Origin of the sequence: Pseudogulbenkiania ferrooxidans 2002, assembly GCF_000174355.1 — a bacterium.
In the GTDB taxonomy this organism is placed as follows: Bacteria; Pseudomonadota; Gammaproteobacteria; order Burkholderiales; family Chromobacteriaceae; genus Pseudogulbenkiania; species Pseudogulbenkiania ferrooxidans.
In genome coordinates, this window is sequence record NZ_ACIS01000004.1 from 241,762 (window position 1) to 294,753 (window position 52,992).

Genomic DNA, 52,992 nt, shown 5'->3' on the forward strand with positions numbered 1-52,992 from the left:
TATGCTGAATTTGCCAAGCGTGCCGCCGCCGCCGGGGTGGACGGTATGTTGACGGTCGATTGCCCGCCGGAAGAGGCGGAGGAACTGGCTACGGCGCTGCAACAGGAAAGTATTGACCCGATCTTCCTGTTGGCGCCGACCACACCGCTCCAGCGAGTGGCCGAGATCGCTCGTCATGCGCGCGGCTATGTTTACTATGTGTCACTGAAAGGCGTGACCGGTGCTGGAAATCTGGACATTGACGACGTAGCGCGTAAAATTGCCGCCCTTAGACAATACATTCATGTGCCTATTGGTGTCGGCTTCGGTATTCGCGACGGTGCAACCGCGCGTGCCATTGCCGTCACGGCCGATGCTGTCGTGGTGGGAAGCCGTCTGGTCCAGGAAATCGAGGCGGCAACGCCCGAGACCGCTCGCGAGCGGTTGACGCCCTTGGTCGCCGAACTGAAGGCCGCCATTAGTTAGTACATGTCCCCGCGGTTTCGTGCCGCGGGGCAATCATGCTTCGGCCAACCTGTTGTTGCCGGAGCGAATGAGCAAGGAGTCAGCATGAGCTGGTTGAATAAACTCCTGCCGCCGAAGATCAAGCGCGAGAATCGCGCCGAAAAGTCCTCGGCGGTACCGGAGGGGCTGTGGAGCAAGTGCCCGGCCTGTGAAGCGGTGCTGTATTACACCGACTTGGAAAGCAATCTGCAGGTTTGCCCGAAGTGTAACCATCATCACGCGGTCTCTGCACGGGATCGCCTGGGCATGTTGCTGGATGCCGAAGGCCGCCGCGAGATCGGTGCCGAAGTCAAACCGGTTGATATCCTGAAGTTCAAGGACGGCAAGCGTTACCCCGATCGTCTGGTGGCGGCGCAGAACGCCACCGGCGAAGACGACGCCCTGGTGGTCATGCAGGGCAGCATCCTGACGCTGCCGGCCGTGGTGGCATCGTTCGAATTCAAGTTCATCGGTGGTTCGATGGGCTCGGTAGTGGGGGAGCGTTTCGTGCGCGGCGTACAAGCTGCGGTGGAAGCCAAGGCGCCGTTCATCTGCGTTTCCGCCTCGGGTGGCGCGCGCATGCAGGAAGGCCTGAACTCGCTGATGCAGATGGCCAAGACCAGTGCCGCGCTGCAATTGCTGACCGATCACAAGCTGCCGTTCATCTCGATCCTGACCGACCCGACCATGGGCGGGGTTTCGGCTTCGTTCGCCTTCCTCGGCGACGTGGTGATCGGTGAGCCGGGTGCGCTGATCGGTTTTGCCGGTCCGCGTGTCATCGAGCAGACCGTGCGTGAGACCCTGCCGGAAGGCTTCCAGCGTTCCGAGTTTCTGCTGGAGAAGGGCGCCATCGACATGATCGTCGATCGCCGCGAGCTCAAGGCCAAGGTGGCCTCGCTGATCTCGATCCTGATGAAGGAACCCGCGGTCGCCTGATCCTTTCGCGCGGTTGTCCGCTCGAACTAAAAACCCCGCCGTTTGGCGGGGTTTTGCTTTTTTCGGGGGGCTTTGGCGGAGGAGTGCTTAGTACAGCACGCGGCAGCGCAGGGTGCCCTCAATGCGCTGCAGCGTTTCGAGCGCGGTCTGGCTGGCGGCGCTGTCGATCTCGATCACCACGTAGCCGATCTCCTCGTTGGTCTGCAGGTACTGGCCGGCGATGTTTATGCCGGCGCGCGAAAACTCGTCGTTGATGCGTGCCAGCACGCCGGGCTGGTTCTTGTGGATGTGCAGCAGCCGGCATTTGCCGCGATGCTCGGGCAGCGAGACCTCGGGGAAGTTCACCGCGGTCAGCGTCGAGCCGTTGTTGGAGTACTTGATCAGCTTGGCGGCCACTTCGCCGCCGATGTTGGCCTGCGCCTCCAGCGTGCTGCCGCCGATGTGCGGCGTTAGGATCACGTTGTCGAACTCGCATAGCGGCGAGCTGAACGCCTCGCCGTTGCCCTCGGGCTCGACAGGAAAGACGTCGATAGCGGCGCCGTGCAGGTGCTTGCGGCGCAGCGCTTCGGCCAACGCTGCAATGTCCACCACGGTGCCGCGCGAGGCGTTGAGCAGGTGGGCGCCGGGTTTCATCGCCGAAAGCTCGGCGGCACCGATCATGTCCTGGGTGTCAGGCGTTTCCGGCACGTGCAGCGTGACCACATCGGCCTGGCCGAGTAGTTCCTTGAGCGTTGCGACTTGGTGGGCGTTCCCTAGTGGCAGCTTGTTTTCGGTATCGTAGAACGCCACCTTCATGCCGAGGGATTCGGCAAGAATGCCGACCTGGGTGCCGATGTGGCCATAGCCGACGATGCCCAGCGTCTTGCCGCGTACCTCGTAACTGTTGTTGGCCGATTTCAACCAGCCGCCGCGATGGGCCAGGGTGCTTTTCTCCGGGATGCCGCGCATCAGCATGATCGCCTCGGCGATAACCAGTTCGGCGACGGAACGGGTATTGGAGAACGGCGCGTTGAATACCGGGATGCCGTGGCGGGCGGCGGCCTTGAGGTCGACCTGGTTGGTGCCGATGCAGAAGCAGCCGACCGCCATCAGCTTGTTGGCGGCGGCGAAGACCTCGTCGGTCAGCTGGCTGCGCGAGCGGATGCCGATGATATGGGCGTCGGCGATGCGTTCGAGCAGTTCTTCCGGGGCCAGTGCCTTCTTGTGATAGTCGATCTGGCTGTAACCGTCCTGACGGAAGCTGTCGACTGCCGTCTGGTGGATTCCCTCCAGAAGCAGTATCTTGATCTTGTCCTTGGCGAGCGAAAGGTTTTGCATGCCGGGTTCCGTTGTTGACCAAAAAACTCAAGTATTATTCATTATTACTCCGGATTTTCCGTCTTGACCAGAGAGTTGCCGATGATCGCTCCCCGCCTGCTTGCCGAGCTGCATGCCATGTTCAGTGCCGACCGCGTTGCCACCGATGCCGATTCTCTGGCCCGCTACGGGCTGGACTGGACCCGCTACTACCAGCCCGCGCCGTCCGCCGTGGTGTTCCCGCAAACCGTGGACGAGGTCGTTGCCGTCGTGCAGTGGGCCAACCGTGAGCAGGTGGCGCTGGTGCCGTCCGGCGGCCGTACCGGATTGTCTGGCGGGGCCGTGGCGCGGCAGGGCGAGGTGGTGGTGTCGTTCGACCGCATGAAGGCCATCAGCGACTTTGATCCGGTCGCGCGCACCGTGCGCTGCCAGGCCGGCGTCATCACCGAGGCGTTGCAGCAGTTCGCCGCCGAAAATGGGCTCTACTACCCGGTGGACTTCGCCTCGCGCGGATCGAGTCAGATCGGCGGCAACATCGCCACCAACGCCGGCGGTATCAAGGTGGTGCGCTACGGGATGACGCGCGAGTGGGTGGCGGGGCTGACCGTGGTCACCGGCAAAGGTGAAGTGCTGCGGCTGAATAATGGGCTCGCCAAGAACAATACCGGCTACGACCTGCGCCACCTCTTCGTCGGCTCGGAAGGGACGCTCGGCTTTATCGTCGATGCCACCCTGAAGCTGGCTCGTCAGCCGGCCGAGCTGGGGGTAATGGTGTTGGCGGTGCCGCAGTTGACCGACATCATGAAGCTGTTCCACGCCTTCCGCGAACGGCTCGATCTCAACGCCTTCGAGTTTTTCTCGGAAAAAGCGATGCGCCACGTCCTGGCGCGCGGCCACGTCAAGCGGCCGTTCGAGGGCGAAGCCGACTACTACGTGCTGCTAGAGTTCGAGAAACTGGCCGCCGATACCGAGGAGGTGGCCCTGGCCGTGTTTGAGGCGTGCGCCGAACAGGGCTGGCTGGTGGACGGGGTGCTGTCTCAGTCCGAGCAGCAGGCGAAGGACCTGTGGCGGCTGCGCGAGGACATCAGCGAGTCGATCACCCCCTACAAGCCTTACAAGAACGACATCGCGGTAACGGTGAGCCGGGTGCCGGCCTTCGTCGAACGGCTCGATGCCATCCTGTCGCGCGAATACCCTGATTTCGAGGTGCTGTGGTATGGCCATATCGGCGACGGCAACTTGCACATCAATATCCTGAAGCCCGACGCGCTGGAACTGGACGACTTCCGCCGCGCCTGCGAGCAGGTCAACGAACACGTTTTCTCCCTGGTGGGGGAATTCGGCGGCAGCATGTCGGCCGAACACGGCGTCGGCCTCTTGAAGCGCGATTATCTGGATGTGACGCGCAGTGTCGAGGAGATCGCGCTGATGCGTGCCATCAAGGCAGTGTTCGACCCGAACGGGGTGATGAACCCGGGTAAACTGCTGTAAAACCTTGCCGAAGAGGGTGCGTATGTCACGAGGGATTTCATTGGTGTAACACGCTTTTGCCTATTTTTTAACCGGCTTGATTTTTCTCTTTTGTAACAAGCTCTTGTTGCTGTTTTCCACAGACTGTCCACGGTACTATTCAGCCGGGTTGTGAGTTTGTGGGGAAATCTTGCAGGATTTTGACGGTTTTTTGGGCGGTAACGGCAAGTGGCTAACCCGAAAAGGGTTTTTCGGGTTATTCATGGCTTATCCACAGGGTTATTCAGCGATGGCTGTGGATAGCTTGATGAGGCTTTCGTATGGCCTTACTGTAGCTTCGCGGTCGTTTTGGCAAAATTTTGCAAGCGTTTTGACATAGACCGCCACCACACTAAAACCCCGATTTTGCGGGATTTTTGGCATACAACCCCGACCCTGAGCGGGACTATACGCCTAGCTTAGAACAGCCCGCCCAACATGTCAGGCCGCCAGTTCATGATCACCAGCTCCCGGCTGGTGTCGGGGGCACCTTGGGCGTTGGCCACGCTGTACTTGATCCCCAGTTCCTCCATGTGGAAACCATCAAATACCGCCCGAATATCGGGATGGTCGTTGATGCTGACCATGACCTTTCCCTTGCACGTCCGCATCGCCTCAGCCAGTTGTTCGTACTGGTTAAACTCGAACGGCACGCCGTAGCCCTCGGTCTGCCAGTACGGTGGGTCGGCGTAGAAGAAGGTGTGCGGCCGGTCGTAGCGCTTCAGGCAGTCCTGCCACGGCAGGTGCTCGACGTAGGTGCCGGACAGCCGTAGGTGCGCGGCGCTGAGGTTCTCCTCGATGCGGCACAGATTGATCGCCGGGCCGGTGGTCGCGGTGCCGAAAGTCTGGCCGGTCACCTTGCCCGCGAACGCATGGTGCTGCAGGTAGTAGAAGCGCGCCGCGCGCTGGATGTCGGTCAGCGTCTCCGGGCGGGTCAGCTGCTGCCACTTGAACACCTCGCGGCTACTGATCGCCCACTTGAACTGGCGCACGAACTCCTCCAGATGGTGCTGGACCACCCGGTAGAGGTTGACGAGTTCGCCATTCACATCGTTTAGCACCTCGACTGGGGCAGGGACGTGACGCAGGAAGTAGAGCGCCGCCCCGCCACAGAACAGCTCCACGTAGCACTCGTGCGGCGGGAACAAGGGCATCAGTTTGTCAGCTAGGCGTCGCTTGCCGCCCAGCCAAGGGATGATAGGACTGGTGTCCATCGGTTTCTCCTGGTCGGGGCGCTCGCTGGCGCTCGGGGGTGAGGCTCTCGGCCTTCAGGTGATTGATGGCCCGGCAGCGCGGGCACTTGATGGTCAATTCGAGGTAACGGCCTTCGGCCAGTTTGCGGTCGCACTGACCGCATCGGATGTCGTTGGTGTTGTTCATCTGCAAGCGTTTTGCCAAAAAACCCGCTAAACTTGCCGCGCTTTTGACGTCGAAAGCGGCAGCCTTGGGGTGACTTGCAGGTATGGACTGCGGGTCAGCTGGCCGGCCGGGTGTTCGTAGCACCCGACCGGTCGCTGTCTCTCGTTCAATACGGTGTTACCTATTTTCTACATCGTCACATCTCCGCCAAAGCCTTGCGGCCCGAGCCGGGCCACAGCACTGGCGTACAGCCACACCCGCCACGGCGGAGCCCCGGCCAGCTGCAGCAGCTCGGCGAACACCCGCACCGTGGCGCGCTGGCGGATCGGAATCTCGCGCTTCCACTGACACAAGGCGTCATGCACCAGGCTGGCGTGGTATGACAGTGGACGCCCGTCAACGCCGAGCGGCCCGTCCGGCGTGCCGAGCCACAGCCCACCTGGCAAGCGCCAGGCGGGGCTGCAGCCGTCCCATGCATAGCCGGGCTGGATCAGGATCGTGCCGTGGGGGCGGATGTCGATCCAGTCGTTCCGGTACTCCACGCCGACCAGGTGCGGCGAGGTGTGGAGATAGGGGTGGTCGAGCCGGTAGCGCCAAGCCATCACGCCACCATTCCGCCAGGCCATCCTGCCTGAACATCGATCGCGTCCAGCCCGGCTTGGTCGACGGCGGCTTCAGCCTCCGCTTTGAGCGTGCGGGCATGGGTATGCAGAGCCGCCGCATGCTGGGCCAGTGCTACCGGCATGCCGATCACGCCGACAGCGTCGAGTGTCAGTGTGCTGTTGTCGGCGCAGGTCCAGTCGAGAGTGAACGTCTGGCCAGCCGCCAGCGCGGCCTGGGCTGCGAGCGCGGCGGCGGTGATGCGCTGGACGCTGCGCGGTGTGGAGTCCAGTACTTTGCCTAGATAGGGGAACCCTGCCGCTTCGAGTCGGTTGCGTTCGGCGTTGATGGCGTCCAGCAGCTCAGTGCGGCGGTACGTCAACTGTTGCTCGATCAGCATGGGGTCCGGCACCCAGCTCGTCCCATCCCACACTGTCGCCGGGTCGGCCCGCTCGATGTCGGTCGCACCGATCTCGTCTGGCGCCACGCCGGGTCGGAGTATCGTCACCGGCTGACCAGTGGCGGTATCCCACAGCGGGAGTCCTCGCCAGTCAGGCTGAACCTGCCAGCTGCCGTCGGTGTGGCTGGCCGGGACGCCGCCGCCGGCATCCAGATAGCACACACACTCTCGAGCGCTGGTGGGTGGCGGAGCGGCTGGCGTGGCGAACGCCGGCACCAGATATTCGCCCGGTTCGCGCGGCGATTCGTTGGCCGGCACCTTGCCGATGCACTCGCCGGTGTCGTGATGGTAGTTGTAGACGAACATGCTCAGGCTCCAATGGTGATGATGGGCAGGTAGATGCGGCGCTTGACGTTGTTTTCCGGGCCGCCGGTTGCGGTGATACCTCCCACCGCCGCGTCCTGAGTCGAACCACTGGCCATAGAGTTGTCGTTGGTACTAGCAGAACCCGAGCGATAGCGAGTATGCGTGTGACTCTTGATCTCGTCATCGCCCTCTGCGCCGACCTGCCGCCCGGTGACTGTCAGCGCTCTAGCGGTAGCGGTCGCTGTAGAGTTGGCCGAAATCTTGACTGTCGTAGAGCTGGGAATCTCGGTGATGGTGGAGTTTGTCGGTATGCCGGTGCCCGCTACCGGCATACCGACAAAAAGCCCGCGCGTCGACGAGATACCGGACAGCACGTTACTTGCGTTGGTGGTGTTGGCGGTCAGCGTGGATTGTTCGTAACCACGCCCGGAATCGTAGGCACGGATATGCAGGCCGCGATCATCGGGTACGCCGAACGTCGTCGCGCCGCCGCCCGAACCGTAGCCGAACGGGAACAGCGTCAGCGTCTGTATGACGCTGACGGTCGCATTGACCGACACGGTGATGGAGGTCAGGCCGGTAATGCTGGCCACCGTAGCCCCTGCAGGTAGGCCTGCGCACTCGACGGGCTCGCCCACCCACATGTCGAGCGTGGTCGACAGGCCGGTGACGGTGGTCTGCCCATTGGTCAGCGTGCCGCTGCGCGTCGGGCAACGCGCTGCGAACAGCGAGGCATAGCTGGCGCGGTTCAGGGCCGAGCCGTCGCGCACCACCGCCCACGATGGCGGGGTGATCCCGGGCCAGTCGAGCGGGATGCCGGCGGGCATGCCGGAACGCTTGGCAATGGCCTGCGCCACCTTCAAAGACGTCATCTGGTAGGTATCGTCTAGGCCCGCTTCCGCCTCGACCTGGCTGGCCACGCGGCGATTGAGGTTGCCCCACGACAAAGACTTGATGGCCTTCAGCAGTTGGTCGAATGCGGCGGCGTCGGGCGCAATTGCAGCGGCAGTCAATACCGCCAACAGCTCCTTGTTCCAGCTCTCGAAGTCGGCCGCATCCAGCTGGGTGCCATCCTGGTAGTTGTTTTCGGGCGTCCCGTTCGTCCATTCCTTAAGTGGAATCATGACTATCCCTCGTAGTAGAAAAGGCAGCGGGTATCTGCCGGTTTCAGATCGTTAAACAGCGTTTCGATGATCGGGTCGGACACCATGGTTAGCCGCTCACCGCACCGAGAACTGCCGCAGCGGGCATGCCAGATGCGCACTGGCGGCCCGCCGACGTGCACCGTCCACACCCATAGGGTGTCTGGGTGGCGCAAGCGCATGCCGCACCAGGTCTGGCCCAACACGCGGGCACCTTGCTCCTCGATGTCGATCTGGTAGCCCAGGCCAGCCGCAATACGGGTGAAGTAGGGGAGGGACAGCCCGCCGGTTTCACGCAGCCGCGACAGAATGCGGGCCACGCGTGAGGCATACGGCGCGCCATATTCCGGTTCGATGGCGAGGTTTCGCTCCCACAGCGACAGCAGGTCATTGGCACTCACCGGTGACAGTGCGCTCACCAGGGCACGGTAGTTGTCGTCCAGATCGTCCAGCACCGTGCCGGCAGCCTGGGCGCGCAGGCCAACGTGAAGGCCGTTGGGGTCGTACGCTACCGGCGGCAGCAGGCGCAGCAGCAGCTGCGCGTGACGGCTGGTCGTCATGGCATCAACTCGACGAGGACTGCCCCCAGGGTGAGCCACTCGACCACATTGGCATCAACCGTGGCGGTCACGTTGGCCGGCGGGGTCAGCACCTCGCGGTCGGCCACGCCGGCCAGCGTGGAGATGATGGTTTCGATGCTGCTCCGGATGGCGGTTTCCCCCGGTATCAGTCGGGAAAAATAGTCCTGCAGGGCCGAAGCGATGGCAGCTGAAACCTGTTCGCGGGTGTAACCCGCCAACAGCTTGATACGCACATGGATATCCACCGGGTGCAGGGTGGGGGCCAATACCAGGTAGTTCTTGCCGGTGACGTTGCGCTGTTCGGCCAGGTACAGGTGGACCGCTTCGATCAGCTCCGCCGAAGGCAGGGCGCCCTTGGCAGCCAGAATTACCACGTCGACCGTGCCCAGCCCGCGCCGGGTCGGGAAGCACCAGGCTTGCTCCACGCCGGGCACTTCCTTGGCCCAGCGGGGCCAGTCGTATTTGTTGCCGCCGGCCGGCGGGCGCCGGATCAATTCCAGGTAGCGGGCACGCAGCGCGGAGATGCTTTCCTGTGGCTGGCCGCCATCCATGTCCTCCAACGTGCCCTTGGGCTGGAAGCCCTCCGGTGCGATCTGCAGCGTGATGCTGGTGCCGTCAGCGGCATTGCCATCGGTGCCGGCAACGATGGCGATGGCGGGTGGCCGGGCGAGGCCGTTGGCGTCCGCCACCGCCTCAGCCGTGGTGCGGTAGCTGGAGCCGTCACTGCGCAAGGCGACGGTACCGACGGGCACAGACAGACCGGCCGTCCCCTGCAGTACCAGCGTGCCTTGTGCATAGGTGGCCGGCTTCAGGTTCAAACCGCGATCCCGTGCGTAGAGCAGCAGGATGTCGTCGTCACAGTCCTCGGCCGACAGCTGACGCTTCAGCCACGCTTGGTGGGCATAGGCGCCTTCCACCACGCTGCCCACCGCACTGGCATGCTGGTAGTTGTCCGAGTCCGGCGCGGTGTGTTGGCTGCTGTCGTTGCTCGACAACTCGCGCAAGTAGTCGTCACGGATGTCGGGAAGAGTCTTGGTGGCGAAGGTCATGACACGGGCACCCATGCATTGAGCGGCACGGCATTGCCGTTGGCGTCGGTCAGCTGGGCATAGACGGCGATGAAGCCGCGTTCCAGGCGAATGCCGAAGACCTCCAGCGATAACGCGCGGCCATCGTCCAGCAGCGGCTGCAGCGCCTCGCGCACGTACTCCTCGCCAAGGCGACGCACACGGGCGACGTCCTTTTCGCGAGCCAGCAGGTGCAGACGCGAACCGAGCGTAGGGTCATGCCACAGGCTGCCGCGCGGCGTGGTCAGGCGCAGGTAGACGGCGTTTTCCAGGCTGGTGACCTGGGTTCCGTCGTAGTCGCGGGTTTGGGGGGAGATGAAAGCGTCCATGCCCGGAATTGTCCGGGCATGGAGTGCGGGGAGTGGATATGCTGAATGTCAGTGGGTCAGGGTAGGTTTGAATTGACGCTGTTTCAATGGCTCGTCATAATGTGACAACGCTCTTGGCAGGAGCGCTCCGTCCGGCGATAGCAAAGCTGCATCAGCACTGCCTTCTGTGCTTCAGTTTCCATGTGATTTTCTTGTGCCATATACATTGGTAGCCGGATGACTTTGTGCGTGGCATGGAGAATTTACATGGCACCTCAGCAGGAATCGCCCTTTGCCCATCATCTTCAATGCGAGGCTAGAAAGCTCCGCAAGAAAGATGCCTCTCTTACCCGACTCCAAGCACTTGATCAGGCTGCGCGCTTAAATGGCTTTGAGAACTGGCGCCATTTCACCAATTCGTATCAAAGTCCCACCGTTTTTTATCCAGGCGTAATTGAAACCTCTTGGAGAGAAACTCCGCGTCAGTATTGGTTGGAGCGAATTGACCTAAAGTTACAATCAAATCTAATTGAGCTATTTCCACCAGTAAATCTAAGACACGATTTTTGGCAAGGGGCTTGGTTTGATAAAGAACAAGGGAAAATTCGAGTTCCTACCCGGTTCAATGGTTCGGAAATGGATAAAAATAATCCACAGTCGCGAGCAAGAGAGACGATTGCATGCATAGCCCGCCACCTTGTTTTTCTTGATGCCACCGGGCTCAAACCATCTTTTGCTTGGCAAACAGCATTGGTTGGCATTCCCCAAGCTGCACGGGGTCTTCTCTGCTTTGACCATCAAAAAGTTTGGCGAGACAAGGATGGTCGCTACCTGATCACTACTGAGCCCTATCCTGAGAATCTTCGGGACAATCTGGAGGAGTTCAAAACCATTGCGGGCAAATACAACTATGAAGTAGTTGAGTCCAGGTGGCCCGGCATGCATAACCCTTCTGAATTTGGAACTCGGCTAGTTCTGATGGCCCATAAGAAGAGAGGGGCCAACCTGAGAGCTATATTGGCTAAATTGGATCACCTTCCAGCGTCTTATCTTCCTGATCAGCTTTGGCAGGGAAAAACAACACCGATGTAACAAGCAACTTTGACGAATATTCGGGCCGGACTCATACCGGCCCACTCGTCACCCCACCCGAATCCCCGTTGTGCTTGTGCCCATGCAAGCTTGTCCCGCTGGCCACCACATCCCCGTTAGTTGTGTAGTTGCCGCCAGTCTGATTAACGTCGCCCTCAAACGTCGCACCATCGCCGCCCTTGATCGCCATGCCGCCATTACCGTTCAGCTGGCCTTGGGCAGTGACCTCTTGGGTGGCTTCCAGATTGGGCGTGTCGAAGCGAGCGCCGTCGCTGGCGCTGACACTGTAGCTTTTGCAGGTCACCTCGTAGCGGTCGCAGTCCACCGCCACCACGCGGCCTTGTTTGATATGGACGTGGGCGCCTTCGGACGAATACAGGGCGGTCTCGCCAGACTTCAGGTTCTTCATGCGCAGGCTGCCGTTCTCGGTGGCGATCACGATGGAGTGCGCGGTCTTGCCACCGATGGGGACGGCCACCGCCATGGTGCCGGGTGGTGGGCAGCTGGTCAGGCCGAAGTGCTGGAACAGCTCGATGCCGTCCTGGCCTTCGGTGCTCAATCCCTTCAGTTGCACCAGCATCACCGGGCCGTCGGTGCTGGCCAGGGTGATGACGCCCCGGTACACCTGGCGCACTCGCGCCATCGCTCCGGCGATGCGGCGGTCAATATCCTTCCACATTGATGATCTCTCCCGGTCCTGTGTCTTTCTTCTTGCGACCTTTGCGCTTGCCGCCGCGCTTGTCCTGGGGGATGGCGAATACCTGCCACACGCCATCCTCTTTCAGAGTCAACACGGTGCGCTTGGCCTGGCCACGGCCACCGACTAGCTTGCGCTGCACCAGGAAGAACACGGCATTGACGCCCTTGCTCTCCCACCACAACACCACGCGCTGGCCGGGCTTCCACAGCTGGCCGCTCTCGGTGCGGTGCCCTGGCACTTCCACCTGCAGCGTCAGCCCGTTGAGCCGGCTGTCGGCCTGCAGCTTGTGCGCGTAGCTATTGGCCACGTCGGCATCGTCGGCATCGGCACAGGTCACGATACTCGGCCGGTACAGGCTCACGCCCCGGTCGCGCACCGTGGTCTTGATGGCGTGCTTGCCCTCGGCCTGGTCGGTACCGTGCCCCTGGGCCAGCACGGTGATCTCGCTGGCGCGGTCGGCCATGCTGCGGGTGCGGGTAATGCGGATCACGTTGTTCTTCTCCGGCTGGCTGCGCGACAGGATCAGCGTGGCCACGGGTGCCTGGGTGTAGTCCGGGCCGCCCACCACCAGTGTGCCGTCCGGCTCCAGCCAGGGCCACAGTCCGGCCACCTCGGCGGCCTCGCGCACCGCATCCCACGCGGTCATGCCGGGGTCGATGGCCAAGCGGTCGTGACGACGCATGCGTTCGGCCTCGATGCGGTAGCGCTTGATGCCCAAGGGGAGGGCGGCCTGCTTGATGATGTTTTCCAGAGTGATCTGGTTGGCGGCAAAGATCGGCGCCGAACAGTCCAGCAGCTGGCCGACCAGGTCGCGTCCGGTGAGGCTGACGGCCAGGTTCTCGCGGTTGTCGGTTTCCACGATGTCGTCGATGTAACCCACCATCACCCGTTCCTGGCCGACGCGCACTTCCATGGGCGCACCCTCGTAGACCGAAGCCGGCAACGCCTCACCCCCGGTGAACAGGTCGAATGACCAGCCGTCAGCGGCTTTCATCAGGTCGGAGTCGATCTCGTAGCGGCTCCAGTTGCTGTGGAACTTGCCGCCCACCACCAGCGACACGGCATCGTTGTCAGCGTGCGTAGGCATTCAGCACCTCTCCGGCGGCGATGAAGTTGGGGTTGCGTACCTGGGGATTGAGCCGAGCCAATTCCGCCGCACGGCTGCTGTCGCCATACCACCAGTGGGCGATCAGGTGCAGGTTGCCGGACGCTTCCACTTCGCGGGCAATCAGTGGCGGGCGGCTGTTGATGACCGCGATGGCGGCCACCAGCAGGTTATGTGCCGTGGCCTTGAGTGCTTCCACGGCTGGCACCGACTCCTCCAGCGGGTACAGCTCCCGGTAAGCGTCGATGGTCGCCCGCAGTTCCTCACGCACGCCGTTGACCATGATTTCGATCTGCGGCGGCGAGAGAGTGGCGGTTTCGGCTTCGTCCTGCAGCACGCCGGCCGTGACCGTCGCCAGCTCGGTGACGGTCAGCGCCTGCATCACGGCGGTGGTCTTGGCCACATCGGCCGGATAGGGGCGGTTGATCAGATCGGCGGCGGCGCCGGTGTCGTTACTCTTGGCCGGCAGCTTGACGATCTCTTTGAAGCTGTTGCGCAGGGCGCTGAACTCGCCGGTGCTGCCCTTCGTCCAGCGCAGGTTCACCAGCCCGTCCAACAACCCGGCTAGATCGACGGTGAAGTCCTGGGGAGCGCTGATCATCTGGCTTGCGGTATGGGTGGTCATACCGACCAGCGAGCGTGCATCCGTCATCACCGACAACAGGGTGTTTTTCCAGGCGTTGCTGCGAGCAAAACTGCCCCGCAGATTGAGGATGAGGTTGAACGCATCGGCGAAATTCAGCACCGCCAGCCCGCGTGCCGTGTCGGCCAGATTGGCCGCGCCGGCCGCTTTGGCTGCCGGCAGCTCGCGTTCGAACAGCGACTGCCGCGCCCCGCCCAGCACCAGCGTCAGGCGCAGCATGCAGCCGTCGACCAGGTCGGTGTTGTGATCCTCGCTCCAGTCCTGGACATGGCACTCGACCAGGGGGCCGTAGATGGGGTGGATAAACTCGCCTGGGCCGCCGGCATCCACGACGTCGAGGAACGCTTTCAGGCGGGCCTCGTAGTCGTCGCCCCAAAAGATGGCATTGACCGTGAAGGTTTTGCTGCGGCCGCCGGTATCGGTGATCTGCTCCCCGTTCTGGTAGGGAAGGCCGACCCGCGCCAGATCGCGGCCACCGCTGGCGGAAACCGCCTGAATGTCGAAGCGGACGCCCTTGTAACTGGCGTCCAGCAGGGTATCTTCCCAGGCCATCAGCCGCGCCTCCCGGTGGTGGTGTTATGGGTGTTGACGGTCTCGGTCAGCGTGCGGCCGTCGATCTGCAGGACGGTTCGGGACTCCAGCTTGATGGGCTGCTTGGCCAGATCGGAGAGCGCGCTGGTCTGCTTGTTCAGCCCCTCCAGCAGACCCTTTTCCTTGTCGCCGTTGAGCTTCTCGTACAGCCAGGTGCCCAGCGACATGTCTTTGCCGCCGTTGGCTTTGGTGAGCGAGCCCGTGATTTTGCCGTTCAACCAGCCACCAAACTCCCAGCCGGCCGCCCCAGCGCCGACCACCAGACCGGCCCCCCCTGTGACGGCGCGGCCAAGCATGGCGCCACCGCCGCGTACCAGCGCACCGGAACGGCCCAGTACCGAACCGGCCAGCTTGCTCCCGGCGCCGCCGGTCAGCAGGTTGCCGGCACCGGCAGCCACCGAGGCGGCCGCCAGCACGTTCATGGCCGTGGTGGTGGTGACGATGGCCTGGGTCAGGCCGGGGTAGGCTTGGGCGTAGTCGGCCAGCTTGGAGGCGATGTCGCCGACCGCTTCGGATGCCTTGGAAAAGCTGTCGACTTCGGCGAAGTCCTTTTCGTTGAGCGCTTTCTGTACCTTGGCGCCGGCTCCTTCCGCGATGAAAGCGTAGTCTTCCTCACCGGTGCCCTTGGCGTTCTGCAACTGGCCACGGATGTCCTTCACGTAGCCGCGGCTGTTCATGTAGCCGACCAGGGCCATCAGCGCCTGGCGATCCTGCACCAGTTTGCCGACGGCGCTGCCCTGCAGCAGGTTGCCGATGGACTCCAGCATCGCCCTGCGCTCGTCGCCCTTGGCCGCCTCCAGCTTCTTCTGCAGCTTCTGGTAATCGGCGTTCTTGCCGACCACCTTGTCGACGATGCCGACAAAGGCATCCAGCCCGTTGATGCCGCGTTCCCTGGCTTTGGCCAGAGTGCCAGTCAGGTTGATGTTGAGTTTCTTGGCATCGTTGGCCGTGTCCTGGCTGTTGATCTTGGCCAGCAGGTTGACCAGGTTGTTGCCGGCCTCATCCTTGGTGCCGGCGGTGATGGCCGATGCCTGGTTGGCCGCCAGCAAGGTGTCCAGCCCGGTCATACCGGACATGCCGGCCTGCTTGGCCGTCGCCATCTGTTGTGGCAGCCACTTGGCCATGTCCTTCAATTCGAAGCCGCCGGCCTTGCCCGCCTTGATCGCCTTGTCTAGGGCGAGCGGGATCTGATCGTCGCTCAGGCCAAAGGTCTGCTTGGCGCGGATGGCGATGGCGGCCAAGTCCTGGGCGCCGGCACCGCTGGCCGTAGAATACTTCTGCAGCGCCGGCAGCAGGGTGGTCGCGCTCTTCTGCGACATGGCGCCGGAAGCCAGCAGGGCATCCAGTGTTTCGGCCGCGCCTTCCTTGGTGCCGCCTCCTTCCCGTACCGCCTTCCGGATCGAGGCGTCCAGCTCCTGCTTTCCGGCACGGCGGCCGGCGCGGTTCTGATCGCCATAGGCCGTGTTAGCCATGTAGCGCAGACGGGTGTCGTAATCCATCACCCGCTTGATCGGCTGCGCGGCCACATAGCCGGCACCCAGCACCGCGCCGCCCGCCGTGGCCCAGGCGTTCACCACACTGCCGCCCAGCTGCATGGCGCGCTGGGCACGGCCGACGCCGTCCATCTCGCGGCGCAAGGCCACCACCTTGCTGCGCATGGCCTCCAGTGCCCGTGACTGTTCGGCGGACGAGGCGAAGCCGGTGCGGGCCAGGCGGTTGTAGGCCGCCTCGGTCTGCTGGATTTCGCGCCGGATGGCGGCCTGGGATCGTACCTCCAGCAGCTCGCGGGCACGGGCGGCGCTGCCCATGCGGCGCGAGGCGTCCTCTACCGCCCGAGCGCCTGTACGGGACTCTTGCTCGACGGTGCGGAAGGCACTTTGCACCACCTGGCTGAGCAGGTTCTTGGCGCGCAGGGTAAGGGAAAGGTCTAGGTTGCGACTGCTCATGCGGGTGACCTGGGTTGGCGACGGGAGATGAAGGTTTCGCTAATGACGCGCTGGTCGCGTTTCGCGGACGTTTTGGCACCCAGCGCGGTCAGCCAAGCGTCGATCTCCGGCCCGGTCATGGCCGCCACCTGGGGGGCGGTCAGACCGAGCGGGGCGAGGGCTACGCAGAGGGCGCGGTAGCCGCGTTGGCGGTGCGCCGCTCCCTGCGCTTTTTTTTGAGCCGGTCCTGTGCCTCGGCGATTTGGATGTAGTCGTCGGGCTCGATCTCGCTGGCCAAGAACGTCCCGGTCAGTACCTCGGTCAGCTCCTCGGCCGGGATGTCGCCCAGGCGCACAATGGCCTTGGCCATCAGGTCCACCTTGCGGAAGCCCTCGCCCTGATCCAGATCGATCTCGTCCTGCAGGGTGTTCAGGCGCACCTCGCCCTGGTAGTGCAGCACGCCCTGGCACTCCACGCCGTAGTCCAGTTCAAACGGTTCGGTCTTCATCACTCTTCTACCTTGCGCAGGGCGCCCATGCTGATATCGCGGCGCAGTTCGTTGTCGACGCTGTACGATTCGCCCACCTCGATGCTGAAGCAGCCCAGGTAGCTCGTGCGTTTCTTGCCGGGCATGTCCGGCGTGATGGTGATACGGCTGTCGGTGATGTTGTCCCAATCCGGCTCATCACCTTCCGGCACCGCCACGGTGACCTTCAGGTCGTACTCGGCAATACCCTTGCTGTAGCCCTTGGCCCGGCCGGTGCGGTTCATGGTCTTCACCAGCTTGCGGCCGGTGCGGGTGGTGGCATTGAGTGACACCACTTCGACTTCCTGGCCGTCCAGGTCCAGGAAGATGTTGCTGACGTAGGCAGTCATGCGTAGCCCCTTATTCCAGGATCAAGTCCATGCGCACGGCGAAGATGTGCGCCCCAGGCACCACCGAGGACGGGATGCGAATGTTGAAGCGCGTCACGTCCTGGCCATCGCCTTGCACCACTAGCTCGGCCTTGTGCTGCTCCACGTTCTGGTAAATCTCCAGCTCTTCCAGGCTGAGACATACGTCGAAGCAGGCCGACCACACCTTTTCCTGGGTGCGCTGGCTCTTCTTCTCGCGCGGGAACTCGCGGTTCAGCTTCTGCAGCACCGCCTTGGCACCGTAGATCAGCGAGCGCGGCGTGGTGATGTCCAGCATGGTCGGGTCGGCGGTACCGTCCACCGTCTTGGTGTAGGTGGTGATGGCGCGGCTGATCACTACACGGTTGCCTTCGCCCACCGTCAGAGGGGTGATGCCGTTCCACAGCGCGTTCTCCACCTCGGTGTTGGAGGCTTGCTGGGTCACGTCCACCACGTCCAGGCCCACCAGTTCCAGTGTGTTCAACGGCCGGGCCGGGTCTTCCTCGCTGGCGACCACGGCGGCATAGGCGGCCGCGATCTCAGCCGGTAGGCGCTTGGCGCCGCGATACCAGGGCAGCGAGATCCACTCGCTGTTGATTGCAGCCTGCAGCCCCATGGCGCTGGCCAGCGTGCCGGTATGGGCCAGCGTCCCGAGTGCCCAGCGTTTCTCGCGTGGGCCGCCGACGTATTCCAGGTGCTCGCGCAGTTCCAGGGCGGCGGCACTGGTGGCGAACGGGCAGACCACCAGGTCGTGGCCGGCCGCCTGGATGGCATCCAGCGCCGACTGTAGGCTGGCGTCGTTGGCGCCGCCCGCCATGGCGGTCACGGCCGCTGTCATGCTGTCGGCGGTCAGGCTGGCCGCGAGCTTGATGTCGTTGCCAACGGCGGCCTTGTGCTTGGCGGTGAAGGTCACCTCGCCACCGGCGGCGGCAGCGGTCACCGGCAGCGCCGGCTGCGCCGCGACGGCCGCCACTACCTTGGCGGCGGCTGCCGCAGGCGTGGTGCCGGCATCGACGGCCAGGCGCAGGGTCTCGGCGCCGATGCTGACGATCAGCGTGCCGCTGGTGGTCGCGCTAGTGGCCAGCGTGATCTTGCCGCTAGCGGCCAGACCGGCAGCATCATCGCCCAGCAGCACCAGGGACAGTGCGCCATAGGGGTTGGCCCGGATGAAGGCGCGTGCCATCAGGTGACCCACCGAGCCATAGCCGCAGTAGGCGGCCGCTTCCTCGTCGCTGTACACGTCGATCACCGGGCTGGCGTTGCTGGTCAGCACATTGGTCAGCTTCGGCGCCACCAGCACGGTGCGTTGACGGTTGGCCGGCAGGCTCTTCAGGGCGGCACGAGTATAGAACTCGATGTACTTGCCCGGCGTGCGGATGGACGACGGAATCTTGTCGAAGGTGATGTTCATGCCTTGTCCTCGGCCTTCGGTTTACGGGGGGCCGCCTTGTCCGCCACTTCCACCAGGCTGCCTTCGCGGATCAGGCTGCGGTAATAGGCGGTGGACGGTACGTCCACCGGCTCGGCGTCGGTGATGTGCTCGCGCGGGTTGAATTCCTTGGGCACCAGTCCACCCGGTGCCGCCTGGACGTTCAGGGTTTTTGTCACGATGGGCTCTCCTCGTTGACGTGGGTTTCGAAGTTGATGGACGGGGTATCCTTGCCGGGCTGATACAGGCCTACGTTGAAGCCACCCAGCCAGGGCAATGGTGCTTCGGTCTTACCGCCCAGGAGGGGGAAGAGGGCGTCGGGATGCTCCGGGCCTTCCGGGGCGGGCCAGCTGCCGTCCGGCAGCGCGGTTTCCTCCCAGGTGCTCTTGAACTCCACCGACATCACTCCCCAGCTGTTGCTGGCGATCTGGGTATTGACCAGGGTTTTCACCTTGCCTGGTTCCAAACGGCTGATCGGCAGCCCCAGCTTCTGGCCTGCCAGCAGCCGGCGCACCGCCCACACCAGGCGATTGACGCCGATGTCGGCGGTGGCCGGGCCGGCACCGACGCGCAGCCCTTGCGAGCGCCGCACCAGGCGGTCGCCGACCACCACCACGAAGGTGCCGGTTTCCTTCCAGTCCGGTTTGCCCATGCGGCGGTGGTCTCCCTCGGCCATGCCACCGAAGGCGACATAGGCGGCCGGGAACGCCTTGACGGCGTTTTCCAGGTCGTCGATCTCCCCGGCGTAGTAGTCGCAGGTACGCACGGCCTTGCCGAGGCCGGTCTCCAGGCGCTGCACTATGGCCGCCTGGATACGGGTGAGCAGGGGTTCCGTTACCATCCTCCGGACCTCCCGAAGACACGACCGCCGGATTCCATCACCACGGTGTCTTCCGTGGCCACCTCTTCACCGGTCGCATCGCGGCCGAGGGAGACCTTGCCCTCGGCCACCTTCTCCAGGTAGCGAATGGCGTCGCGGTAGCGCTCGCGCATGTTTTCCGACACCACCACGTCGCCATCGCGCCCGAGGTGATAGCGGGCGATGTCGCAGGTGTAGGCCGTGAGCACCAGCGGTGGGTTGGGAAACGGCAGCGGGTAGCGGCCCGCCAGGTAGGAGTCCACCTCGGCCTCGGCCGTGGCCAGGGCGCCGGCCAACACACTGTCGTTGATGGCGCCGGTCTGTTCGCGGTCGGTCAGCTCGATCAGCTCGCGCTCACCGATGGTGGTCACCATGTCCTGGCGGGTCGCGTAGCTCACGGTTTACGCCCCCGCATTGGCAGCCTTGCGGCCACCGCTGGTCTTGGTGGTCGCGGCGGATTTGTCACCCGTCTCGTCCTGAGCGCTTTCGCTAGTTCCCTCGCTGGAGGTAGCCGGCGGCTCGGCATCGTTGTCGCCGTTCTCCTTCACCGGCTCTTCCGGTGCCCGCTCCACCTTGAGGTTGGCTTCCTTCATCAGGCGCTCCCATTGCTCGTCGGTGTACTCGTTGGCATCCACCACCGTGCCCTCAGCGGGCCACTTCACGCCCAGCCGGCAGAAGCCGGCCTCGCGCAAGGATTTAACGATCAGCTTCATGGATGCTTTTCCTTACAGCCACGGCGAGACCATCAGGCCCACCTTCTTGTAGTTGATGTTGGTCGCGCCGCCGTCCTTGTGGCTGGCTTCGATCAGGGTCTCGGCTGCGGCGCGCAGATCGGTCGGCACCACCAGCAGATCGGGCACGAGGCCGAGCTTGCGACCGCCATCGGCGACGAACTTCTCCATGTCGCCGAATGCCTTGCGGAAGTTCGCTTCGTTCAACGGCTGGTTGGAGCAGTAGGCGAACTGCCAGAAGCCGTAACCGGCATTGCAGCGATAGCGCACACCGAACTGGAACGCGTCGCTACGGAACACCACCTCGTCAGAGGTGCCGGTCAGGGCGGTCAGCTCCGGCTGGGTACGTTCCTGGAAGATCAGCGGCTTCAAGGCGCGAGAGGTGCAGAGCAGGTACCACTTCGGGCCGGCGCCGGCGCCGGCATCGTCGAAGTTGGAAACGGTGGTCGGCACGCCGGTACCGTCTACGTTCGGGTAAACCGGGTGATCGCTATCGAAGAAGTTCTGGCCGTCGTAGCAGAGCGTGCTGGTGCCGCTGGCCAAGAGTGGGAAGACCAGCTCGTCGGGGTGGGTCTTGGTGGCGCGGCCCATCTCGTCGAACAACGGCAGGAAGATGCCTTCCTGGTCGTCTTCGATTTGTGTGCGTTCAACTCCCACCGTACCTTCAAAGGTTTTATTGGTGATGCTGTAGCCATCGGCCGCCATTTGTTTTACTTGGCGGTCGCCAATCCACTCGCGCAGTTTCGGGAACTGGCCCAGCCAGGAGTACAGGTTGGCTCCGGTAGCGGACGGCACCTTGGTGGCGATGCGCTCGTATTGGCTGTCCGCCGTGCCCAAGCCTTTCTTGAACTCGGCGCGGTAGCCAACGAACAGCGCATCCAGCACTGCTTTGGTAATGATCTTCATGGGGTCATTCCTGTGTTACGCCGCCTTCGCAGGGTCACCCTCCAGCGGCGTGGGGTTTACTGGCTCGCCTTTTCCTTGGCGAAGGCTTCCGGGGTCATGCCCAACTGCTTGCACACCGCCAACTCGTCGGCGCTCAAACCATGGCTGCCATCGGTCGGCGCCTTGCCGTCGGTCTGGCCGTCTTTCAGGCCGGCCATGGCCGGAGCGGTGTCCAGGAAGGAACGCAACGCCGCCAGATCGCGTTTGCCGAGGTCACGCGCCCACGGCTCCAGAGCCGGGGTGATCTTGCAAGCCGCCTTGCCTTCCTGGACCAGGGCTTCGACCTGGCTCTCCTGCTTTTCAGCCTTGAGGGTGGCCAGCTCGCCTTGGGCTTCGCGCAGGGCGGCAATCGGCACGTACTTGGCCAGGTCGGGGCCGTTGGCCTTGAGCGCGGCTACCTCCTGGGTCAGGCCGTCAGCCTGGGTTGCCTTGGTTTTGAGGGCCACAAGCGCAGCCTGGACTTCGGCTTCGGTCGTGGTTTCCGGCAAGCCCAGTTGCTTGCACAGTTCTTTAAGGTCCACGGTGTCCTCCTGGGCGTGGTTGGGGGTCAGGGAAAAGCGATTCACCGCCAGGCGTGACAAGTCGTCCAGGCCGTCCAGACCGGCCTTGTTGGTCAGGGCCGCCATCAGGATGCGCAGCACTTCGCCGGTTTGCGGGTCGTAGGTGAAAACGGGGGATAGGTAGCGGTACTCCTCGTCATCGAGGTGCGCCTGGGCGGTCTTCGTCCAGCGGACGTTGACGGCATAGATGCCCAGGCCGTCGCGCCATTCCATGTCCTTGAACCAGCCGGCGGCGGGCGCCTTCTGGCCGTTCTGTTCGGCGTAGAGGGTCTGGTGCTCGTAGTCGATGACCAGGTCGTCCACCTCTTCCTGGGCGCGTCGAATGACCTGGGCGGCCACGTTGGCATCGGTGTACCAGTGCGGCGCATCGAAGGGGCGCCCATCACGGGCACGGAAGATTCCGGCCGGCACCAGTCGCATCGCTTTGCCGTCCACCGCGATCTCGAAAGACAGCGCGGCGACTTGGGGAAGAGGTTTCGTTTTCATGCCGCCATGATCGGCGGCAAAGGGGGAGGGGAGAGAGTTGTCGGGCGTCAGTACCTGGCCTGATGGTGAAGCGCGCCCGGAGGCGACGAGCGGAATGCTTGGGAAGGGCGTTAGATGGGCGTTAAAATTCGTGCGACTACCCCAAGGCGACCGACGGCACGGCTAAACCGCCTCAGTGCAGGCTAGGGCGTTTTTTGACGTTTTTGCTAATCTTGTCCAAAACATTGAGGCGATGCCTTATGAAGCATCTAAGTCTTATTACCGAAAAACTTAAAGAGGCCGACTTCTTTCTAGAACGCATGGTCGCCGCAGGACTCCATGTGGAAGAGCTGAACTACTATTTCAGTGCATTCGCCAGTGCTGCCCGAAGCGTCACCTTTGTTCTCCAGTACGTAGGTAGTGCCATCGGGGAAGAATTCGACAAATGGTATGAACCCACTCAAGCGCGTCTTCGAGGCGATAAGGTGGCTAAGTATCTATTGGAGGCCAGGAATGAAGCCTTGAAAACTGGAGCGCAGCCCATCTCATATGGACAGCGAGTTAAACAGCCCAATGGAGAGGAGACCGTTATCCACTTCTTTTCCTACATAGGTTCTGAGGCACCAGCCGAAGTCCCCAGCATGGATGTGTTCTCAGCCTGTAGGCACCAAATGACAAATCTGACTGGACTCGTCGCAGAGTTTTTGGGAAGGTTTGAAGCCGAGGTTTGGGACGAGTCAAGGGAGCGTCAAGTGTTCTCAATGCAACTTGATGAGGTCAAATCCATTGTGCTTGGAGGCGATATCCCTGATGGGCTTTGGCAGAAGGTCATTGGACATATCGAAAGCGACAGCTTTCATCCCCCAAAGCCTTCTGAAACCATTCGCTCTTTAGTTGCCAAGTATGGAAATCCAAGTGTGCAAGATGGATGTGGCGCATAACAATATGCTCAACCTTACTTCCACGGCTCGCTCAGGTAGCGGATGGCCTGATCCTCCATGGTCTGGATGCCGGACTCGGTCAGTACCAGGAACGGGCGCGCCGGTATCTTGACTGAGTGCTCGCCGATGGTGGCCCACTGGCTGAAGTTGGATTGGCTCTTCTTGACGAAGCGGGTGCCCACGCTGCCATCCTTGTCCTGTTTGAAGTACACGCGCTGGGAGCGGGCGGCGCGTTTGATCTCGCCGCCGAAGTGCTGGATGGCCGCGTACACGACATTGGTACCCACTTGGGCACTGTCGTTGTCGCTGGCCGGTTCGATGCTGCTGGCCAGTCGGCGGGTGTCCTGCAGTACCTTGCCACCCTGGCGGCGCTTGAGGGTGGATGGGGCCAAGCCGGCCCAGGCGGGGCGCCCCTGGGCGGCGAAGTTCTGCTCCACCTCGTCCAGCATGGTGCCGGATAACGACCGCATCAGCGGCTCGCGGTGTTCTCCCCGGCGGTCCAGCTCGGCCAGTGCCGCCAGCACATGCGCCACCTCTTGTTTCAGTTCGATCATGATTGCCCTTATACTGGAAACTGCCTCGGAAACACGGTGAATCTCCCGGCCGTAGGACGTCGCACGACGGATCGCGTGAGGGGACAGGGAGTCCCTCCCGAGGCTATTTCCTCTCCCAGATCACCTTGCCACCACGTTTCAGCCGCTCCAGTTCACGCTCATTGATCGGGTGGAAGGTCTGCAGCCAGTTTTCTGCCCCGTCCCGCGTCACTTTCACCACCGCCACCCACCAGCGTCCCTGGCGCTGGATGAACTTCATGTGTAGATCGCGCTCGGCCAGGATCAGCACCGGCTGTTCCAGCACCTGCTGGACGCGCCAGTAATCCCCCAGTGCCACGTTCTGGCCCTGCCGGTTGGCGAACTGCTTGGCCAGCGTGTCATCCGACAGCCAGACCGTCTGGCTGCTGCTGCCGAGTCGGGCCATGTCGTCCTGGTGCAGGATGGCCACCGGATAACGCTGGCCCACGGCCACCTCCTGGCGGATCGCGGTGACAGATTTGCCGGCAGCCAGGCGTTCCGCCACGGCCGTCCCCAGTTGCTGATACCAGCGGCCGAACTCCGGCCCGGTCAGCACGCCCTTGACGTACTGGCGGGCGACCGGCGCGGCATAGTTGTCCAGCTCCGGCTGGAATGCCGCCTGCCCAGGATTGAAGCCGAAGCCCGGATCGGTGACGAAGCGCGCACCGCTCGGCGTCTGGAACGCCATGGCCTTACGCTTGACGCCATTAGGGGCCGATGCCTGTTCGACCTCTATGAGGCGGCCCTCGCTGCTGATGACCTCCAGCCCCTGTTTGGTGACCTGGTCGTAGGTGAGCGCCCGCACATGGCAACGGCAGCGCCAGCCGTTGGGCGGGAAGTAGTAGCGCCAGAACGGATCAGTGGCCAGCAGGGTGATGCCGTGCAGCACCTTGTGGCGTGGACGTACCCGGTTGTCGCCGACGGTGGAATAGACCCAGATCGGCCGGGCCTCGCGATCTTCCCACAGCGACTTCCAGCGCCCGGCCATGTAGGCGGACTGGGTGTTGGTCCGAAAAATGGTTTCCAGGCGTCGGGCGTCCAGCTTCTTGCCGTGAATCTCCCCGCTGTCCTGGTCGACCAGGTAGCCTTTCCCCAGCCATCCCTTGGACTGCAGCAACGGGGTCAGCTGGGCGTTAAAGTCCCGCAGGGTGGTGCCGTCCTTTAACGCCTTGTCCAGGGCGCCCCGGATGTCCTGCAGTACATCCAGCTTCATCACCCCGGCCACGGTAAAGGCGCGAGCATGCGCCTGCTCCCACACGTCCTGCCACTTGAAGCCCAGCGCATAGCCCTTGGACTGGAAGTAGGCGACGGCCTTTTCAGGCGGCAGGCCGAAGGCGTAGGCAAGGTCAACCACTGATGCGCCCCCACAGATCGGCCACGAAGATGACGCGGGCAAGCAGCTCGGTCATATCCTGTTCCGGCATCTGGTCGAACAGCTCGGCCAGCATGTCCTGCGCTTGTTCCGGGCTGGCGCCTTGCTTGAGCGCCTCGATCACCGGCGCCAGCATCTTGGCTGCCGCGTCCTCGATGGCGTTGCCGTCCAGCCCGTCACCAGCCTTGTCGACCGCCACCTGGTCAGTTGGTAGCACCTCGCCGCTCTCGGCCTTGAGTGCCACGCGGTAACGCAACGATTCGACCGGTGCGGGAGGCGTCAGCTTGCTCGGCATCAAGATCGGCTCATCTTTGCCTGCCATCGGAATCTGCAGGCGTTCATGTGCCCAGCTCACGGGGATGCGCATGCCGCCCTGGGCCAGCTTGGGCAGGCTGTTGGCGAATTGCTCCAGGCTCTCCGCCTCGGTCAGATTGAAGCGGAAGCGTGGGCAGCGGTCTGGCGTGATGCCTGGCTTGTTCAGCTGCACCATCGGCCAGACCAGCTGGGCGGTCACCGTGCGGGCCAGCTGCTTGGCATCCGCATTGCGCAGGTCTTTGCGCACCTCGTCGTGCACCTTGCCCAGGGCATTGGTCGAACTTTTGCCGTCGGCCTGGGTGGTCAGCGTGCCGCCCAGGATGATTTTCGACTCGGTGCGCTCGGCCCACTCCACCATCCAGGCGAACGGCTCATGCGTGCCATTGGCAGCGGCCTGGAATTCGATCTCCATCCCGTCCGGGATGATGCCAGCCGCACTGTGGCCGATGCTGGCCACGGCCCGCAGCAGGGTTGCCTTTTCTTTCTCGGTGGCGCCTGGCGGGTATTTGCCCAGCCTCATCGGCAAGCCATAGATTTCCAGGAATTCCGCCAAGTCGCGGACGCTGTAGTTCTTGAACACGAACGGCCAGACCAGCGCCCGGTGTAAGCCCACGCGCGGCGTGATGCCGGAGCGGCTCTTGTGCTTGTGAACAATCCAGCTGAAGGGCCGCAGGGCCTCTCCCTCGTGGTTGCTGTCGGAGCGCAAGCGCAGCTCGTTGGTGGTGAACTGGAACCAGCTTTGCGGCCGATGTTCCAGCTTCTTCGGCAGCCATACCTTGCCGGTGGTGTCCCATGGCATTTCGAGGGCGGCAAAGCCATGACCCAGTGCATCGGCCATGTCGAACAAGATGTCCTCCATATCCAGGTTGTCCAGCCACTCGGCCACCTCCTCGGCGAGCTTCGTCTCGGCTGCGCTGGCATTGGGAGGTGGCTCCAGTTGCCACTCCAGCCCCAGCAGCGCCAGCTTGCGCTTGCCCAGCTCCGTGGCGATATGGCCGTCCTTTTCCTCCATGTCGGCAAACAGCTCATGCTGGGCCGCGATCTCGCCACGCTCGGCGGCGTCGGTGATCTCGACCAGGCGTTGCGGTGTCAGCCCCCGGCTCGGGTGTTCAGGCCAGCGAGAAGCGATGCCGCCCAGGGCGGCAGTCTGTTCGTCCTGCAGGTCGCTGGTTCTGCTGGGGAAGGGTTGTCCGTTGTGATCCACAAGCATGGGGGATACCTCTAGAAGCACCCCGCGCCCCAGGTAGAGGCGGGGATGTCGTCATCGTTGTTTTGCGGGCGTTTTGGCACTGAGGTGAACTCAATCGGTGCCGCCTCGTTGCGGCTGGCGTAGTCGGCCATCAACAGGGCGATGGCGCTGTCGCCGTGGCGCTTGCCGCTGGCCTGGCCGTCGTCGCCCTTCTCCTGGGTGCGGCTCTCCGGTACGCGCGGGATGCCACGGATCAGCTGCACCTGGCGGTAGTCGGTCAGCACGTCTTCGTCGGCCGGCAGGTCGCACAAGGTGCCGTCCTCGAGGGCGGTCTTGAGCTTGGGGAAGCTATCCAGGTAGAACGCCTCGGTGGCCTGGATGCAGTGGATGCGCGTCGCGCCATACTTCTGCATCGCTTTCTCGGCCAGGTAGGAGCCGTTGCCGCGCGCGTCCAGACCGGCAGACAGGAAGTTCGGCAGGTGGTCCAGGATGTAGAACAGGATCTGGCGCTGCTGGTCGAACGGCATGTTGCGGATTTCGACCTGGAACGGCACCCGGCGACGCAGGCCCAGCCGGACCAGCGGCGTCAGGATGGTCAGGTCACCCTTGCGGGCGAAGTCCTCGCCCAGGTAGCTCTTGGCGTTCCTGGGCAGCTTGTCCAGGAGCGGCTTCAGCTGGGTCTCGCACCACTCGCGGATGTCAGCCTCGCGCACCGCGTCCGGCAGCAGGGTGAAGGCATCATCGCGGGCGATGCGCAGCACCGGCGTGGCCTCGCTGGCCCGGCTCTCCAGCAGCGCCCGGCTGAAGTAGGCACCGACGGCATTGGTCGGGATACAGTCCAGCTCCTGGCCGGCCCCGCTGCTGTAGAACGAGTACACCCCAGCCGCCCAGGTGGCTTCCTCGGCCGCGTTATACGGTTTGCCCAGGCGCAGGCAGACGCGGTGATACAGCCCTTCGCTGACCGCCTGTTTGAACTCCAGCCGATGCACGGTGCCGGCACGCTTGCCGCCCCGGATGTCCTTGATCAGCTGGTTGAACGGGTTGTCCACGCCGTAGTGGGTGGAGATCACCCGCACCTTGCCGCCCCAGATCAGCATCGCCATGGCAGCGTCCAATAGCTCCTGCAGCTGCTCGTGGAAGGCGGCCTCGTCGATCACGATCACGCCCTGGCGGCCGCGCAGGTTGGACGGCCGCGATGACAGCGCCACGATGCGGTGGCCGGACGGAAAGCGGATGGTGTAGGTCTTGATGTTCTTGTCGCGGTCGGCCTCGTCGTCCCAGATGCCTTCCTCGATCTGACCGGCGGCATAGTCGAACGCCTTGCACCACATGGCGCACGCTTCGATGTACTCGACGGTCATGTCCTGGTTGTACGCGATGTAGTAGACGTTCTGGCCTTCGGCCGATTTTTCGGCGGCAGCGGTCAGTACGTCGTCGGCCGCCTCGCCCCAGGTCAGGCCGGTACGGCGCGACTTTTCGATGACCTTGAGCGGCGACGGGTCGGCCACCCAGCGCTGTTGGTAGGGCAGCAAAACCGCCGGAATGTCGGCTCCGGCGGTGCTGGGCAAATGGATGGGTAGCGTCATTCCGCAATCCCCAGGATCATCTTGCGAATCTGCTGCACGGTCGCCCCGGTCAGTCCGCCCTTGCTGGCCAGCGATTCTGCTGCGTCAGCCACGGCGCGGGCCTTCTCGCGCACCTCGGCCTGCCACTTCTTCTGTACTACCGACGCCTTGCCCAGCTCGGCCACGGCTTTGGCTATTTTGGGCAGATCGATCTGACCTTCCTGTGCCATCAGCAGTTGGAACAGCTTCTCCTGCACCAGGCGCATCAGCGCCTCGTTGACGGCACCCTCGTTGTCGGGGGCAGCCTCGACCACGGCGCGGGCCTGCTGCGACGCCACCTTCAGTGCCGACAGCCGGTCTTCGAACGCCTGACCATAGCGGTGGATGGCACTCTTGCTGATGTCGAAGCCCCGGCTGCGCAGTTCGGCGGCCAGCGCCTCGTAATCGGAGAAATCGCCGTCGACCAGGGCGCTATCCAGCCAGGCTTTCACCTCCGGCGGCAGAGCAGTGATTTTGGAACGTGGCGGCATGGCGACCTCAGAAATACTTGGCCGGCCGGGCGATGCCGGGCTGGCAGTCCACGGTGTATTCGACGATGTCGACGCCGAGTCGGGTCAGATCGGCCGACCACGGCCCGGCCGGGTCGCGTTTGATCTCCAGCAGGCAGCGGTCTGCCAGGTAATCCAGCTCGCGGCGCAGCTCCAGTGCCGTCACGTCCGGGTAGACGCTCTGGATGGTGGACAGGATCAGCGCCTCGTGTGCGCCAATCGGGCGGGCGTTGTTCAGCGTGAGCAGCACGGCCCAGCGCATGGACTCGCGGCGGGCTTTGGCGGGGTCGATGGCAATCATGTCGGTTTCCCTGTCAGGGCCAGCTGCTGCAGGCTGTGGGCTACGCCGTCCAGCTTGGCCTCAATGGTGGTTTGGTTGCGGATGAAGTCTTCGCGCCGCACGTACTCAAGCGGCAGGGCGGCCATCAGCTTCAGCAGGTCTTTTTCCAGGTCGACCAGCTTGGCGCGGTGAGACTCCAGCGTGGCGGACGTCAGCTCCTGCGACTTGGCCACAGCGCCGAACTTCTCATCAATGTTGCGGCCCACCTGGCCGGCCAGAATCTTGGCCACGGTCCAGAAACCGCCGAGGATGGCCAGCAGCAGGGTGATGACCTGCCACAGCTCCAGCGTTAACGTCATCGGCGGGGCCTTTCGCGACGGTTTTGGCAATCGACACAGCGGGTGCAGCCGGGGGCGGCCAACTGCCGGGCCGGTGGGATGGGGGTGCCGCAGTCCTCACACTCGGTTGCCGACACGCCACGGCCCACCAGATCGCGGGCGGCGGCGATGGCCGCCTCGCGCTGTTCCATTTCCAGCTCCTGGGCGCGGTCAAATGGGTCCATCGCCATCCTTTCGGTGCAGGTTGATCAGGGTGTCGAGCTGGGCGTCGAGCTGCTGGCACCACTGGCCGTAGTCGGCGGCGTGGGCGAGAAGGTCGTCAGGCGGTAGCCCTTCGTCGGCGCCGGCGGTTTGGCCGGCTTGGCCAACATTTCCGGCGTCGGCTGGGGGCACACCTGGATCATGCTCGGGGTAGCCGAGGACGGCGCGGTAGACGCGCAAGCCGTCAGGGCCAAGGCCAGTCCAATGCTGGCCATCAGTGCGTATCGCATCGGGAATCCTTTGCTTCAGTTGGGATTGGGTGTCGGCCAGACGGGCACGGGTCTGGATCAGCTCCCAGCCCAACTGGTGCGCCTGGTCGGTCAGGCGCTGCTGTTCGGTCAGGGCGTGGCCCAGCTCGTTGGCCTTGGACTCGGCGACGTGCTGCAGGTCCTGCGCATGGCTGGCGTGCTGGGTGGCGAGCTTGACTTCGTAGGTCAAGCCGGTCTGCCAGCTGCCAAGGCCGTAACCGGCCAGCAGCACGCCCGACACGGCGGTGGCGATCAGCAGAGGTTTCGGGTTAAGCATCGCCGGCTCCTTTGTCGCGTCGGGTGGCGATCCAGCTGCGGGCGGCGGAGTATCCGCCGACGACGCCCAGGTAGATCAGCCAGGTCTCGGCCGTCAGCGTGCCGGCCACGCCCTGGTAGACGAACATGCCGGTGGCCGAGGCGCAGGCGATGTTGGCCCACAGCTTGGAATGACTCAGGCGACCGGTGGCGGGGTTGGTGATCAGGTCGGCCAGGTGCATCACTGGTACCCCTTGTTCAGTTCAAAGTGCGGGAACTCGCGGAACTTGGCGCGCGGGTTTCCGTACCAGGTCAGTCCAAGGGACTCACCAATACGGCCCATGACCTGCCAATGCGGATGCTTGGCATCCCACATCGGCTTGCCACCGACCAACGGCACCACGTCGAAAGCGCGGGCGGCGGGCTTGTTCTTGATGGTGGCGTTGTGTGCGGACTGGCCGGCGCGGGCATTGGTCACACGCGGGCCGGGCAGGCCATTACGGCCTTGGGCGTAGAGCTGGTCCTGCTCGGCGCCAGAGCGCCAAGTGCAGGTAATGAGCGGGTCTCCCCCTTCGGCCTGGCAGCGGCGCAGGAACTCGCGGCACAAGGGCTGCAGGTCGGGGTGAAGGTCTTCAATTCGTCGGCTCGCCATGAAGGCATCCTGTTTCGTGTGGATGCTGTCGATTTTGGAGGGGCCGGCAGGATGGGCTTAGTAGTCGGGTGTCAGTGGCGAAAGTAATCGTACTACTTAGTGGTGCTTATCGATTTAATGACAATTTTGAATGATTATCATTTTATTTTTTTTGGGGTGCGGTGAAGTTGGGCGTGCCAAATTTCCATAAAGGGAGCTATTTAACTAGAAATACGCCATGCTTTCGTTGTATGATATTAGCATTTTAAAATATGTCTAAGCAGGCTGGCTTATCTTTTGATCTTGTTCTTGGTTGTGGAGAAGTTTTTCTGTAATTTTTATTCGAGAAATTCTTTATTTAGAGTGAAATGGAAATGCAAAATCATCTTATAAATTTCATGCAAGCAGAATATGAGTCTCGGCGTTATATTAGTAGAGATCAAATTTCTTTTGAAGAAAAAAAGAAAATTGTCCAGTATTTGGAAAACCCGGTTTCATGTGGTCTTTGGCATTTAAATGCTGACTGGTTGCCAAATGCGGGAATAACAGAAGATATTTGGATGGCATTAAAGGAGGAAACGAATGGTAAAGATAAGATTGCCATTCGTAGTGGTAAAAGGCAGAGATATATTGGTCTGAATGAAGTTTGGTGGCGTAAGATAAGTGAAGAGTTGCATTCAACGATAAGTTTTGTAGTCGGATTTTTTGACTATTTGGCAAGGCAGGATGCTCAACAGCCAGAAGATAACGAACAGTTTGGTGCAGAACATGAAACTGTGCAGCAAATTCTGGATCTGATTGATATTGAACCAATTAAGAAGAAATATTCAGAGGCGCTTGAGTTGTTTAAATCAAGCATATGGCATAGCGAATTTAAGGCCATTATGTCTATAGGAGACCCCATTCGACTGAATAGGGGCACTTTTCTTATTCAGAAGGGGCCGCGGGATGGGTGCCTAGCAGCAATTTCTTGGGATCCTGCCCCGCTTAATGATCTTAAGGGTTTTCTGAGTGCTGTTGGGAAGGTTGCCAACACTACTTTAATGCCTGTTTTTTCTCCTGAAGAAGAGGTTTTTGCTCCCTATTTTATATTTCTTGGGATGGCGTTTGATTTAATTATTCCTCAGGAACATTTGAGGCCTCTGGTAGGGAAGGCTGTTGCTCATTTTACTGATGAAAATTATACGGACTGTGTAAGCGCGATTGGCTTGGCCTCGGAGGATGTGTTGACTCAGATATATGAAACTCTTTATCGTGAGCAATTGACAAAGGGGTTGACGCTTGGGCAGCTGGCTGACGAGCTTCATGCTAAAGCTGCTGCACGTTTCAAGAAAAAAGAAGAATCGGTCCCGGATTTCAGCTCTCTCTATCCTGATATCAAAGCTGCGGTTGATGATGCAAATCTTTCCCCTGCTAGAGTGGCCGAACTCCTCCGGAAGTTGCTTAATCTGTCGGCTGAAACCAATAGACACCTCCAAGCCAGGATTGACAAGATAGGGAAACCTGAGAGGAGAGTGGCTATTTGGCCAGAGTTGGTCAATCACTCAGTTAACGAACTTATCCGATATCGTAATGCGGCTTCGCATAAATCACGAATTCCAATAGGCCCTATGGAGTGCCGTCGCGCTGTATTTTCATTTGTAGTCCTGCTTCGGTGGTGGCTGCGCGAACGTACTCTCATTGACTGGTCTAAGTCAGCAGATGAAATTCTCAAGGATAGTGTTGAACGCCACTCAAAGGGCTAAGAACAACTTTTAACCCCTGAGATCAGTCAAAATAACGCCGGCTGTTCCGGCACCGCCAGTCTGCTGGGCCGCTTGAGAATCCGCCACACGGTGCGGTCGGCCAGCTTGTAGTGCAGGGCCAGCTGCTGCACCGTCCAGTTGGCCGAGTGCTCAGCGTTCAGCTCGTCGAAGCGGCGGCACAGTTCCCGGTCGCGCAGCTCCTGCAGGGCGGTGTAGCAGCGCGGGATGTAGAGCACGTCGCCGCCGTAGTGGCGGGTCAGGATTTCCGCTTCGCGCTGGCCGATGGCTTCGGCCAGGTACTGGAAATTGGCCACGCCCTTGTCTGTCACTGCCATGGCCACCGCCAGCGTGGTGCCACCGAAGGTGGTCACCAGCGCCAGCGCGGCCGGGTAGCCGATCAGATGGGCAATTTCCTGAATGCTTTCAGGCAGTAGTTCGGTGACGTCGTCCAGTTTCATCTAGGGCGTCCTCATCAGGACGGCGGGCCGATTAGCTCCGTCGCCAATCAGCCCGCTGTTGTTATGACACGCCCATTGTTTACACGCCGAGAATTCTAACGGCCCCTGCCGTGGCGCCGGGCTTCGATCTCCAGCGCCACCATGACGCTCCGCACCTGGTCGTCGTCGCACCACTCCAGCTTTTCCACGCCGAACATGCGGCTGGCCAGCGCCTGGGCGTAGCTCCAGTGCCGCCCGGCATCGGCCAGCAGCGCTTCGATCTTGCCGATGTATGCCTGTCGGCTTTTAACGGTCTGCGGGCGCTGGCCGTGCTTTTTCGCGGTCGATTTGGCAGGCTGCCAGCCGCACTTCGTGAAGTGGGCCAGTACCTTCTCCAGCGCCGGCTCGTCGAGGTCTTTGGCGCTGGTCTTGCCGGTCAGCTGGACCAGCAGGGCGCGATAGGCATCGTCCTGCAGCGCCAACTCCTTGCGGGCGATGTGCACCTTGGCCAACAGGGCAGGGCGGTGGGTGGTCTTCATCGTGGGCTTCCTTAAAACACGTTGCGGAACCGGCCGCTGTCGCGGCGGCCGGCTCGACACCGGGCTCTAGGCCAGGCGGGGTCAGCGGGCGGACTTCACACCCCCGCCAGATCGAGGCAGATCGGCTGCCATTGCGCGTTGGCGCCGGCTCGCTGGTACAGCCGGATGTAGCCGGCGGTGCCGTCCACCTTGATGGCGTCGTCCAGCGCCTGCATGGCGCGTTTCCAGCGCTCGTCGGTGATCTCCAGCCGGCGCAGTTCCAGGATGCGCTGCACGCGCAGATCGCCGCCCCGGTCGGATTCGAAGGCACGGGTGACCAGGGCTTTCAGCTCCGGCACGGCGTCGGCGGTCCAGTCTTCCAGGCATTCGTCGATCAGGGCTTTGACCGCCTTGATGCGCTCATCAAAACTGATGCGGTCCTGGAAGGCGCGTACCACCTTGAGCGTGCCGTCGTAGCTGGTCAGCACCACGTTGCCTTTCTCGCCGCCCAAGGTCACGCCGTACTGCTCGGCGCTGGTGGCCACCATGGCGGCCACATCGGCAAAGGCGGCGCCCTTGAAGGACTCCAGCTGGGCCTGCAGCGCCAGCGCCTTGTCCACCAGCTGGCGCACGGTCTGGTCACGCAATTGGTCGAGCGGGGCGACCAAGTCCGGTGGTACAAGCCGGCCCTTGGCGTCGCGCCAGTAGCCTGCGGGGATGGTTTGTTCTGTACTCATTTCTATTTCCTCAATCCAACGAGTTGCTTAATCCTTGCCAGTTCGGCCCGGTTTCTCTGCAGCTGCTCCGGCGTCATAGGTACCTCATCAGACGCGCGCCAGAAGCGCTGTCGTGATGGCATTTGCACCGGTTTTGTCACTGGTACTGCTACATCTGGCGGAGGTTCCGGTACCGGGATATCCGGCGGGCTGGGCTCTGGCTGGGCCGTTGCCGGGGCGGCGTAGGCCGCCAACTCGTCCAGGTAGTCCTCCCACACGATGCGCCTGGCCTTTTTCCGGTCCTCACCCATCCGCACCAGCCGCTCCACCTCTTCGGCCAATCGTGCCTTGGTGGCGTCGTCAAGTTCCGGGGTACTCAATGCCCAAACTCCGTCCACACAATCCGGCCACCGCGCCGCAGGCGGGGCATTTCACCTTCATGCCACCCTCCGGCCCAAGTGGTGCAGCGCCTGCGACAAGGCCAGCGCGGCCGCCGTGCTGGACGGCGTGGCCTGGTCGGCCTCGGCCCGGCGGCCCACCTTGCGCGGTACCGCCCGGAACGCGGCCGCTTTGGCATAGACGTTGAAGGCGCCGTGGCCAGCTCGGGCGGGCGTTACCCGCAGCACGCGGATTTCGCCCAGCTGCAGCAGGTAGCCCAAGGCATGGGCGATCTGGCGGCCACTCACCCCCTCCAGCCGCTGGCGCAGTGCCGGGGCCGAGAACTCGGCCAGCCCGTCCACCACGTCGCGCACTTGGTCGACGATGCGTCCCATCAGCGCCCCCTTTCCAGCCAGACCACGCGCACGCCATTGGGCGTTTTGAACTGGCCCTCGCGGTAGGCGCCGGTGTGGGTGTCGCGGCCCATGCCGAAATAAGCCGCCTTGCCCTTGGCCACCAGCTTGGCCAGGCTCGGCTCGCTCTGGATCACCACGGTGGGGCTGCTCGGGCAGGCTGCGTTGTGGCGCACCTCGACCAGGGCGTAACCCTTGCCGTCCAGCCATTCCAGCGCTTCCATCAGGCGGGCGGCGCCCACCAGGAAGAACCCGTTCACTTTGACGTTGCTCGCTACGGTATTCACGGCGGTCATTGTTCTTGCTCCTTGTCCTCGGGGCGCTTCGGGCACTGCTGGCAGAAGCTCCAGTGCTTCAGGGCGCGCGGGTTGCTGGTGGGCGCGGAGCCGCTGGAACGCTCGGCGCACTGCTGCGACGAAATCTCGTTGCCGGTGAACGGGCAGGCGATACGGCTGTACAGCTCGTAAATGCGGCGTTCCACATGGCGGGTGTCGCCGGGGTACTTGCCGGCGTTCACCAGGGAAATGGTGGTGCGCGAGTAGCCCAGCTCCCCGGCAACCTTGGCGATGCTGCTGCGCTCGATGGCGGCCTTGAGCAGTTCTTGCCAGCTCTTCATCAAGCGGCCTCCTTCTGATGTGCAATGGATACGGTCTTGCGGGTGTTCGGGTCGTACATCTCATAGCGGCTGCGGCGCCATACCGGAGCTTCGAAGCCGGTGTTGTTTACCAGCATCCAGCGGTCCTGCATCACGCCGTCCGGGCCGGCGCGGCGCGCCATCGGTACCACGTAGCCGGCGCGTTCCAGCGCGTTGATGTAGCCCCGGATCGTGGCTTGGGTGCGCTGGCCCTCGCCGGTGTCGATGCGGCCTTGGATGTCCTCCACGCTGAACACGCGCAGGTTGCGCATCGAGCGCCAGGCCTTGGGCTCCAGCGTGCTGCGGCGCACCGGCGCGTTGTCCTTCAGCGCTTTCTGGCCGTGGTAGCCGATGCGGTAGACGCCCGGCGCCTCGCGGATGATCAGCTTCTTCGGCACCATGGTTCGGCAGGCGGAGCGGACCTCGTTGAGCGTCAGCCCGGTGGCCGTGGCCAGTTCCTGGATGCTCATGCGGCCCTTGAGTGCCAGCGTCTTGAGCACGGGGGTTCTCAGGTGCATCACAGGCCCCCGCTGAACTGGCCGCTGCGCGGGGCAGGGGTCTTGGCGGTCTTGCGGCCGCGCCAGTCGTGCACCAGCGGCTTGCCGGCGATGTCGACCAAGCCAATGCTGGCGCGCTGGTTGCGCAAGGCCATGCCCTCGACCAGGGCGATGGCGTTCATCACCTCGCGCATGCGGCCACCGGCCTGACGGTGGATTTCCATCACCAGATCGTCGTTGATGGTCACCTCGGCCAGCTGGGCGCAGGTCAGCCGCACGTCCTCCAGCGACGCCGGGCCAAACGGCACCACGCGGGCGATGCGCGAGGACAGCTGGGCGTGGCGTGCCACCTTGGCCTGGATTTGCTCCATGCCCACCAACACCACGATCATCTCCAGCCGGTCCGAGAAGTCGCGGATTTTTTCCAGGACGGCGGCGCTGTGCGTCAGCGTGTGGTCGGCCTCGTCGATCACCAGCGGCGTCGGCTCGGCGCCGGGGTTGATCATGGCGGCGATCAGCCGGTTGAACAGCTTCTCGCCCGAACCGCGCGTGTCGACGCGCAGTTCCTTGGCCAATTCGGTCATGAAATAGTGCGGCGTCCAGTCCTGATTGGCGCGCAGGTAGATGGAACCGGTCTGCTCGGCCCAGCTGCCCACGGTGTGACTCTTGCCGTAGCCGGCCTCGCCGGTGACCAGCAACATGCTGGCCTCGGCCGCACCACGCGCCTCTACCGCCTTGATGGCGTTCTGGAACGCCAGGTAATTCGTCGTCTTGACAAACTGCTTTCGCATGTCAGAATGACCCCCAATAATCCGCTGCTCTCGGTACCCAATTCACGAGTGGAGCAGTGGTGGTTGAATAAGCCGAACCCCTGGCGAACAGCGTTGGCGCGCTGTCTGCCAAAAAAGATTCTCCCGAGGGCCGCGTACGTGGCCCTTCGTTTTTTCCCCGTTCGGGGTACTGCCGTCGGCGCTTACATGGCCACCCCTTTCCTGTTCCGGTTCATCGTTTAACCCGTCTTGCGTTGTTGTTTCACTACCGCTAGGGCGGTGTGTTCCAGTTCCTGATTCCAGCCCTGACCGAAGAAGGCGTAGCGCTCGGCCAAGTCCTCGTAGCCGTCGCCGGCCACGTATTCCAGCAGCCAGGTGGCATCGTGTTCCGTCCACTCCCTGGCGTGCTGGATCAGGTACACGTACTGGTCGTGATCGTTGTCGATCAGCACATCCGTGGGCAGGCAGGTCTTGCGACCCGCTAACTGCATCGGCTCTTCTGCCACCTGCAGGGCCGGGGTTTCCGGCTCCTCGTTCACCACCTCCAGCATGTCGATCACCCGGCCGCTGGAGGGGATGTCCATCGGCAGCGTCTCGCCCGGCATGAAGCCCAGGGCGCGACCGGCGGTCAGTTCGGCCTGTACCTCCTCCAGCTGGTTCTGCAGGCGATCGGCGCGGGCCTGGGCTCGCTTGCGGGCGGCCTGCTCGACGAACGAGGTCGGGAAGTAATCCCGCTTGTTGGCCTCGAACAGCGCCGCGCAAATCACCCGGCCTTCCATCGTTTTGACGATCACCCGCTCGGCGTCGTAAGGGTCGAAGGCCACCCGTACCCGCTCGCCGGTATAGGGCTCCAGCTCCGGCGCGAAATAGCGATTGCTGAACAGCGACAGCTCGCCGCGCATCGTCACGCGGATTTCCTCCGGCATGAACAGCAGCGTGGCCTCGTCCTTGCTCACCGTGACCGCCTCGAAACCATCGGCCTGCGCCCGCTGCCACGCCTCCAGCGGCGTCATGTGGCGCGACTTGCCGGTCTGCGCATCCTTCACCTTGGGCAGGCTGCGGTGCGGGCGGCGGTTGTAGCCGTCCACTTCCTCCAGCGACATTGCCCAAAACTGGTTCCAGGTCGGCAACAGCTTGGTCATGGCCTCGCCGCGCTTCTTCACCTCCTGCCGGGTGAGTTTGTGCACCACCTGGCGCGCCTCGCGATCCATGTCCGCGCCCATGTAGGTCGGCATGCGCTTGGCCAGGCCGTCCACCCACAACGTCTTTTGCACCCGTTCGATCACCCCGCGAGCCTGCGAGTTGTAGGCAATCGAGTGCGTCACCGTGATGCCCAGGCGACCCATGAAGCCGGTGATCTCGTTCTTCATCATGGCGTTCTGGTAGCCCGAACCGTTGTCCACGTACACCACCGCCGGGATGCCGTGCACCGTCACCCCGTGGCGCAGGGCCGACAGCACGCTCATCCAGCCTTCCTTCAGTCCGGCGCTGATCCCCACCACCATCCGTGTCGCCACGTCGATCACCGTGGTGATCTCCGGCCGGAAAGGCCGACCGTGGAAGGGGTGCTCCACCTCTGCATCGAAGGTGTGGCCATCGATGCTGTACACGTCGGTGGGGCACAGCTTGCTGGTATCGCGCCGCACGAAGGCTTTCATCGCTTTCAGCTCACGCGGCAGCTTGCGGCCGGTTTCCTTGTCCACCTTGCCCAGCTTGTCCAGAAAGCGACGCACCTGGTGCACCGAGGGCAGGGTGCCGATGGGGTGGTGCTCCAGCCAGTCCCGCTTGAACACCTCGTAAGCCGCCGCCACGCTGGGCTTGGCCGGCACCTGGTACGCTGCCAAGAAGGCTTTTGCCCACGCCGGTATCTGCCTGCTAGGTTGAGGCACTTTGGGAATTAAGGGCGAGTGGTCGCCTGTCAGTACCTCTTGCCTTACCTGGGACAAGATGCGCAGCAGCGAGCGGGGCGAGGGCAGCAGGTAACCATCCACCTGCAGGCCGGCCTTGCCGCGCGGATCGCGGGCGCACGACAACAGCTTCATGGTGTGCGTGTCGAGCTGGCCCTTGGCTGCCTGCTCCAGGGTCGAGGCGATAGCCGCCTGCTGGGTCAGTCCCGTCATGGCCATGGTGCGCTCGACCAAGGCGGCGACTCCCTTGCGGGCATCCGCAGTCAGGCGCTGTTTGTCGGTGCTCCACATGTCGGCCTGGTTCTCGGGCCGCAGGGCAGGCATCCGGCTGGCCGTCTGGTAGCCGATGCGGGCCAGCTGTTCCTGGCACCACTTCTGGTAAGCTGCTTCCGGCAGGCTGGACGCGAGGATGCGGTACTGTTCGCCGCCGTTGGCCTTGACCAGCTTGGTTTGGTATTTGCCTTGCTTGCAATTGTGGCGGACTGTCCGATCTGCCAAGCCTGTCAGCTCTGCAACCTGTTCCAGGGTCAGCCATTGTTTGTCGGGAGAGTGCCAACCTTGCTGATCCTCTTCGGTGAGTTCGGCAGGATTTTCTTGCCGACCTACAGTCATGCTCGATGTGCCCATTTGCCGTTTGTCCTTTGTGTTACCCATTGAAATTCAATGGCCTTACAGTGGTCGGCAAACCTCTGACGCATTGCCAACCTGATTGCCAACCTTGTCGTTGCGGGTTGGCAATCACTCTTCGACAACACCATCCTTCAAGCCAAGAAGCACTGCTGCTTTGTGTGCTTCCCCATTTCTCCCCTTGCGGCGGCCGCTCAACACGTCAAGGACTACACGCGGGTCCAGGTCATGACGACGTGCCCAGTCAGAGAGGTTGACGCCTTTTGCCTCCATCTCAGCCTTGATTTCCTTGGCTGTCTTCAGCTGCTTACCGCTCATGGCTTGCTCCTTTTGTGGTAAAAAGTCCTCTTGCGCTTGTGCGCGAATGCGTTCGATTGCGCTTGAATGCGTTCGATTGAGTGCGATATTACACCCGAATGAACAAAAAATGCAAGATTGAGCGTGTAAAGATGAGTGTATCCGCTAGGCTTGGGCATGTAATTGCTGAAAAAGGCATGTCTATCAAGGCTTTATCTGAAAAGACGGGCATCCCGTATCGTTCTCTTCAGAACTATTTTTCAGGCGAAAGGGAGCCTAGCTTCGACAATTTGCGGAAGATTGTTGCTAGTTTGGGTGTGGATGCGAACTGGTTTTTGTTTGGTGAAAATGCTCAAACGGGTGTTTTTGCTGCTGAGGTGGGCGTCAGTGATGTCAAGGGGCATCCGGTCGACCTGTCCGAGTATGTCTTCATTCCGCGCTACCGCGTGCAGGCCAGTGCTGGAAACGGCCGGGTGCTGAGCGACGAGGACTACATGCACTCCATGGCGTTCCGCCGCTATTGGGTGTCCAATTACTTGCATGCCGAGCCAGCCAACCTAGCCATCATCAGCGTGGAAGGCGACTCCATGGAGCCAACGTTGAAGGACCACGACGTGATCATGCTTGATACCTCACGCCGTGATCCCAACGTGGAAGGCATCTATGTGCTTCGCCTGGATGACGCGCTCCTAGTTAAACAGGTGCAACGCATCCCAGGGAAAATCAGGGTGTCCAGCGCCAACCCGGCTTACCCACCGTTCGACGTTGACCTATCTAACCCTGCCGAGGACGTGGCCATCATCGGCAAGGTGGTGTGGTTCGGTCGCCAGATGTGATTTTTGCAATCCTTGCCAATAGATGACAAAAAAGCCGCGAATCGTCGCGGCTTTGCTGTTTTAGATGGTTTCGTTTCGCGTTTTGGCAATTCTTGCAATGCTACCCCTGAAAGCCTTTGTTCATCCCGCTTTGTCCCAGTTTGTCCCGCTTGTTCCCTCTGCTTTCCCTATGCCAATACTCCCACTACCCCACACTTACACAAGGGCTGCGTTTCGGCTGGGAATGGTCAGCCCTCTTGCCACGGCCGGGCGTGCGAGGAATTGATCCAACGCGCGCGTGACATGCGGAAAATCCGCAATCCCCACCAGTTCACCGGCCTCGTAGTAACCGATCAGGTTGCGCACCCAGGGGAAGATCGCTATGTCGGCAATCGTGTAGGCCTCTCCCATGATCCACTTGCGGTCGGCGAGTCTCTGGTTGAGTACGCCAAGCAAGCGTCTGGACTCGGCAATGTAGCGGTCGCGCGGTCGCTTGTCTTCGTACTCCCTGCCGGCGAACTTGTTGAAGAACCCCACCTGTCCAAACATTGGGCCGATGCCGCCCATCTGGAACATCAGCCATTGCAGCGTCTCGTAGCGGCCCGCCGGATCCTGCGGCATGAATTTCCCCGCCTTGTCGGCAAGATGGACGAGAATCGCACCGGATTCGAACAGCGGCAGCGGCTTTCCACCCGGACCGTTCGGATCGATGATTGCCGGAATCTTGTTGTTCGGATTGAGCGACAGGAACTCCGGCGACATCTGGTCGTTGGTTTCGAAGCTTACGAGATGCGGCTCGTAAGCCAGGCCGGTTTCTTCCAGCATGATCGATACCTTGACGCCGTTGGGTGTCGGTAAGGAATAGAGTTGGATACGGTCGGGATGGCGCGCGGGCCACTTCTTCGTGATGGGAAAGGCGGAAAGATCGGTCATGGTTTCCTTGGCATGTTGTTTGCAATCAAAGTAACCAATATAAACACTGGGGCGATTTTTGTCCCGAGAGGGCTTTTTCGTCTGCTTTGGCACAGCCATATCGCCCCTCTCGATATATTGTGTCTATGATTGGTGAACATTTTTCCTGGCTAGGCAAAATTTTGCGGCGACAGTGGGGGCTATGATGAGTTCCTCCTCTTGAAGGCCGATCCCCATGTCGAGGACCGGCCCGCAGGGTGTTTCAGGGGTAGAGCAATAGCCACCGTCGGCAAGGAACAAAGCAGGTCGGGGGCGGCAGGGACATGGGAATGGATGTCTGTCAGGATGTTGTCTTTGATTCAGGCATCGGGGGAGTTGTCATGCACAGACTGAACGGCGGGTGTCATTGCGGAAATATCCACTTCGAAATGACGCTTCCCCATGCCCCGGAAACCTATCGCCCGCGGGCATGCGACTGCGATTTTTGCCATAAGCACGGCGCGGCGTATGTGGCTGACCCGGATGGTTCGCTGCTCATTCGTCTGCAAGACGAACACATGGTGACGCGCTATCGCCAAGGTGCGGGGATCGCGGATTGTCTGGTGTGCACGGCATGTGGTGTGCTGGTTGCCATTCATTATCAAGATGATCAAGGCGAGGGGCGGAGTTTCGCTGTCGTAAATAGCCGGGCTATCGATGGTGTTGTGCGCTTTGGCGAGAGTATTCCGGTTTCGCCGAAGGCGCTGACCGCCAGCGAGAAGGTGGGGCGCTGGAAAAGACTCTGGTTTCAGCAGGTTTGCATCATGACCTCCCCTTGATGTTCCTCAGGAGGGCATGGATAGAATTTGGCAAGATGAACGAGCTCTATTCGGCTTGCTTTGAAAGGGTGTGTCGCCTGTTCTGGCAGCATCAAGCTAAGGGCGGTTTGGTGTCCTGAGACCCAGAGGCAAATCCATCGAATTGCGCTCGCGGCGCAACCGGCTGGGGTGGCTGGTCCGACAGACAATACGGGTTCAGCTGCCACGCCGACCATGGCGTCGCGTGTTTTGTGTTTTTACCCAGCCGGTGAAAGTTTCGCTGGGCATGGGCTTGGCAATAAAGTAGCCCTGCGCCAGGTTACATCCAAACTCCCGCAGCAATTTCCAGTCCTCGAGCGTTTCTATGCCTTCTGCCACCGTAACCAGGCTCATCTTGTGAGCCATGTCCAGGGCGGACTGCAGAATGACCCGCAGGTGCTCGCGCTGGTGGGCGCGATGCACGAAAGAGCGGTCGATCTTGAGTTCGGTGAAGGGGATGCGCGAGAGCTGCTGCATTGACGAAAAGCCGGTGCCATAGTCGTCGATGGACAGGCCAAACCCCTTCAGGCGCAGTCGTGCCAGATTGGCCAGTGCTATGCCAAGGTCGGCAGCCAGGGAGCTTTCGGTGACCTCCCAGATCACTTGTGCTGCGGGTAGCTGATACTGCTGCAACAAGGCGTCAACCTCGCTGACGAAATCGGGCAAATCCAGCAACCGAGGTGACAAGTTGACGGCAACCGTCAGGTGTACTCCGCTCCGTCGCCAATGGGCGGCCTGGGCAAAGGCCTGGCCCGCGATCTCCAGCGTCAGGTCGTGTATCAGCCTGTGCTTTTCGGCCAGTGGGATGAAGTGGTCCGGGGGAATGAAGCCCTTTTCAGCGTGGGGCCAGCGTGCCAGCACTTCCACACCGGTGATCGTGCCGCTTTTCAGGTCTATTTGAGGTTGATAATAAGGCAGGAGTTGATGGCGGGAGATGGCCAAAGCCAGCTCGTGGGCACCGGTGCTGGAGGCCTCCTTGTGGGTCTCTGGTGCTGAAGGGGAGGGGGGCGGCCGATCCGGACTGTGGTGCAATATCTCGGCAAGGTGTTGCTTGGTCAGCGGTTTTTTCCAAGCGGCTAGGATGGGTATTCCCAGTGCGTGTGCCATATTCTCGACGCTGCAGATCAAGGAAAGATCCCTGTTCGATGAGATGACCAGGGGTGCCATGACGTTGCGCTTCATCATCTGCAGGATGAATTCGACGCCATCCATGCCCGGCATCTCGAGGTCGACTACGATCAGGTGTGGGAGCGTGTCGAGACCGGCCAGCAGCTCAAGTGCCTGCATGCCATCGACGGCCTCAAGAATGCCTTGTATGCCAAACTGTCGAAGTAGCCCCACCACATGCAGCCTTTGCACCAGGCTGTCATCGACGATCAGTACCGTTTCAACCCGCGGTGGTGACATATCAGTAACCATAATGTTCGATGATTGGGGCGATGCGATGCAGCGAAACGACCTCACTGACACCGCCGAGCGCGATGGCCTCCTTGGGCATGCCAAACACCACGCAGGTCGATTCGTCTTCGGCGATCGTCCTGGCGCCGGCCTCGTGCATTTCCTTGAGGCCACGTGCCCCGTCATCCCCCATGCCGGTCATGATCATGCCGAGGGCATTGCGTCCGGCGAACTTCGCACATGAGCGGAACAGGACATCCACCGAAGGGCGGTGCCGGTTAACCAGCGGTCCGTCGATGATTTCAACGGTATATTGGGCGCCATTGCGTGCCAGCAGCATGTGCTTGCCTCCGGGGGCAATCAGGGCCCGCCCCGGCATCACGCGGTCGCCGTGGCGGGCCTCGCGCACTTCTATCTGGCACAGGCTGTTGAGGCGTTCGGCAAACATCGCGGTAAAGCGCTCCGGCATGTGCTGGACGATGACCATGCCCGGACATGTGGCAGGCAGCCGGGGCAGTACCGTCTCCAGTGCCTGGGTGCCGCCGGTGGAGGTGCCGATGGCGACGATACGTTCGGTGGTGCTGATCATGCTCGCCCCGCGACCGAGCCCGCTGCTGATGACGGCGTCGGCCGATAGCTTGGGCGAGGGGGCCAATGGCGGCCGCGCGCGTGACGCCAGGCGGCTGACATTGGCGCGAGAGGCGGCCCGGACGGCGTGTATGACGTCGTTGGCACTGTCTTCGAGAAACTGTTTCACCCCCATTTTGGGTTTGGTGATGATCGAAACGGCGCCGGCAGCCAGCGCATTCATCGCCGCGGCGGTGCCGGTTTCGGCCCGCGACGAGCAGATCACGACGGGGGTCGCCCGCTCGCTCATGATTTTTTTCAGAAAGGTCAGGCCATCCATACGCGGCATTTCGATGTCCAGCACGATCACATCCGGCCAGTCGCGTTGCATATGCGTCAGGGCGAACAGCGGGTCCGAGGCGGCTCCAATAACACGGATGCCTGGCTCGCGTTCCAGTGCCTGCCGGACGACTTGCCGTACCACGGCGGAGTCGTCGACGATCATTACCTTGATTGGCTCGCTCATTGTCTTGTGCTGGCTCATGTTGTGGATCGTTTCATCCCCTCTGCGGGAGGCTGTGTCACGCGCTGGTTTTCATCTGCCGCAACAGAGTCTTTCATCGTTTGCATTCGGGCCGGCAATACCGCGTCGGGCGCAGTGAAACCAGTTCGTCGGTCACCCCGTTCAGGGTTTCGGAGTGGCCGACGATGAACATGCCGTCGCGCTTGAGATGCGGCAGCATTTTGGCCACGACGCTGCGCTTGGTGTCGCTATCGAAATAAATCATTACATTGCGCAGGAAGATGATGTCGAACTGGCCAATGCTATTGGCGCCGAGCGCTGCCAGGTTCAACTGGCAGAAGCGAACCCGCTCACGTAATGCCTGCCCGATCAGAAAGGTTCCGGTCTGGCTGCCGACTCCTTTAAGGCAGTAGGTTTTCAGCAATTCATCCGGGATGTTCTTGGCGCGCTCGATCGGATAGTGGCCGTGCTTCGCTTGTTCCAGTGTCGGCAGGCTGATGTCGGAAGCCACGATCTCCCAGGGGGCGGACAAGCCGAGCGTTTCGGCCAGCACCATGGCGATGGAGTAAGGCTCTTCGCCGGAAGAACAGGCGCCACTCCATACCCGGAACGCTGTGCCGCTCCGACTGACGGCGAAATCGTGCAGGAAGTCAAAGTGAGCAGCTTCACGGAAAAAACAGGTTTCATGGGTGGTTAGCAGGTCGACCATCAACTGCACCTCGGCCGGGTGCTCGCCGCTGGCGAGCAGGCGGTAGTATTCGTCGAAGTGGCTCAGCCCGTGGTGGCGCAGGCGTTTGGCGAGACGACCGGCCAGCAGCACCTTCTTGCCGATGGTCAGGTTGATGCCGGCCAGGCGATGGATCAGCCGCTGGAAGAGGGCAAACTCGTGATCGGAGAGGGGGGGATTGTCCATAAGCACCTCGGTCTGGAACGAGAACACGCAATATTCATTGGCATGGCTTCAATACAGTGCTGTCGTCGTCTCATCGCCGACGAGGTTACGCAAGGTGTGTGATTGGCTGGTGTTAGCCGTGAGGGAACAAGGCAACGCCTGGCGACCGGTGGGCGTTGCCGGGTTCTCTCCATCCTTTCCAACCGTATCGCTGCTGTGCTTCAGGGCGGTGCCAGTGCAGTCCCGGCATGAGCGAGCGTGGCAATCTGGCTCATCTCGGTGATCGACAGCACACGGTCGAGATCGAGAATGATGACGAAACCGCCCGCCACTTTGCCCATGCCGCGGATGAAATCGGCACGGATGTTGGCACCGAAGGCCGGCGCCGGTTCGATTTCGCCGGCGGGTATCTCCAATACCTCGTTCACGCTGTCGACCAGGATGCCGATATCCTGCTGGACCTCGCTGTCATCCACCTGGTGATGCATCTCGACAATGACGATGCAGGTGCGACGTGCAACTGCGGTCGGTCTTGCGCCGAAGCGTGCCGATAGGTCGATCACCGGGACCACCGCACCGCGTAGATTGATCACGCCGCGGATGAAGGCCGGCATCAACGGGATGCCGGTCAACTGGCCGTATTCGATGATCTCCTTGATATTGAGGATGCCAACAGCAAATGCCTCGGCGTTCAGCATGAAGGTGAGGAATTGTTGGACTCCAGGGGCGGCCACGAATGTGGCCGGCGGGTCCTGACGGACAAGCGCAGTGCTCTGGTCCATGACGGCTCCTCAGAAATGTTCGAATTCCGGTTCGGTGCTCGCCAGGACGGGCGGCTTGCTCGCCGGATGGTTCCGTGCCGGAGCGGGGGAATGGACCTGAGCGGCAGCGCCGTGGCGGGCCGGGCTACGTTGGCGTGCCGTGCTCTCGGTGCGGAAGAATGCCATCAGTCCTTGCAGCTGCTCTGCTTGGGCGCCCATTTCCTCGGCCGTGGCGGCCAGTTCCTCGGATGACGACGCACTCTGCTGGGTGGTCTGGTTGAGCTGGCCGACCGCCTGGTTGATCTGGGTCACGCCGGCGCTCTGCTCCTGGCTGGCGGAGGCAATTTCCTGCACCAGGTCGGAGGTCTTGCTGATCGACGGCACCATCGCGTCGAGCAGTTGGCCGGCGTGTTCGGCCAGCTTCACGCTGGAGCCGGCCAGCTCGCCAATTTCCTGAGCCGCCACCTGGCTGCGTTCGGCCAACTTGCGTACCTCGGCGGCAACCACGGCAAAGCCCTTGCCATGCTCGCCGGCACGGGCCGCCTCGATCGCGGCGTTGAGCGCCAGCAAGTTGGTCTGGTAGGCGATGTCGTCGATGATGCCGATCTTCTGTGCGATGGCCCGCATCGCGGTGACGGTTTCCTTGACCGCCGCGCCACCCTGGCCGGCTTCGCTGGCCGCTTTGGCGGCCATGCCATCGGTGACCCTGGCGTTTTCGGTGTTCTGTGCCACGGTGGCGGTGGTCTGCTCGAGGGTGGAGGAGATTTCCTCGACGGAAGCCGCCTGTTCGGCAGCGCCTTGCGACAGCGACTGTGAGGTGGCGCTGACCTGCTCGGCGGCGGCCGAGAGGTTGTCGGCCGCCGAGCGCACCTGGCCGATGGTGAGCGACAGCCGCTCGACCATGTTGCGCATCGCCGCCAGGAGGCTGGAGTTGTCGTTGGCGCGCAGCTCGATCTGCTGGGTCAGGTCGCCCTCGGCCACCTTGCGCGCAATGGCGGCGGCATGGTCGGGCTCGCCGCCGAGCTGTCGCATCAGATTGCGGGTGATCCAGAAGCCGACCGCGGCGGCGATGACGATGCCCGCTGCGATGAGCGCCAGCGTCAGGTTGCGTGCCTCGGCGTAAACCGCCTGGGCGTCCTTGGCCGAGCTGTCCATCAATTCGCCCTGGAACTGGACGAACTTCAGCGCATGTTCCTGGTAGGCGCGCAGGGTCGGCCGCAGCTCGTTCTGCAAGAAGGCCCGCGCTTCATCCTGGCGTTCCTCCTCGACCAGGCGGATCAGCGTTTCCTGCCCGGCGATGTATTTGATGCGCAGTTCCTTCAGCTGGGCCAGCATTTCCTTGCCGCGCGGCAAGGCGATCAACGATTCGAGCTTATCGACCGCGGTGTCGATGGCCTTGCGTGATTGCAGCACCCGCTCCTTGTCCCGCTGCCGATCCTCCTTGCTCGTCGACAGCATCATGTTGCGCAGGGCGATGGCAGTCTGGCTGGAGTTGTCTACGATCTGGTTCAACAGCACGGTCTTCGGCCAACGGTCGTTGGCCATGGTGCCGATCGCGTCGTTGAGATGTCCCATGCGCACGATGCCAATGGCTGAGATGGTGATCATGACCAGAATGACGATGCCGAAGCCGAAGCTTAGTTTGGCACCCACTTTCATGTTGGCGAACATAACGAACTCCCTTCTTCCTTCTAGGCTAACGTGGTCGGCTCAGGTGGCCGGAGTGGATGCCGCTTCGCGCGACTCGCGTCGTGTCGCGATGGCGACGAGTGCGGGAACGTCAAGAATCAGTGCCACCTCGCCGCTGCCGAGGATGGTCGAGCCGCCGATGCCGCGCAGGCTCTGGAACAGATGGCCGAGCGGTTTGATCACCGTCTGGAATTCGCCCAGCAGCTGGTCAACGACGATGCCGACCTTCTGCGCGCCGGTGCGCACCACGACCACGTTCTCGCGTGCAGGCCGCTTGCCCGGCAGGTTGAACAGCTCGTGCAGACGGATGAACGGCAGTACTTCGCCGCGCAGGTTGAGGTAATGGTTATCGCTGGTTTGCGGCGACAACTCGAGGCATTCGACCACCATGTCGAGCGGCACCACGTAGTTGGCCTGTCCCGTGCCGACCAGGAAGCCGTCGATGATGGCCATGGTCAGCGGCAGGCGGATGGAAAAGCGGGTGCCGGCGCCGGGAGCCGAGCGGACATCGACGTGGCCGCGCAGGCTCTGGATATTGCGCTTGACGACGTCCATGCCGACGCCACGGCCGGACAGGCTGGAGACGTGATCGGCGGTGGAGAAACCCGGCTCGAAGATCAGGTTGTCGATTTCCGCTTCGCTCAGGTTGTGGCCCGGCTGGAGCAGGCCGCGCTCGGTCGCCTTCGCCACGATTTTGTCGCGGTTGAGGCCGCCTCCGTCGTCGCTGACGGTAATGACGATGCTGCCCGAATCATGCGAGGCGTTCAGCTCCAGCCGGCCGCGGGGTGGCTTGCCGGCGGCGGTACGGCGCGCGGTGGGTTCGATCCCGTGGTCGATGGCGTTGCGTACCAGATGGATCAGCGGATCGCCGATCTTCTCCACCACGCTCTTGTCGAGTTCGGTTTCTCCTCCGGTAATGACCAGTTCGATGTCCTTGCCAAGCTCTTTGGAGACATCGCGCACGATGCGGTTGAAGCGGCTGAAGGTTTCTCCAATCTGCACCATGCGCAGTTGCAATGCCGAATCGCGTGTGCTTTCGACCAGGCGCATCATCAGCGAGCTCGCCTCCAGAAGCTCGGCGCGGCCGCTGCGACTGGCAAGCAGGCTGACGCTGGCGCTGGCAATCACCAGCTCGCCGACCAGGTCGATCAGGCGGTCGAGCTTGTCGGCCTGGATGCGGATCAGCCTCGCCTCGGCGGTTTTCTTGTCGCTGACCCGAGCCTGCCGGATGATGGCCGCCTCGACCAGCTTGGGCTGTACCACCTGCTGTTGCACCAGAATTTCTCCCAGTGGTACGACGTCGGGTGGCGCTGCGCCGGCCATGGGCGGCTGCTGCATAAGCAGCCCGTCATCGAGTTCCGCTTGCGTGAGCGCGCCGATGCGAACCAGGATCTCGCCCAGCCGCATCGTGTCTTCCGGCAGGGACTGCAACAGATCGATGTAGTCGGCCAAGCGGCTGTCCGGCGGCAGGATGTGCAGGGTGCAGTCGTCGCGGACGAACTCGAATACCCGCTCGATCGTCGTCTTGTCGGCGCAGGAAGCGAAACGAATCTCGAAGCCGAGATAGCAGGCTTCCGCATCCATCTGATCTGCCGGCGGCATGGCATCGGCCACGGTTTCGAGGTGCACGATGGTGCCCAGCGTGCCGAGGTAGTGAAGGAAGGACAGCGGGTCCATGCCGTTCTTCAGCACATGGCGCTCGAAACGCAAGGAGATGTGCCAGCATTCGCTCTCGATCATGTCCTGGCCCAGGCTTGGCTGAGTGGCGGAGGATGCCCCGGCCGGGGGGAGGCCGGGCGGTGCGGTCCGTGCGTCGCGCTGTAAGCGTGCGAGCAAGGCATCGCCGGCCAGTTGCAATTCGGCCGTTGGGTGAACCCGGCGGATTTCGAACTCGCCCAACAGCAAGCCGATATGATCGCCGCAGGCCAAAAGCAAGGCGATGAGTTCGGCGCTGACAGCGATGTCGCCATTGCGCAGTTGGTCGAGCACGTTTTCGACCACGTGGGTGAAGGCGACGATGTAGTCGCATTCGATGACGCCGGCACCGCCCTTGATCGTGTGCGCGGCGCGAAAGATCGCATGCAGCGTGTCGGCGTCGCCGGAAGCGGCTTCGAGTTGTAGCAGCGCCGCTTCGAGCGCGGCCAACTGTTCGCGACTTTCCGTCACGAACACGGTCAGGAGTTCGTCCATGGGCGTTGCCTGTTCAGGATTCAGCTTTCCCGTGCGGGGATCAGCATCGGGTCGCCGAAGTCGGCGGCCACGTTGAAAAAGTCCACCACCTCACGCACCGCCGGGCTGTGCGCGACGATCAGCAGCGGCTTGTCCTGATGGCGTGCTTCTCGCTTGGCCAGCAGCAACAGCTGAAATCCGGCCGTGTCGATTTCGGCCACGGCGGAAAGATCGAGCTCGAGGCCGTCACCCGCCTGCAGGGCGTCGAGCAGCAGCTGCTTCTGTGCCGTGGCGTTGTAGATGGTCATGTCGTCGAGGAGGGTGAGGCGTTGGTGCTCCGGAGCCGGGCTGGGTGCCATGATAGTCCTCAGAACAATTCAACCTTGGGGCTGGCCGCCACCGTAGGCTGGTGGGTGACGGCGTGATGGGCCTGGCGCTGCTGATCCATCACGTAATCGCTGTAAATGGCTTCCAGATGGAGCGCGAGGGGCTTGTACTGGACACCTGGGTCGCCCGGCTGCTGCAGCCGCCGCACCAGTACGGCAAGATGGTCATCCAGGCGATGCAGGGCTTCCGCCGTATGCTCGATCTGCTGGCGGGTGACGTCCTGGAACTGCACGCTCGCCAGTGCATGCATGAACATCTGCATCAGCTCGGCGCTGCTGCTGCTCACGCTGTCGATGACGTGGGTCTGATGGCGCAGTAGATCCTGGTAGCTGTTGCCAAGTCCGGCGAGCTGATCGGCGAAATGCCCAAGCGTGGCTTGCTCGCGTTCAAGATTGGCCGTCGACAGCTTTTGCTGCAACTGAGCCTCGACCGTCATCCCCACGTCCATGATGCCCTGGCTGATCGCCACGACCGCTTTTTCGGTTTCGCCCGACAACTTGCGTACCTCGTCGGCCACCACGGCGAAGCCGCGCCCGGCTTCGCCGGCTCGGGCCGCCTCGATCGCCGCATTCAGCGCCAGCAGATTCGTTTGTGCCGCGATGTTCTTGATCAGAAGGGTGAGCGACTGCAACGAGCGTGTCTCGGCGACGACCCGGTGGGTTCGCTCTTGGTCCTGGCGAGCCTCCTGGAGGCGGTGATCGATGTAGTCGCGCATCGCACCGATCAGATGCTGGTTGTCGGCGATGTGCTGCTCGGAGTTCTGTGCCAGTTGGCTGGCGTGCGACGAACTCGTCGTGACAAAGTCGTTCAGCCTTGTCACGACGCCATCGATGGCCTGCAGCCGGTTGGTAATGTCGTAGGCCGCTTGCTCGGTCTGCTGCACCACGCTGCCCAGATGATTGCGCAGCACGTCACTATAGGTTGGTACCGCAAGGAGCTCTCCCGCCACCTCGTTGCTGGCCGTGCTCAGCAGTTCGCTCCCCTGCGCCAGTTGTGCCAGCCGGGATGACAACCCGCACTGCTGCTGGCGGAACAGCAGGAAGGGGATCAGCCAGACGCCGAGGCTGGCCGTGCTCACCAGCAGCACCGCCCCGATGGCATTGCCCAAGGGCTGCGACAGGCCGAGTGCCGGCAACAGGACGGTGGTGAATCCGTTGTTGAAGAAGTACACGCTCAAGCCGGCCATGACGGTAACGACGCTGAACGAACCCAGGGCATACAAGAGGAAAGGGCGTTGCTGCATGATCAGCGCATCACCAGCTTGATGGTGTTGAGCAGATCGTCTGCCGAGGCCGGCTTGACGATCCAGCCTGAAGCACCGGCAGCTTTCGCCTCGGCCTTTTTCGATTGCTGTGACTCGGTGGTCAGGAACAGGATCGGCATGAAGCGATAGTTCGGCAGTTTGCGTACGTGTTGAATCAGCTCGATGCCGTTCATGCCGGGCATGTTGAGATCAGTGATCAATAGGTCGGACTTTATGCCGGCTTGAAACTGGCTTAATGCCTCTCCAGCATTCCCGGCTTTCGCGACCGCGTAGCCGGCCTTGGCGAGGATATTGGAAACGGAGAGCAAGATGGTCGCCGAGTCGTCCACGAGGAAGATGGTTTTCATGAGTCGGGTTTACTCCGGCCAAGCATGAGGGGAGGGCGCAACAGGGGGTCAGCCTGGTCTTCTTTGGTTAGGGGGCGGGGAGGTTGTTTGCAAGGACAAATGAGTAAACATACGAAGTCAGGACAAATAAAATTGATTTAAATCAAATTTCTTCTTTGTTAATATAATTTTTGTTAAAATATTTAAAGCTAATTATTGAAAAATATCACTATATGAAAATATAGGATTACGTCATGGTGTGCTGGCGAAGGCGGCCGTTGAGGAGGGGCATTGCACCGCGACGAGCGCCGCTGAGCGGCGTGGGCGAGGTACTGGCGGGCTTGGACAGACTGCGGGGGAAAAGAAGCCCGCCGGGCCGGGTGGCGTTGCGGGCAGGGGCTTGCGTTCAGAGCCGGTGCGGGGTTATTCCAGCGGCCGGTCGGCGGTTTCGCGCACCATAGCCCAGCCCAGCAGGGAGACCAGGCCGCAACCGATGACGTAGAGCGCCGGCGCGTTCGGGTCGCCGGTGAGGCGGATCAGGCCGGTGGCGAAGAACTGGGCGAAGCCGCCGAAGATCAACACGCCAAAGCAGTACACCAGGGACATGCCGGTGGCGCGTACGCGGCGCGGGAACAGTTCCGGCAGGATCACCACCGAGGGCACGCTGTTGAAAATCAGAAGCAGCGACAGTCCCGCCACCACCAGGAGCAAGGTGGCGAGGTTGGGGCTGGCGTTGAGCAGCATGAAGGCGGGGTAGATCAGCACCAGCATCGGTATGCGCGTCAGCAGGATGGCGCGTTTGCGGCCGATGCGGTCGCTCAGGATGCCGGCATACGGCGCCAGCAGCATGGAGACGGCCGCGGCGGCGAGCCCGGCCCACATGGCCTGCTTGAGCGGCAGGCCGAGCTGGGTGGCAGCGTAGTTGGTCATGTAGTTGAGGATGATGTAGTTGGCGGCGGTGCCGCCGATCACCAGCAGCACGCCGGCGACGAGCACTCGGCGGAAGGGGCCGA

General features: G+C 62.2%; 63 protein-coding genes (2 of these 63 cut by a window edge). 8 read left to right on the plus strand and 55 right to left on the minus strand.

Features of this window, described 5'->3' with window-relative positions; translation table 11 throughout:
• Together trpA and accD are read left to right on the plus strand one after the other, a co-directional pair.
• Positions 1–465: the 3' portion of a tryptophan synthase subunit alpha gene (gene trpA / locus FURADRAFT_RS08490; protein ID WP_008953717.1), read on the plus strand. It extends 324 nt beyond the left edge of the window; 465 of the gene's 789 nt are visible here — the last part of the coding sequence; the start codon falls outside the window, past its left edge; it ends in the stop codon at positions 463–465.
• 84 nt (positions 466–549) lie between these two features.
• On the plus strand, positions 550–1,419 hold the full coding sequence (accD, locus tag FURADRAFT_RS08495; protein WP_008953718.1) for an acetyl-CoA carboxylase, carboxyltransferase subunit beta: 870 nt from the start codon (positions 550–552) through the stop codon (positions 1,417–1,419).
• Positions 1,420–1,506: 87 nt separating this feature from the next.
• On the opposite strand, the gene serA is transcribed toward accD, so the two are convergent.
• Positions 1,507–2,736: a phosphoglycerate dehydrogenase gene (gene serA, locus FURADRAFT_RS08500; protein WP_008953719.1), complete on the minus strand. Its 1,230-nt coding sequence runs from the start codon at positions 2,734–2,736 to the stop codon at positions 1,507–1,509.
• An 81-nt stretch (positions 2,737–2,817) separates the two neighbouring features.
• On the opposite strand from serA, the gene FURADRAFT_RS08505 reads away from it, so the two are divergent.
• Positions 2,818–4,206: an FAD-binding oxidoreductase gene (locus FURADRAFT_RS08505; RefSeq protein ID WP_008953720.1), complete on the plus strand. Its 1,389-nt coding sequence runs from the start codon at positions 2,818–2,820 to the stop codon at positions 4,204–4,206.
• A 437-nt stretch (positions 4,207–4,643) separates the two neighbouring features.
• On the opposite strand, the gene FURADRAFT_RS08510 is transcribed toward FURADRAFT_RS08505, so the two are convergent.
• The 8 genes from FURADRAFT_RS08510 to FURADRAFT_RS08545 form a co-directional block, all read right to left on the minus strand.
• Entirely contained in the window at positions 4,644–5,438 is a 795-nt protein-coding gene (locus FURADRAFT_RS08510; RefSeq protein ID WP_008953721.1) for a DNA adenine methylase, read from the minus strand.
• On the minus strand, positions 5,386–5,604 hold the full coding sequence (locus tag FURADRAFT_RS20135; RefSeq protein WP_081455947.1) for a Com family DNA-binding transcriptional regulator: 219 nt from the start codon (positions 5,602–5,604) through the stop codon (positions 5,386–5,388). Before FURADRAFT_RS20135 ends, FURADRAFT_RS08510 begins: the two co-directional genes overlap by 53 nt.
• 167 nt (positions 5,605–5,771) lie before the next feature.
• Positions 5,772–6,185 carry a hypothetical protein gene (locus tag FURADRAFT_RS08520; RefSeq protein WP_008953722.1) on the minus strand — a complete coding sequence of 138 codons (414 nt, stop codon included), beginning with the start codon at positions 6,183–6,185 and terminating at the stop codon, positions 5,772–5,774.
• Positions 6,185–6,949 carry a DUF4376 domain-containing protein gene (locus FURADRAFT_RS19880; protein ID WP_008953723.1) on the minus strand — a complete coding sequence of 255 codons (765 nt, stop codon included), beginning with the start codon at positions 6,947–6,949 and terminating at the stop codon, positions 6,185–6,187. The genes FURADRAFT_RS08520 and FURADRAFT_RS19880 overlap by 1 nt, the downstream gene beginning before the upstream one ends.
• Before the next feature lie 2 nt (positions 6,950–6,951).
• Positions 6,952–8,073 (minus strand): hypothetical protein, encoded by a 1,122-nt coding sequence (locus FURADRAFT_RS08530; protein ID WP_008953724.1) that lies wholly within the window; start codon positions 8,071–8,073, stop codon positions 6,952–6,954.
• Between the two features lie 2 nt (positions 8,074–8,075).
• On the minus strand, positions 8,076–8,651 hold the full coding sequence (locus tag FURADRAFT_RS08535) for a YmfQ family protein (protein ID WP_008953725.1): 576 nt from the start codon (positions 8,649–8,651) through the stop codon (positions 8,076–8,078).
• Complete coding sequence (locus FURADRAFT_RS08540; protein ID WP_008953726.1) at positions 8,648–9,721, minus strand: baseplate J/gp47 family protein; 1,074 nt, start codon at positions 9,719–9,721, stop codon at positions 8,648–8,650. Before FURADRAFT_RS08540 ends, FURADRAFT_RS08535 begins: the two co-directional genes overlap by 4 nt.
• On the minus strand, positions 9,718–10,068 hold the full coding sequence (locus FURADRAFT_RS08545; protein WP_008953727.1) for a phage GP46 family protein: 351 nt from the start codon (positions 10,066–10,068) through the stop codon (positions 9,718–9,720). Before FURADRAFT_RS08545 ends, FURADRAFT_RS08540 begins: the two co-directional genes overlap by 4 nt.
• Before the next feature lie 246 nt (positions 10,069–10,314).
• Between FURADRAFT_RS08545 and FURADRAFT_RS20520 the strand changes: the two genes are divergently transcribed.
• Positions 10,315–11,139: a hypothetical protein gene (locus FURADRAFT_RS20520; RefSeq protein WP_008953728.1), complete on the plus strand. Its 825-nt coding sequence runs from the start codon at positions 10,315–10,317 to the stop codon at positions 11,137–11,139.
• Positions 11,140–11,170: 31 nt separating this feature from the next.
• On the opposite strand, the gene FURADRAFT_RS08550 is transcribed toward FURADRAFT_RS20520, so the two are convergent.
• From FURADRAFT_RS08550 to FURADRAFT_RS08610, 13 genes are all read right to left on the minus strand, one after another.
• Positions 11,171–11,818, minus strand: coding sequence for a phage baseplate assembly protein V (locus tag FURADRAFT_RS08550; RefSeq protein WP_008953729.1), 648 nt, complete (start codon positions 11,816–11,818; stop codon positions 11,171–11,173).
• Positions 11,802–12,926, minus strand: a complete 1,125-nt coding sequence (locus tag FURADRAFT_RS08555) for a phage baseplate assembly protein (RefSeq protein ID WP_008953730.1) — start codon at positions 12,924–12,926, stop codon at positions 11,802–11,804. Before FURADRAFT_RS08555 ends, FURADRAFT_RS08550 begins: the two co-directional genes overlap by 17 nt.
• A complete protein-coding gene (locus tag FURADRAFT_RS08560; protein WP_008953731.1) occupies positions 12,910–14,139 on the minus strand; it encodes a DNA circularization protein in 1,230 nt (409 codons plus the stop codon). The genes FURADRAFT_RS08555 and FURADRAFT_RS08560 overlap by 17 nt, the downstream gene beginning before the upstream one ends.
• Positions 14,139–16,124 (minus strand): phage tail tape measure protein, encoded by a 1,986-nt coding sequence (locus FURADRAFT_RS08565; RefSeq protein WP_008953732.1) that lies wholly within the window; start codon positions 16,122–16,124, stop codon positions 14,139–14,141. Before FURADRAFT_RS08565 ends, FURADRAFT_RS08560 begins: the two co-directional genes overlap by 1 nt.
• Before the next feature lie 160 nt (positions 16,125–16,284).
• Entirely contained in the window at positions 16,285–16,611 is a 327-nt protein-coding gene (locus FURADRAFT_RS08570) for a hypothetical protein (RefSeq protein ID WP_008953734.1), read from the minus strand.
• Positions 16,611–16,979: a hypothetical protein gene (locus FURADRAFT_RS08575; protein WP_008953735.1), complete on the minus strand. Its 369-nt coding sequence runs from the start codon at positions 16,977–16,979 to the stop codon at positions 16,611–16,613. Before FURADRAFT_RS08575 ends, FURADRAFT_RS08570 begins: the two co-directional genes overlap by 1 nt.
• A gap of 10 nt (positions 16,980–16,989) precedes the next feature.
• A complete protein-coding gene (locus FURADRAFT_RS08580) occupies positions 16,990–18,408 on the minus strand; it encodes a phage tail sheath subtilisin-like domain-containing protein (RefSeq protein ID WP_008953736.1) in 1,419 nt (472 codons plus the stop codon).
• On the minus strand, positions 18,405–18,605 hold the full coding sequence (locus FURADRAFT_RS08585; RefSeq protein WP_008953737.1) for a hypothetical protein: 201 nt from the start codon (positions 18,603–18,605) through the stop codon (positions 18,405–18,407). The genes FURADRAFT_RS08580 and FURADRAFT_RS08585 overlap by 4 nt, the downstream gene beginning before the upstream one ends.
• Complete coding sequence (locus tag FURADRAFT_RS08590; protein WP_008953738.1) at positions 18,602–19,267, minus strand: phage protein Gp37; 666 nt, start codon at positions 19,265–19,267, stop codon at positions 18,602–18,604. Before FURADRAFT_RS08590 ends, FURADRAFT_RS08585 begins: the two co-directional genes overlap by 4 nt.
• Positions 19,261–19,683, minus strand: coding sequence for a gp436 family protein (locus FURADRAFT_RS08595; protein ID WP_008953739.1), 423 nt, complete (start codon positions 19,681–19,683; stop codon positions 19,261–19,263). The genes FURADRAFT_RS08590 and FURADRAFT_RS08595 overlap by 7 nt, the downstream gene beginning before the upstream one ends.
• Before the next feature lie 3 nt (positions 19,684–19,686).
• The gene (locus FURADRAFT_RS08600) at positions 19,687–19,998 is read right to left on the minus strand and encodes a hypothetical protein (protein ID WP_008953740.1); all 312 of its coding nucleotides are present in this window, start codon (positions 19,996–19,998) and stop codon (positions 19,687–19,689) included.
• A 12-nt stretch (positions 19,999–20,010) separates the two neighbouring features.
• On the minus strand, positions 20,011–20,922 hold the full coding sequence (locus FURADRAFT_RS08605) for a Mu-like prophage major head subunit gpT family protein (protein WP_008953741.1): 912 nt from the start codon (positions 20,920–20,922) through the stop codon (positions 20,011–20,013).
• A gap of 56 nt (positions 20,923–20,978) precedes the next feature.
• Positions 20,979–22,007: a phage protease gene (locus FURADRAFT_RS08610; protein ID WP_008953742.1), complete on the minus strand. Its 1,029-nt coding sequence runs from the start codon at positions 22,005–22,007 to the stop codon at positions 20,979–20,981.
• A 239-nt stretch (positions 22,008–22,246) separates the two neighbouring features.
• Here FURADRAFT_RS08610 and FURADRAFT_RS08615 point away from each other — a divergent pair, with 239 nt between their 5' ends.
• Complete coding sequence (locus FURADRAFT_RS08615) at positions 22,247–22,927, plus strand: hypothetical protein (RefSeq protein ID WP_008953743.1); 681 nt, start codon at positions 22,247–22,249, stop codon at positions 22,925–22,927.
• 14 nt (positions 22,928–22,941) lie between these two features.
• On the opposite strand, the gene FURADRAFT_RS08620 is transcribed toward FURADRAFT_RS08615, so the two are convergent.
• The 11 genes from FURADRAFT_RS08620 to FURADRAFT_RS08670 all read right to left on the minus strand — a co-directional run bounded on the left by FURADRAFT_RS08620 (position 22,942) and on the right by FURADRAFT_RS08670 (position 30,522).
• Entirely contained in the window at positions 22,942–23,481 is a 540-nt protein-coding gene (locus FURADRAFT_RS08620) for a phage virion morphogenesis protein (RefSeq protein WP_008953744.1), read from the minus strand.
• A 103-nt stretch (positions 23,482–23,584) separates the two neighbouring features.
• Positions 23,585–24,853 carry a phage head morphogenesis protein gene (locus tag FURADRAFT_RS08625; RefSeq protein WP_008953745.1) on the minus strand — a complete coding sequence of 423 codons (1,269 nt, stop codon included), beginning with the start codon at positions 24,851–24,853 and terminating at the stop codon, positions 23,585–23,587.
• Positions 24,846–26,396 (minus strand): DUF935 domain-containing protein, encoded by a 1,551-nt coding sequence (locus FURADRAFT_RS08630; protein WP_008953746.1) that lies wholly within the window; start codon positions 26,394–26,396, stop codon positions 24,846–24,848. The genes FURADRAFT_RS08625 and FURADRAFT_RS08630 overlap by 8 nt, the downstream gene beginning before the upstream one ends.
• A gap of 11 nt (positions 26,397–26,407) precedes the next feature.
• Positions 26,408–27,961, minus strand: a complete 1,554-nt coding sequence (locus FURADRAFT_RS08635) for a hypothetical protein (RefSeq protein WP_008953747.1) — start codon at positions 27,959–27,961, stop codon at positions 26,408–26,410.
• The gene (locus tag FURADRAFT_RS08640) at positions 27,958–28,470 is read right to left on the minus strand and encodes a DUF3486 family protein (protein WP_008953748.1); all 513 of its coding nucleotides are present in this window, start codon (positions 28,468–28,470) and stop codon (positions 27,958–27,960) included. Before FURADRAFT_RS08640 ends, FURADRAFT_RS08635 begins: the two co-directional genes overlap by 4 nt.
• A gap of 7 nt (positions 28,471–28,477) precedes the next feature.
• Positions 28,478–28,789, minus strand: coding sequence for a hypothetical protein (locus FURADRAFT_RS08645; RefSeq protein ID WP_008953749.1), 312 nt, complete (start codon positions 28,787–28,789; stop codon positions 28,478–28,480).
• Positions 28,786–29,127: a hypothetical protein gene (locus tag FURADRAFT_RS08650; RefSeq protein ID WP_008953750.1), complete on the minus strand. Its 342-nt coding sequence runs from the start codon at positions 29,125–29,127 to the stop codon at positions 28,786–28,788. The genes FURADRAFT_RS08645 and FURADRAFT_RS08650 overlap by 4 nt, the downstream gene beginning before the upstream one ends.
• Positions 29,124–29,330, minus strand: a complete 207-nt coding sequence (locus FURADRAFT_RS20140) for a TraR/DksA C4-type zinc finger protein (RefSeq protein ID WP_008953751.1) — start codon at positions 29,328–29,330, stop codon at positions 29,124–29,126. The genes FURADRAFT_RS08650 and FURADRAFT_RS20140 overlap by 4 nt, the downstream gene beginning before the upstream one ends.
• The gene (locus tag FURADRAFT_RS08660) at positions 29,317–29,892 is read right to left on the minus strand and encodes a hypothetical protein (protein WP_008953752.1); all 576 of its coding nucleotides are present in this window, start codon (positions 29,890–29,892) and stop codon (positions 29,317–29,319) included. The genes FURADRAFT_RS20140 and FURADRAFT_RS08660 overlap by 14 nt, the downstream gene beginning before the upstream one ends.
• The gene (locus FURADRAFT_RS08665; RefSeq protein WP_008953753.1) at positions 29,885–30,112 is read right to left on the minus strand and encodes a hypothetical protein; all 228 of its coding nucleotides are present in this window, start codon (positions 30,110–30,112) and stop codon (positions 29,885–29,887) included. Before FURADRAFT_RS08665 ends, FURADRAFT_RS08660 begins: the two co-directional genes overlap by 8 nt.
• Entirely contained in the window at positions 30,112–30,522 is a 411-nt protein-coding gene (locus FURADRAFT_RS08670) for a M15 family metallopeptidase (protein ID WP_008953754.1), read from the minus strand. Before FURADRAFT_RS08670 ends, FURADRAFT_RS08665 begins: the two co-directional genes overlap by 1 nt.
• A gap of 353 nt (positions 30,523–30,875) precedes the next feature.
• Here FURADRAFT_RS08670 and FURADRAFT_RS20525 point away from each other — a divergent pair, with 353 nt between their 5' ends.
• Complete coding sequence (locus tag FURADRAFT_RS20525; protein WP_008953755.1) at positions 30,876–32,246, plus strand: hypothetical protein; 1,371 nt, start codon at positions 30,876–30,878, stop codon at positions 32,244–32,246.
• Between the two features lie 26 nt (positions 32,247–32,272).
• Here FURADRAFT_RS20525 and FURADRAFT_RS08680 read toward each other — a convergent pair whose 3' ends face one another.
• From FURADRAFT_RS08680 to FURADRAFT_RS08730, 11 genes are all read right to left on the minus strand, one after another.
• Entirely contained in the window at positions 32,273–32,704 is a 432-nt protein-coding gene (locus FURADRAFT_RS08680; RefSeq protein WP_008953756.1) for a Mor transcription activator family protein, read from the minus strand.
• Between the two features lie 95 nt (positions 32,705–32,799).
• Positions 32,800–33,222 carry a gp16 family protein gene (locus FURADRAFT_RS08685; RefSeq protein WP_008953757.1) on the minus strand — a complete coding sequence of 141 codons (423 nt, stop codon included), beginning with the start codon at positions 33,220–33,222 and terminating at the stop codon, positions 32,800–32,802.
• Between the two features lie 95 nt (positions 33,223–33,317).
• The gene (locus FURADRAFT_RS08690; protein WP_008953758.1) at positions 33,318–33,938 is read right to left on the minus strand and encodes a DUF3164 family protein; all 621 of its coding nucleotides are present in this window, start codon (positions 33,936–33,938) and stop codon (positions 33,318–33,320) included.
• 2 nt (positions 33,939–33,940) lie between these two features.
• Positions 33,941–34,297, minus strand: coding sequence for a hypothetical protein (locus FURADRAFT_RS08695; RefSeq protein WP_040652638.1), 357 nt, complete (start codon positions 34,295–34,297; stop codon positions 33,941–33,943).
• Positions 34,298–34,354: 57 nt separating this feature from the next.
• A complete protein-coding gene (locus FURADRAFT_RS08700) occupies positions 34,355–34,690 on the minus strand; it encodes a hypothetical protein (protein ID WP_008953759.1) in 336 nt (111 codons plus the stop codon).
• The gene (locus FURADRAFT_RS08705; RefSeq protein ID WP_008953760.1) at positions 34,690–35,004 is read right to left on the minus strand and encodes a hypothetical protein; all 315 of its coding nucleotides are present in this window, start codon (positions 35,002–35,004) and stop codon (positions 34,690–34,692) included. Before FURADRAFT_RS08705 ends, FURADRAFT_RS08700 begins: the two co-directional genes overlap by 1 nt.
• Positions 35,001–35,324: a hypothetical protein gene (locus FURADRAFT_RS08710; protein WP_008953761.1), complete on the minus strand. Its 324-nt coding sequence runs from the start codon at positions 35,322–35,324 to the stop codon at positions 35,001–35,003. Before FURADRAFT_RS08710 ends, FURADRAFT_RS08705 begins: the two co-directional genes overlap by 4 nt.
• Positions 35,324–35,860 carry a hypothetical protein gene (locus FURADRAFT_RS08715; RefSeq protein ID WP_008953762.1) on the minus strand — a complete coding sequence of 179 codons (537 nt, stop codon included), beginning with the start codon at positions 35,858–35,860 and terminating at the stop codon, positions 35,324–35,326. Before FURADRAFT_RS08715 ends, FURADRAFT_RS08710 begins: the two co-directional genes overlap by 1 nt.
• Positions 35,860–36,630: an AAA family ATPase gene (locus FURADRAFT_RS08720; RefSeq protein WP_008953763.1), complete on the minus strand. Its 771-nt coding sequence runs from the start codon at positions 36,628–36,630 to the stop codon at positions 35,860–35,862. Before FURADRAFT_RS08720 ends, FURADRAFT_RS08715 begins: the two co-directional genes overlap by 1 nt.
• A gap of 218 nt (positions 36,631–36,848) precedes the next feature.
• Positions 36,849–39,143, minus strand: a complete 2,295-nt coding sequence (locus FURADRAFT_RS08725; RefSeq protein WP_008953764.1) for a Mu transposase C-terminal domain-containing protein — start codon at positions 39,141–39,143, stop codon at positions 36,849–36,851.
• A 111-nt stretch (positions 39,144–39,254) separates the two neighbouring features.
• Entirely contained in the window at positions 39,255–39,461 is a 207-nt protein-coding gene (locus FURADRAFT_RS08730; protein WP_008953765.1) for a DNA-binding protein, read from the minus strand.
• 131 nt (positions 39,462–39,592) lie between these two features.
• Here FURADRAFT_RS08730 and FURADRAFT_RS08735 point away from each other — a divergent pair, with 131 nt between their 5' ends.
• Positions 39,593–40,276: an XRE family transcriptional regulator gene (locus FURADRAFT_RS08735; protein ID WP_008953766.1), complete on the plus strand. Its 684-nt coding sequence runs from the start codon at positions 39,593–39,595 to the stop codon at positions 40,274–40,276.
• A 195-nt stretch (positions 40,277–40,471) separates the two neighbouring features.
• On the opposite strand, the gene FURADRAFT_RS08740 is transcribed toward FURADRAFT_RS08735, so the two are convergent.
• On the minus strand, positions 40,472–41,188 hold the full coding sequence (locus FURADRAFT_RS08740) for a glutathione S-transferase N-terminal domain-containing protein (protein WP_040652647.1): 717 nt from the start codon (positions 41,186–41,188) through the stop codon (positions 40,472–40,474).
• A 359-nt stretch (positions 41,189–41,547) separates the two neighbouring features.
• On the opposite strand from FURADRAFT_RS08740, the gene FURADRAFT_RS08745 reads away from it, so the two are divergent.
• The gene (locus FURADRAFT_RS08745) at positions 41,548–41,985 is read left to right on the plus strand and encodes a GFA family protein (RefSeq protein ID WP_008953768.1); all 438 of its coding nucleotides are present in this window, start codon (positions 41,548–41,550) and stop codon (positions 41,983–41,985) included.
• Between the two features lie 195 nt (positions 41,986–42,180).
• Here FURADRAFT_RS08745 and FURADRAFT_RS08750 read toward each other — a convergent pair whose 3' ends face one another.
• The 10 genes from FURADRAFT_RS08750 to FURADRAFT_RS08795 form a co-directional block, all read right to left on the minus strand.
• A complete protein-coding gene (locus FURADRAFT_RS08750; protein ID WP_040652650.1) occupies positions 42,181–43,422 on the minus strand; it encodes an EAL domain-containing response regulator in 1,242 nt (413 codons plus the stop codon).
• On the minus strand, positions 43,412–44,512 hold the full coding sequence (locus FURADRAFT_RS08755; RefSeq protein WP_008953770.1) for a protein-glutamate methylesterase/protein-glutamine glutaminase: 1,101 nt from the start codon (positions 44,510–44,512) through the stop codon (positions 43,412–43,414). Before FURADRAFT_RS08755 ends, FURADRAFT_RS08750 begins: the two co-directional genes overlap by 11 nt.
• A gap of 73 nt (positions 44,513–44,585) precedes the next feature.
• Positions 44,586–45,431: a CheR family methyltransferase gene (locus FURADRAFT_RS08760; protein ID WP_201441940.1), complete on the minus strand. Its 846-nt coding sequence runs from the start codon at positions 45,429–45,431 to the stop codon at positions 44,586–44,588.
• A gap of 173 nt (positions 45,432–45,604) precedes the next feature.
• The gene (locus FURADRAFT_RS08765; RefSeq protein WP_008953772.1) at positions 45,605–46,165 is read right to left on the minus strand and encodes a chemotaxis protein CheW; all 561 of its coding nucleotides are present in this window, start codon (positions 46,163–46,165) and stop codon (positions 45,605–45,607) included.
• Positions 46,166–46,174: 9 nt separating this feature from the next.
• Positions 46,175–47,815, minus strand: a complete 1,641-nt coding sequence (locus FURADRAFT_RS08770; protein WP_008953773.1) for a methyl-accepting chemotaxis protein — start codon at positions 47,813–47,815, stop codon at positions 46,175–46,177.
• 39 nt (positions 47,816–47,854) lie between these two features.
• Positions 47,855–50,023, minus strand: coding sequence for a chemotaxis protein CheA (locus FURADRAFT_RS08775; protein WP_008953774.1), 2,169 nt, complete (start codon positions 50,021–50,023; stop codon positions 47,855–47,857).
• A gap of 20 nt (positions 50,024–50,043) precedes the next feature.
• The gene (locus tag FURADRAFT_RS08780) at positions 50,044–50,361 is read right to left on the minus strand and encodes an STAS domain-containing protein (RefSeq protein ID WP_008953775.1); all 318 of its coding nucleotides are present in this window, start codon (positions 50,359–50,361) and stop codon (positions 50,044–50,046) included.
• An 8-nt stretch (positions 50,362–50,369) separates the two neighbouring features.
• Complete coding sequence (locus FURADRAFT_RS08785) at positions 50,370–51,632, minus strand: methyl-accepting chemotaxis protein (protein WP_008953776.1); 1,263 nt, start codon at positions 51,630–51,632, stop codon at positions 50,370–50,372.
• Positions 51,633–51,634: 2 nt separating this feature from the next.
• Positions 51,635–52,000 (minus strand): response regulator, encoded by a 366-nt coding sequence (locus FURADRAFT_RS08790; RefSeq protein ID WP_008953777.1) that lies wholly within the window; start codon positions 51,998–52,000, stop codon positions 51,635–51,637.
• Positions 52,001–52,402: 402 nt separating this feature from the next.
• Positions 52,403–52,992 carry the final stretch of an MFS transporter gene (locus tag FURADRAFT_RS08795; RefSeq protein WP_008953778.1) on the minus strand. 724 nt of this gene lie beyond the right edge of the window, so only the last 590 of its 1,314 coding nucleotides appear in the window; the start codon falls outside the window, past its right edge — the gene reads right to left on this strand; the stop codon is at positions 52,403–52,405.

Bases quoted from the DNA above. Each gene is read 5' to 3' on its own strand.
- FURADRAFT_RS08775 (WP_008953774.1), bottom strand. From the start codon at position 50,023: ATGGACGAACTCCTGACCGTGTTCGTGACGGAAAGTCGCGAACAGTTG.
- FURADRAFT_RS08740 (WP_040652647.1), bottom strand. From the start codon at position 41,188: ATGACCGATCTTTCCGCCTTTCCCATCACGAAGAAGTGGCCCGCGCGC.
- FURADRAFT_RS08660 (WP_008953752.1), bottom strand. From the start codon at position 29,892: ATGCTTAACCCGAAACCTCTGCTGATCGCCACCGCCGTGTCGGGCGTG.
- FURADRAFT_RS08650 (WP_008953750.1), bottom strand. From the start codon at position 29,127: ATGACGTTAACGCTGGAGCTGTGGCAGGTCATCACCCTGCTGCTGGCC.
- FURADRAFT_RS19880 (WP_008953723.1), bottom strand. From the start codon at position 6,949: ATGTTCGTCTACAACTACCATCACGACACCGGCGAGTGCATCGGCAAG.
- FURADRAFT_RS08555 (WP_008953730.1), bottom strand. From the start codon at position 12,926: ATGCCTACGCACGCTGACAACGATGCCGTGTCGCTGGTGGTGGGCGGC.
- FURADRAFT_RS08635 (WP_008953747.1), bottom strand. From the start codon at position 27,961: ATGACGCTACCCATCCATTTGCCCAGCACCGCCGGAGCCGACATTCCG.
- FURADRAFT_RS08545 (WP_008953727.1), bottom strand. From the start codon at position 10,068: ATGGACGCTTTCATCTCCCCCCAAACCCGCGACTACGACGGAACCCAG.
- FURADRAFT_RS08565 (WP_008953732.1), bottom strand. From the start codon at position 16,124: ATGAGCAGTCGCAACCTAGACCTTTCCCTTACCCTGCGCGCCAAGAAC.
- FURADRAFT_RS08540 (WP_008953726.1), bottom strand. From the start codon at position 9,721: ATGACCTTCGCCACCAAGACTCTTCCCGACATCCGTGACGACTACTTG.
- FURADRAFT_RS08725 (WP_008953764.1), bottom strand. From the start codon at position 39,143: ATGGGCACATCGAGCATGACTGTAGGTCGGCAAGAAAATCCTGCCGAA.
- FURADRAFT_RS08610 (WP_008953742.1), bottom strand. From the start codon at position 22,007: ATGAAAACGAAACCTCTTCCCCAAGTCGCCGCGCTGTCTTTCGAGATC.
- FURADRAFT_RS08735 (WP_008953766.1), top strand. From the start codon at position 39,593: ATGAGTGTATCCGCTAGGCTTGGGCATGTAATTGCTGAAAAAGGCATG.
- FURADRAFT_RS08770 (WP_008953773.1), bottom strand. From the start codon at position 47,815: ATGTTCGCCAACATGAAAGTGGGTGCCAAACTAAGCTTCGGCTTCGGC.
- FURADRAFT_RS08690 (WP_008953758.1), bottom strand. From the start codon at position 33,938: ATGAGTACAGAACAAACCATCCCCGCAGGCTACTGGCGCGACGCCAAG.
- FURADRAFT_RS08520 (WP_008953722.1), bottom strand. From the start codon at position 6,185: ATGGCTTGGCGCTACCGGCTCGACCACCCCTATCTCCACACCTCGCCG.
- FURADRAFT_RS08505 (WP_008953720.1), top strand. From the start codon at position 2,818: ATGATCGCTCCCCGCCTGCTTGCCGAGCTGCATGCCATGTTCAGTGCC.
- FURADRAFT_RS08750 (WP_040652650.1), bottom strand. From the start codon at position 43,422: ATGGTTACTGATATGTCACCACCGCGGGTTGAAACGGTACTGATCGTC.
- FURADRAFT_RS08710 (WP_008953761.1), bottom strand. From the start codon at position 35,324: ATGAAGAGCTGGCAAGAACTGCTCAAGGCCGCCATCGAGCGCAGCAGC.
- FURADRAFT_RS20525 (WP_008953755.1), top strand. From the start codon at position 30,876: ATGCAAAATCATCTTATAAATTTCATGCAAGCAGAATATGAGTCTCGG.
- FURADRAFT_RS08745 (WP_008953768.1), top strand. From the start codon at position 41,548: ATGCACAGACTGAACGGCGGGTGTCATTGCGGAAATATCCACTTCGAA.
- FURADRAFT_RS08600 (WP_008953740.1), bottom strand. From the start codon at position 19,998: ATGAAGCTGATCGTTAAATCCTTGCGCGAGGCCGGCTTCTGCCGGCTG.
- FURADRAFT_RS08730 (WP_008953765.1), bottom strand. From the start codon at position 39,461: ATGAGCGGTAAGCAGCTGAAGACAGCCAAGGAAATCAAGGCTGAGATG.
- FURADRAFT_RS08705 (WP_008953760.1), bottom strand. From the start codon at position 35,004: ATGACCGCCGTGAATACCGTAGCGAGCAACGTCAAAGTGAACGGGTTC.
- FURADRAFT_RS08605 (WP_008953741.1), bottom strand. From the start codon at position 20,922: ATGAAGATCATTACCAAAGCAGTGCTGGATGCGCTGTTCGTTGGCTAC.
- FURADRAFT_RS08510 (WP_008953721.1), bottom strand. From the start codon at position 5,438: ATGGACACCAGTCCTATCATCCCTTGGCTGGGCGGCAAGCGACGCCTA.
- FURADRAFT_RS08535 (WP_008953725.1), bottom strand. From the start codon at position 8,651: ATGACGACCAGCCGTCACGCGCAGCTGCTGCTGCGCCTGCTGCCGCCG.
- FURADRAFT_RS08615 (WP_008953743.1), top strand. From the start codon at position 22,247: ATGAAGCATCTAAGTCTTATTACCGAAAAACTTAAAGAGGCCGACTTC.
- FURADRAFT_RS20140 (WP_008953751.1), bottom strand. From the start codon at position 29,330: ATGGACCCATTTGACCGCGCCCAGGAGCTGGAAATGGAACAGCGCGAG.
- FURADRAFT_RS08715 (WP_008953762.1), bottom strand. From the start codon at position 35,860: ATGCACCTGAGAACCCCCGTGCTCAAGACGCTGGCACTCAAGGGCCGC.
- FURADRAFT_RS08630 (WP_008953746.1), bottom strand. From the start codon at position 26,396: ATGCTTGTGGATCACAACGGACAACCCTTCCCCAGCAGAACCAGCGAC.
- FURADRAFT_RS08640 (WP_008953748.1), bottom strand. From the start codon at position 28,470: ATGCCGCCACGTTCCAAAATCACTGCTCTGCCGCCGGAGGTGAAAGCC.
- FURADRAFT_RS08550 (WP_008953729.1), bottom strand. From the start codon at position 11,818: ATGTGGAAGGATATTGACCGCCGCATCGCCGGAGCGATGGCGCGAGTG.
- accD (WP_008953718.1), top strand. From the start codon at position 550: ATGAGCTGGTTGAATAAACTCCTGCCGCCGAAGATCAAGCGCGAGAAT.
- FURADRAFT_RS08620 (WP_008953744.1), bottom strand. From the start codon at position 23,481: ATGATCGAACTGAAACAAGAGGTGGCGCATGTGCTGGCGGCACTGGCC.
- FURADRAFT_RS20520 (WP_008953728.1), top strand. From the start codon at position 10,315: ATGGCACCTCAGCAGGAATCGCCCTTTGCCCATCATCTTCAATGCGAG.
- FURADRAFT_RS08765 (WP_008953772.1), bottom strand. From the start codon at position 46,165: ATGGACCAGAGCACTGCGCTTGTCCGTCAGGACCCGCCGGCCACATTC.
- FURADRAFT_RS08575 (WP_008953735.1), bottom strand. From the start codon at position 16,979: ATGACTGCCTACGTCAGCAACATCTTCCTGGACCTGGACGGCCAGGAA.
- FURADRAFT_RS08785 (WP_008953776.1), bottom strand. From the start codon at position 51,632: ATGCAGCAACGCCCTTTCCTCTTGTATGCCCTGGGTTCGTTCAGCGTC.
- FURADRAFT_RS08570 (WP_008953734.1), bottom strand. From the start codon at position 16,611: ATGAAGACCGAACCGTTTGAACTGGACTACGGCGTGGAGTGCCAGGGC.
- FURADRAFT_RS08720 (WP_008953763.1), bottom strand. From the start codon at position 36,630: ATGCGAAAGCAGTTTGTCAAGACGACGAATTACCTGGCGTTCCAGAAC.
- FURADRAFT_RS08665 (WP_008953753.1), bottom strand. From the start codon at position 30,112: ATGCACCTGGCCGACCTGATCACCAACCCCGCCACCGGTCGCCTGAGT.
- FURADRAFT_RS08530 (WP_008953724.1), bottom strand. From the start codon at position 8,073: ATGATTCCACTTAAGGAATGGACGAACGGGACGCCCGAAAACAACTAC.
- FURADRAFT_RS08700 (WP_008953759.1), bottom strand. From the start codon at position 34,690: ATGGGACGCATCGTCGACCAAGTGCGCGACGTGGTGGACGGGCTGGCC.
- FURADRAFT_RS08560 (WP_008953731.1), bottom strand. From the start codon at position 14,139: ATGGCCTGGGAAGATACCCTGCTGGACGCCAGTTACAAGGGCGTCCGC.
- FURADRAFT_RS08780 (WP_008953775.1), bottom strand. From the start codon at position 50,361: ATGGCACCCAGCCCGGCTCCGGAGCACCAACGCCTCACCCTCCTCGAC.
- FURADRAFT_RS08590 (WP_008953738.1), bottom strand. From the start codon at position 19,267: ATGGTAACGGAACCCCTGCTCACCCGTATCCAGGCGGCCATAGTGCAG.
- FURADRAFT_RS08790 (WP_008953777.1), bottom strand. From the start codon at position 52,000: ATGAAAACCATCTTCCTCGTGGACGACTCGGCGACCATCTTGCTCTCC.
- FURADRAFT_RS08680 (WP_008953756.1), bottom strand. From the start codon at position 32,704: ATGAAACTGGACGACGTCACCGAACTACTGCCTGAAAGCATTCAGGAA.
- FURADRAFT_RS08670 (WP_008953754.1), bottom strand. From the start codon at position 30,522: ATGGCGAGCCGACGAATTGAAGACCTTCACCCCGACCTGCAGCCCTTG.
- serA (WP_008953719.1), bottom strand. From the start codon at position 2,736: ATGCAAAACCTTTCGCTCGCCAAGGACAAGATCAAGATACTGCTTCTG.
- FURADRAFT_RS08685 (WP_008953757.1), bottom strand. From the start codon at position 33,222: ATGAAGACCACCCACCGCCCTGCCCTGTTGGCCAAGGTGCACATCGCC.
- FURADRAFT_RS08645 (WP_008953749.1), bottom strand. From the start codon at position 28,789: ATGATTGCCATCGACCCCGCCAAAGCCCGCCGCGAGTCCATGCGCTGG.
- FURADRAFT_RS20135 (WP_081455947.1), bottom strand. From the start codon at position 5,604: ATGAACAACACCAACGACATCCGATGCGGTCAGTGCGACCGCAAACTG.
- FURADRAFT_RS08755 (WP_008953770.1), bottom strand. From the start codon at position 44,512: ATGAGCCAGCACAAGACAATGAGCGAGCCAATCAAGGTAATGATCGTC.
- FURADRAFT_RS08580 (WP_008953736.1), bottom strand. From the start codon at position 18,408: ATGAACATCACCTTCGACAAGATTCCGTCGTCCATCCGCACGCCGGGC.